Source organism: Pseudomonas floridensis (genome assembly GCF_002087235.1).
GTDB lineage: Bacteria > Pseudomonadota > Gammaproteobacteria > Pseudomonadales > Pseudomonadaceae > Aquipseudomonas > Aquipseudomonas floridensis.
On the sequence record NZ_MUIO01000029.1, the window covers coordinates 1 to 57,671 of the forward strand.

Below are 57,671 nucleotides of genomic sequence, written 5' to 3' on the forward strand. Positions count from 1 at the left end.
CTTCGTGGACAAGTCCACTTCTACGATGTGATCGGCACCCCAAAGCTTGATTGAGATGCAGCGTGGGGCAGACAGGTGCGCTTCCAGGGAATGAGTCAACGGGTAGCCAGATCGAAAAATGCCTTGGCCATCGCTGACTGTTCGTCCTTGCGTTTGACCAGCCAGACCGGGCTGGTGGCACCGGGGTCCAGCAGGTTGCGATAGACCACGCCGTCGATGCGCATTCGACGGTACGGTGCCGGCAACACAGTCACGCCCAGCCCGGCTGCCACCAGACCGATGAGGGTCATGGGCTCGCCCGCTTCCTGGGTGATCAACGGGTTGAAACCTGCTGCACGGGCCAGGCTCAGCACCTGGCCGTAGATACCGCTGCCGTAGGTGCGCGGAAAGAACACGAATGGTTCGGCCGCCAGCGCTGCCATCTGGATACCGTCCTCGCTGCCTGCCGCCAATGGGTGATCGGCGCGCATGATGGCCATCAACGGTTCGTTGAGCAGTTCGAACACGTCCAGCGAGTCGGGCAATTCCAGCGGGCGCATGATTCCGACCTCGATGGTCTTGTCCTGCAGGCAGGCCGCAACCTGTTGACTGGTCATTTCCGTGAGGTCCAGGTGCACGTCGGGATAAGCCTGGCGGAATGCAAAAATCGCCTCCGGAATGTGCGAGGTCAACGGTGCCGACGAGGTAAATCCAACTTTCAACTCGCCCAGCTCACCCAATTGCGCGCGCCTGGCCACGTTGGCGGCCTTGTCGACCTGCGCCAACACCAATCGAGCCTCCTCCAGAAAGAGTCGTCCCGAGTCGCTCAGCTCGACGCGCCGGTTGGTGCGATCGAACAGACGCGTGCCCAGCTCCTGCTCCAGCGCCTGAATCTGCTGGCTCAATGGTGGTTGCGAGATGCCAAGCACCTGAGCGGCACGCCCGAAATGCAGCTCTTCTGCGACAGCGATGAAGTAACGCAAGTGGCGCAGTTCCATACACATCCTATCGAGTCGTTTTACCTATCAAATGAGTCGAACAATATATTGGATTGAATCATTAGCCAGCTATATGCTTTTTTTCATTGCCCGCCTGATCGTGCTCCGAGGTCCACCGTGAACCCTGCCGTTGCCCCAACGTCCATCGACTCATCCACCGCGCCTGCCCAGGCATCTGTCCCGCTGGGTGACACCTATATCGAAAAAAGCACGCCACTGTTCAAGCGCACGGCGCTGGCCCTGTTTGCGGGCGGTTTCTCGACTTTCACGCTGCTGTACTGCGTGCAACCGATGATGCCAATGCTTTCCCAGGAATTTTCCATCACGGCGGCGCAGAGCAGCCTGATCCTGTCGGTCGCCACGGCCATGCTCGCCATCGGACTGTTAATCACCGGCCCGATATCCGACCGGCTCGGGCGCAAATCGGTGATGGTCATGGCGCTGTTCTGTGCCTCGCTGTTCACCATCGCCAGCGCGCTGATGCCCACATGGGAAGGCGTGCTCGTCACTCGCGCACTGGTGGGTCTGTCGCTGAGCGGTCTGGCGGCGGTGGCCATGACCTACCTCAGCGAAGAGATCCACCCTACGCACCTTGGGCTGGCGATGGGGCTTTATATCGGAGGCAGCGCGGTTGGCGGCATGAGCGGCCGCCTGATCGTGGGCGTGATGATCGATTACGTCAGCTGGCATGCGGCGATGCTGGTAGTGGGCGGCCTTGCCCTGATTGCCGCTGCGGTGTTCTGGCGGATCCTGCCGGCGTCCCGCAACTTCCGCGCCCGCTCGCTGCACCCGCGCAGCCTGCTGGACGGCTTCGTCGTGCAGTTCCGCGACAAGGGCCTGCCGCTGCTGTTTCTGGTCGGCTTCTTGCTGATGGGCGCGTTCGTCACGCTGTTCAACTACATCGCCTACCGGCTGCTGAACGAACCCTACAACCTCAGTCAGGCCGTGGTGGGTGTGTTCTCGGTCGTGTACCTGTCGGGTATCTACAGCTCGGCAAAAATCGGCTCGCTGGCCGACCGGCTGGGCCGTCGGCGCGTGCTCTGGGCGGTGATCGTCCTGATGCTGTCCGGCTTGAGCCTGACCCTGTTCACCCCGCTGGCGGTGGTCATTATCGGCGTACTGATTTTCACCTTCGGCTTCTTCGGCGCCCACTCGGTGGCCAGCAGTTGGGTCGGCCGCCGCGCGACAGTCGCCCGAGGCCAGGCTACGTCGCTGTACTTGTTCTGCTACTACGCAGGCTCAAGCGTGGCAGGCACCGGTGGCGGAGTTTTCTGGCACTACGCAGGCTGGAACGGGATCGGGATGTTCATCGGCGTGTTGCTGTTGCTTGCGCTGGGTGTGGCGTTGCGACTGGCAAGGTTGCAGCCGCTGGAGCGGTGATAGTCCAGGTCTGAAATATCTTCAAAACATGAGCGCCAGCCGAAGGACGCAACGCGTCCAAGGCTGAATCGCTAAGGTGCGGGCACGCGCTTACTGGTGATACTGCGCCGACAGCTCATGCACGGCTTCGATGAACGCACCCGCGTTGGCCGGGTCGACTTCCGGGGTGATGCCGTGGCCGAGGTTGAAGACGTGGCCTGTGCCGTTGCCGTAGCTGGCGAGGATTCGGGCGACTTCCTGGCGAATGGCCTCGGGACGTGCGTAAAGCACGGTCGGGTCCATGTTGCCTTGAAGTGACACCTTGCTTCCGACCCGTTGACGCGCCTCACCGATGTCGCAGGTCCAGTCCAGACCCAGTGCATCGGCGCCCGCGTCGGCAATGCTTTCCAGCCACAGCCCACCGCCCTTGGTGAACAGAATGACCGGCACTTTGCGCCCGTCATGTTCGCGGATCAGACCGTTGACGATCTTGCGCATGTACGCCAGCGAGAACTCCTGGTAAGCGGCCGACGAGAGGCTGCCACCCCAGCTGTCGAAAATCTGCACCGCCTGCGCGCCCGCCAGGATCTGGCCGTTCAGGTAGGAGGTGACCGACTGCGCCAGCTTGTCCAGCAACAGGTGCATGGCCTGCGGGTTGTCGTAGAGCATGGCCTTGGACTTGCGGAAGTCCTTGGACGAGCCGCCCTCGACCATGTACGTCGCGAGCGTCCAGGGGCTGCCGGCAAAGCCGATCAGCGGTACACGCCCGTTGAGTTCGCGGCGAATGGTGCTGACGGCATCCATCACATAGCCCAGGTCTTGCTGCGCATCCGGGATCGGCAGCGCCTCGATATCGGCCAGTGTGGTGACGGTTTTCTTGAAACGCGGGCCTTCGCCGGTTTCGAAATACAGACCCAGGCCCATTGCGTCGGGGATGGTCAGGATGTCGGAAAACAGGATTGCCGCATCCAGCGGATAGCGATCCAGCGGCTGCAGCGTGACCTCACAGGCGAACTGGGGGTTCTTGCACAAGCTCATGAAATCACCGGCGCTGGCGCGACTGGCACGGTATTCCGGCAAGTAGCGGCCCGCCTGACGCATCATCCAGACAGGGGTCATGTCCACGGGCTGCTTGAGCAAGGCGCGCAGGAAACGGTCGTTCTTCAGGGCAGTCATGTCGGCATCCGCTATAAAAGTGCGGGCATTTTCTCAGAGCGCGACGTAAAAGGCACGGCGAGAGCCGTGCCTTTTATCTATCGTATCGATTTGTGGTGGTAATTCAGCGTTACAGACCGGTCAGGATGGTACTGGCAAAGGCTCCCGTTGCGCCGAAAGCGCTCCGTCAGTGCGGGTCCAAAACGCCGTAAGCTTTCAGAACACCCTCTTTGGGCGGCTCGAACATCAAGCGCCAAGCACCTCGCCCAGTACTGCCGCCCACACCCGGCAGGTCCAGCGAGTAAAGACCATGTTTGGATTGATGAAGCTTACCCTTGCCCTCCATTCGGTAGCGCTCAACCGCCTTCAAGACGGCGACCTTCAAGTCGCCCTGAATATTTTTCTGAGCTTTCCTGAAGGCATTGCTTTCAAAAAACTGCGTGATATCCAGCTCAAGCAGCCCTCTGCCGCCACGACCTCCGGCCGCTACTCCATTACCGCCGGGGCTGCCAGGACTGCCAGGAACCTTAGCCTTTGACGACTTTTTTCCACCGCGCAACCCGACCGGCGCATACACCCAGCGCCCCTGCTCATCGAAGCGGACCGGCATCTGGTAATAGGCATCGGGCCTTCTGGGATCGATCAGTCGCCATGTGGCAAAGCTGCTGTCGTATTGAACCGCATAGGTTTTGCCTGCCTGCACGGTGTAATGACGGCTGATGGCACCGTCCTGAATTTCATGGACACCCTTGTAAATTCCGTCGCTGCGCAGCAAGAGACCACTCGGCGCTTTCGACAAGGCCTGTCTCGGATCGAGAACCGCAAGGCCGGAAGACGTCGTCACAGCGGGCCTGACCCTTCGACCTTTAGGCAACGTCAGTCCGTCAGCCAGCAGCAGCGCGGCCTGGGCGAAATATAACGAGGCATGCTTGTCATTCTCGGCAGCTTTCTCGACGCCTTGCCATATCGCATAAAAACTACGCATCGCAGCGATGGGCAGTCTGATCTTGAAAGGAATGAACGTCAGCGCGAACTCTCCAACGGCCCGGGTAATTTCCCAGGCGCTCTGCCAATTGCTTTCCCACGTACTGGTGGATTGTTCATCGACCGCTTCGATCAAGTGCTCGACTTCCGTCTCATAGACCGCTTCAAGAAAGTTTCCGGCGCAGGGCAACAGCTCCATATACAGACTTTGCCTTGCTGCGGTCAGCGCATGGCGAATCTCCGGCCGGGACGCCTTCGCGGCTCTGCTCACCAGATAATCGAGCAAAGCGGGCTCCAGAAGGACCTGACGCTGAAGGTCTTCGGAACTGCTCAATTCGCGAAAGCATTTGCCATCGGGCGCCTGCGGCGTGACAACCACTAGCGACGCGACGCTGGAGCGCGATTGCGTACCAATCGCCAGCACGCCCCGCAGCAAAACACCGTTGACCGTGAGTTGATGCACCTGAATGGGATGCCCCTCCACAGGCTGGCGACGCCCCTCGTCAACGGGGTTGTCCAGCACCGTCTTCACCCATTTGTAACCCCGATCCGCCAGCTCGTCCGGCAACGCACCGCCATCGAGGAAGTCTCCCACCATCCTGGCTTCGATCGCATCAAGCCGCATTTGCGTCTGCATGACTCGCGCGTAGCGCTCCTGGTGCCACTGACCTGAAGGCGAGTTCATTAGCCTGACCCGCAGAAACCTGGCGTAGTCTTCGCCGACATCCAGATCACGAATCATCTTGAACAGATAACCGGCTTTGAGAAAAGTGATTAATCGGCCATTGGCGTCGTAGGCGCGACTGGTCAACAGGAAGTTGATGTTGGTGACGGCGATATTTTGCAGGCTCAGATCAGTCAGGCTGCGCAGTTGTGCGGTGTAATGCATCTCGACTTCGGAAGGGCCTACGTACACGTAATCCGTATCGACAAACTGGCCGCCGTCGATTTCACTGTGAATGGTCTCGATTGTGATCTCGTCAGGATTCACCATCACGCCATGGTCCAGCGCAATGCGTTCTTCAAGCTTTTCCCGGGCGTACGTGCGCAGTTGCTCCGGGGTGCCGTGCAGCTGCGGATCAGGAAGCGCAGGTGCTTGCGCTTCCAGCAGGGCCTGGCTGTAGTCCTGCACCGCGACTTTCCAGTTTCGCTTGTCCTGATCCGATGCATGCTTGAACCACTCAGGCACTAGCTCGCTGTCGATGTCGGTCGACGCTTCCGGATCGAACCAGCCATTGTTCTCCTCGATGGCGTGGGAGGTCAGGGTATCGCGCAAGCCTCTTGCGTCGTGATCGGACTTCATACCCAACAGCGCATAATCATGCGGTTGCAGCAGTGAGCCGATCGCCAGATAGAAACTGTCGGCACCGTCTTTGAACTTTGCACCCTCGCCATTTAACGGATGCCATGCCACGTAATTGCCGTAGCCGTCATGCCAGAGCACGACAGACGTATCGTCAGGACCGGTCGGGACGTAGTTGTCCATTCCAGGCTCAATGATCACCAGTTCGCGACCCAGTCGGTCGGCGAGCAGATGTCCGGCGCAGTCACGGGCCAACTGATCGGCATGAAGATTGTAGCTTCGGGTCCGAGACACCCCGTCGATGGCCAGACTGGTGCTCCATTCGGTCAGCGAAATGGTCAGTGCCTCGACAAACGGCTCCGGAAGCAGACCGGTTTCCAGAAACCCGGCCTCTTCCTGCCCCGACAATGGCAGGCGCTCCAGCAGTTCCTCGAGGCGCTCGATCGGTACTTCGGGGCTAAGCGCATTCAACAGGCGCAGGACCGGGGGCAGCTCAAGTTGCGTGCGCGACCAAAAGGGCAGAAAGGGATTGGGCTGACTGAAGGGCGACTGACCCTTGGTGTTGCCTTCGCCAGCCAGCATGGCGTCGAACAGTACAGTCCGCCGCGCTTCTGCCAGTGTTGCGACCTGCTTACGCAAGGTCACGATCCGTCCAGCTATGCTGTTGCTGCCGGGAAAATCGCCACCCAGGCCGAGACTGGAACCGGCGGGCAACTGCCTGAACAGCAGATGCAACAACGGTTCTTCGTCTGCCACAACAACGTCATCTGGTGCCGTATAGCCGTCCTCACCGCTCTGTGCCAGCACGACCCGGCTCTGAATAACGCGTTCATCACTACCCTTGAGGTAAATGGCGAGCGGCTCACCGTCCTCGTCCAGAACGTTGATGGACAGCTCCGCCGGCCAGTCCGGCAACTGGACCAGCAAGGCAAACAACGCGCTGTCGTCCCCGTCAGGGAAATAATCCTTTTCTCGGAAACGGTCGATGAACTGTCCGATGATGCGGTCCGCCCGCTCACGAGCCCGATGCTCACGGATGGCGATAGCGCTAGGTAAGAACTCTTTTTTTCCCATGGACTGTTGTGCATAGGACAGGGCGAGCTTGCCCAGTGGTGCTGCTTTCAACATGGCTATTTCCTTATAGCGACATGAGTGACGAAAACGCCGACCGTGAAGCCGGCCTTTCAGGGGACATGCGAGATCCTAGCGTTTTCTGAAAGCAGCGAAAGAGGACGGAAACAGGGCGAAAGAGTTCTACGCGCGCATCAATGCCTGACCAGACCGCGCCGGTGATGAAAGAAGTGAATCAAATATTGAGACGCCGCCCCAGGAAGGGACGGCGTCACTCGAACACGAACAGGACATGAGGCAGGGCCGGGGCTGTATCAAAAAATGCTTACCGGCCCCCGCCAACACTCAGACGCCCAGATAATCCAGAATCCCTTCCGCCGCGTTGCGGCCTTCGAAGATCGCGGTGACCACCAGATCGGACCCACGAACCATGTCGCCACCGGCGAAGATTTTCGGGTTGCTGGTCTGATGCTTGTACTGCGACTGCTCGGGCGCAATCACACGGCCCTGACTGTCGGTACTGATGGTGAACTGCTCGAACCAGGACGCCGGGCTTGGACGGAAACCGAAAGCGATGACCACGGCGTCGGCCGGGATGATTTCCTCGGAGCCCGGAATCGGCTCGGGGCTACGGCGGCCACGGGCATCCGGTTCGCCGAGACGGGTCTCGACCACTTTCACGCCTTCGACCTTGTCTTCGCCGACGATGGCGATGGGCTGACGGTTATAGAGGAACTTCACGCCCTCTTCCTTGGCGTTTTTCACTTCCTTGCGCGAACCCGGCATGTTCTCTTCGTCACGGCGATAGGCGCAGGTCACCGACTTGGCGCCCTGGCGAATCGAGGTACGGTTGCAGTCCATCGCCGTGTCACCACCGCCCAGCACCACTACCCGCTTGCCTTTCATGTCGACGAAATCTTCAGGCGACTTTTCGAAGCCCAGATTGCGGTTGACGTTGGCGATCAGGAAATCGAGCGCGTCGTGCACGCCTGGCAGGTCTTCACCGGCAAAACCACCTTTCATGTAGGTGTAGGTGCCCATGCCCATGAACACCGCATCGTATTCTTCGAGCAACTGATCAATGGTGACGTCTTTGCCGACTTCGGTGTTGAGGCGGAACTCGATCCCCATGCCGGTAAACACTTCACGGCGATGGCTCAGCACACTTTTCTCGAGCTTGAACTCCGGGATGCCGAAGGTCAGCAGACCGCCGATTTCCGGATTCTTGTCGAACACCACCGGCGTCACACCGCCGCGCACCAGCACGTCGGCGCAACCCAGGCCCGCAGGCCCGGCGCCAATGATCGCCACGCGCTTGCCGGTCGGCACGACCTTGGACATGTCGGGGCGCCAGCCCATGGCGAACGCTGTGTCGGTGATGTACTTCTCGACCGAACCGATGGTCACGGCACCGAAACCGTCGTTGAGGGTGCAAGCGCCCTCGCACAGACGGTCTTGCGGGCACACGCGGCCGCAGACTTCCGGCAGGGTGTTGGTCTGGTGAGACAGCTCGGCAGCCGCCAGGATATTGCCCTCGGCCACCAGCTTGAGCCAGTTGGGAATGAAGTTGTGCACCGGGCACTTCCATTCACAGTACGGGTTGCCGCAGCCCAGGCAGCGGTGCGCCTGATCGGCGGACTGCTGGGGCTTGAATGGCTCGTAGATCTCCACGAACTCTTTCTTGCGCTGACGCAGCAGCTTTTTCTTCGGGTCTTTACGCCCGACATCGATGAACTGAAAGTCGTTACTTAGACGCTCGGCCATTCTCTAGAACCTCTACACGACAGCTTCAGGCCACGCCCGAAGCTGCAGGAAATCATGTTCGCAGGCATTCGCGCACTGCTGTTGTCGTGCGGCGTGCAACACGCCGCGTGCAGTTGCGCTTATTGCGGGTTGGCCCGGGTGCTGGAGAGCAGCGATTTCAGGTTGGCAGCCTTGGGCTTGACCAGCCAGAAACGACGCAAGTAGTCGTCCAGGTTCTCCGCGAGGTTGCGACCCCATTCACTGTCGGTTTCCGCGACATACTCGTTCAGCACGCTCTGCAGGTGAGTGCGATAAGCCTCCATCGCCTCGCCGCTGATGCGCTGGATCTCGACCAGTTCATGGTTGACGCGGTCAACGAAGGTGTTGTCCTGATCGAGCACGTAGGCGAAACCGCCAGTCATGCCGGAACCGAAGTTGTAGCCGGTCTTGCCGAGGACGCAGACGAAGCCGCCGGTCATGTATTCGCAGCAATGATCGCCGGTGCCTTCCACCACGGTGTGGGCGCCGGAGTTGCGGACCGCGAAACGCTCGCCCGCAGTGCCCGCCGCGAACAGCTTGCCGCCGGTCGCGCCGTACAGGCAGGTGTTGCCGATAATGGCGCTTTCGTTGGTCTTGAACGGGCTGCCCCTGGGCGGCACGATCACCAGCTTGCCAGCGGTCATGCCTTTGCCGACGTAGTCGTTGGCGTCACCTTCCAGGTACATGTTCAAGCCACCAGCGTTCCACACGCCAAAGCTCTGACCGGCAGTGCCTTTGAAGCGGAAGGTCACAGGCGCCTTGTTCATGCCCTGATTGCCGTGCAGACGGGCGATTTCACCGGAAATCCGCGCGCCGATGGACCGGTCGCAGTTGCAGATGTCCAGTTCGTACTCGCCGCCACTCAGGGCTTCGATCGCCGGCTTGGCCATCTCGACCATCTTCTCGGCCAGCAGGCCTTTGTCGAACGGCGGGTTGCGATCCACCAGGCTGAACTGAGGCTTGTCAGCTGGCACATGATCACTGCCCAGCAACGGCGTCAGGTCCAGGTGCTGCTGCTTCTCGGTTTCGCCTGGCAGCACGTCCAGCAGGTCGGTACGGCCGATCAGCTCTTCCAGCGAGCGGACGCCCAGCCTGGCCAGCCATTCGCGGGTTTCTTCGGCGACGTAGGTGAAGAAGTTGATCACCATGTCGACGGTGCCGATGTAGTGGTCCTTGCGCAGCTTCTCGTTCTGAGTCGCAACGCCGGTAGCGCAATTGTTCAGGTGGCAGATGCGCAGGTATTTGCAGCCCAGCGCGATCATCGGTGCTGTTCCGAAGCCGAAGCTTTCGGCACCCAGGATCGCCGCCTTGATGACGTCGAGACCGGTTTTCAGGCCGCCGTCGGTTTGCACGCGGACTTTGCCGCGCAGGTCGTTGCCGCGCAGGGTCTGGTGAGTTTCGGCCAGACCCAGTTCCCACGGTGCACCGGCGTACTTGATCGAGGTCAGAGGCGAAGCGCCCGTGCCACCGTCGTAACCGGAAATGGTGATCAGGTCGGCATAGGCCTTGGCGACACCGGCCGCAATCGTGCCGACGCCTGCCTCTGCCACCAGCTTGACCGAAACCAGCGCCGCCGGGTTGACCTGCTTGAGGTCGAAAATCAGCTGCGACAAGTCTTCGATGGAATAAATGTCGTGATGCGGCGGTGGCGAAATCAGGGTCACGCCCGGCACTGCGTAACGCAGCTTGGCGATCAAACCGTTGACCTTGCCGCCAGGCAACTGACCGCCTTCGCCGGGCTTGGCGCCCTGGGCAACCTTGATCTGCAACACATCGGCGTTGACCAGGTATTCCGGCGTCACGCCGAAACGACCTGTCGCGATCTGCTTGATCTTGGAGCTGCGGATAGTGCCGTAACGCGCCGGATCTTCGCCGCCCTCACCGGAGTTGGAGCGAGCACCCAGACGGTTCATCGCCTCGGCCAGCGCTTCGTGCGCCTCGGGCGACAATGCACCCAGCGAGATGCCGGCGGAGTCGAAGCGCTTGAGAATCTCGCTCAGCGGCTCGATTTCATCGATGTTCAGCGGCTGGTCGAGCGTCTTGACCTGCAACAGGTCGCGAATCATCGACACCGGACGCTTGTCCACCAGCGAGGTGTATTCCTTGAATTTGCTGTAGTCGCCCTGCTGCACCGCAGCCTGCAGGGTGCTGACCACGTCCGGGTTGTAGGCATGATATTCACCACCGAACACGAACTTGAGCAGGCCGCCTTGCTGGATCGGCTTGCGCGGGCTCCAGGCTTCGGCCGCCAGCGCTTTTTGCTCGGCTTCGATATCGACGAAGCGCGCACCTTTCAGACGGCTCGGCACGCCGCGGAAGCTGGTGTCGCAGACTTCTTCGGACAGGCCAATGGCTTCGAACAGTTGCGCGCCACGGTAGGACGCAACGGTTGAGATGCCCATCTTGGACAGGATCTTGAGCAGGCCCTTGGTGATGCCTTTGCGGTAGTTCTTGAAAACTTCGTAAAGATCGCCCAGCACTTCGCCAGTGCGGATCAGGTCGCCCAGCACTTCGTAAGCCAGGAACGGATAGACCGCCGACGCGCCGAAACCGATCAGCACCGCAAAGTGGTGCGGGTCACGTGCGGTCGCGGTTTCGACCAGAATGTTGCTGTCGCAGCGCAGGCCTTGCTCGGTCAGACGGTGGTGAACCGCGCCGACGGCCAGCGAAGCGTGAACCGGCAGCTTGCCCGGCGCGATGTGACGGTCGCTCAGCACGATCAGGGTATGACCGGAACGCACCGCTTCTTCAGCCTGATCGGCGACATTGCGAACGGCGGCCTCGAGGCCCATCTGCTCGTCGTAGTTCAGGTCGATGATGTAGCGTTCGAAGCCTGGACGCTCCAGGTTCATCAGCGAGCGCCATTTGGCCGGGGAAATGACCGGCGAGCTGAGGATCACGCGCGACGCGTGTTCCGGCGACTCCTGGAAAATGTTGCGCTCGGCACCGAGGCAGATTTCCAGCGACATCACGATGGCTTCACGCAGCGGGTCAATCGGCGGGTTGGTGACCTGCGCGAACTGCTGGCGGAAATAATCGTAAGGCGAGCGGACACGACGCGACAGCACGGCCATTGGCGTGTCGTCACCCATCGAGCCGACCGCTTCCTGACCTTGTTCGCCCAGCGGACGCAGCACCTGATCACGCTCCTCGAACGTGACCTGATACATCTTCATGTACTGCTTGAGCTGCTCGGCGTTATAGAAAGCCGAACCGTGGTCGTTGTCTTCCATGGTTGCCTGGATGCGCAGAGCGTTCTTACGCAACCATTGCTTGTACGGGTGACGCGATTTGAGACGGTTGTCGATAGCGTCCGTGTCGAGAATCTGACCGGTTTCAGTGTCCACCGCAAAAATCTGGCCCGGACCGACACGGCCCTTGGCGATGACGTCTTCGGGCTTGTAGTCCCAGACACCGATTTCCGACGCCAGGGTGATATAACCGTTTTTGGTGGTTACCCAGCGCGCCGGACGCAGACCATTACGGTCAAGCAGGCAGACAGCATGGCGACCTTCGGTCATCACGACACCGGCCGGGCCATCCCACGGTTCCATGTGCATGGAGTTGTATTCATAGAACGCCCGCAAATCCGGGTCCATGGTTTCGACGTTCTGCCACGCAGGCGGAATGATCATGCGCACGCCACGAAACAGGTCGATACCGCCGGTGACCATCAGCTCGAGCATGTTGTCCATGCTCGACGAGTCGGAACCGACGCGGTTGACCAGCGGACCCAGTTCGTCCAGCTCCATCAGATCGTTGGTGAACTTGGTGCGACGTGCCTGCGCCCAGTTGCGGTTACCGGTGATGGTGTTGATCTCGCCATTGTGGGCGAGGAAGCGGAAAGGCTGAGCCAGTGGCCATTTCGGCAGGGTGTTGGTCGAAAAACGCTGGTGAAACACGCAGATTGCGGTTTGCAGGCGCTCGTCGCTGAGGTCCGGGAAAAAGGCCGTGAGGTCGGCCGGCATCATCAGACCTTTGTAGATGATGGTCTTGTGCGAAAAGCTGCAGATGTAGTGGTCGGTGTCGGCCGCGTTGGCCACGGACGAACGGCGGCGGGCGCTGAACAGCCTGATCGCGAATTCCTGATCGCTCAGGCCTTCGCCGCCAATGTAGACCTGCTCGATCTTCGGCAGACGCTCCAGCGCCAGACGACCCAGTACGCTGGTGTCGATCGGCACCTGACGCCAGCCCACCAGTTCCAGGCCCTCGGCCTGGATTTCGCGGTTCATGTTTTCGCGGGCGGCATCGGCCCTGGCGTCATCCTGATTGAGGAACACCATGCCCACGGCATATTGGCGGGGCAGGTCGACGCCGAAGTGATCCTTGGCCATCGCGCGCAGGAAGCCGTCAGGCTTCTGAATCAACAGACCGCAACCGTCACCGGTCTTGCCGTCGGCGTTGATACCGCCACGGTGGGTCATGCAGGTCAGGGCTTGGATAGCCGTCTGCAACAGGTGATGACTGGGCTCGCCTTGCATATGTGCGATCAGGCCGAAACCACAGTTATCCTTGAATTCATCTGGTTGGTACAGACCTGCTTTCATAGACACTTTCTCACCAGGCTGCCTCTATGCGAGGCAAATTTCCTTTTAATTCAACCAAGTACCTGACACGCCGAACGTACGCCGGCTTCGGACAGGCAAAACGGAGGTCATTGTACACAGCGACACGAGGGCTCACAAATTTAACGACGATTGGTCGATAATCAATGTCGCAATTATGAAAGTTTTAAAGCGGGCCGCTGTGGTAGTCAAAGATTTTCTTCGAGAATCTGACTGAAGCGACTGAGACTGCGGAGCGTTTGTAACGCAGACGCCACAAGGCGCGCCCCGAAAAGGCGGCGCGCTCAAGCGGGTAGAGTCAGGTTTGCCGGGTGAGCGGCCTGGATAAGGCCGCTGCGACTTCAGCGAGTGGCGCCGAGCTCTTGTTGGATGCTGGCGACAGTACGAGGCCAAGGTTTACCAGCCTGAACCTTGGCTGGCAATACCTTGATGGCTGCCAGGGCGGCAGCACGGTCAGAAAAGTTACCGTAGGTCACCACATACAGCGGCTTGCCCTGCAGGGTTTTCTTGAAATAACGGTACTCGCCGCCCTGCTCCGCAACGTAAGCCTGGGCCGTCGCTTCGGAGCTGGTGCCAAGGATCTGCACCACGTAGTGACCCGGTGCCTGACCGCTGTACCAGTTGCCACCGGCAGCTGGCTTCGCCGCAGCCGGTTTTTCAGCGGGTTTGGCGGCGGGGGCCGGAGCAGGCCTGGCGATCGCCACCTGGGCCGGAGCAGGCGCAGGCTTGGCAGCCGGAGCCGGAGCAGCAGCCGTCGGGGCCGGGATGGACGAACGTGGTGTCTGCGCCGCAGCCTGACCGGCTGGCACACCTGCAGGCGGAGCGGTAGTCGTCACGGTCGCAGGCTGAGCAGGCGAGCCCATTGGCACTGCATCTTCGTCGGAATCACTCGAACCTGCCGCTTCAGCCAGCGGACCGCGCATGACGGGCTGTGAATTGCCATTCATGGGCAGCGGCATCGGTTGAGAGTTGCCTGCGAATTCGATGGCCGGGCCACCGTTATTCGATTGCTGGGCCGATGGCGTGCCCTGCCCCAGCGGCAGTTGTGCCTGGGCAGAAGCAGGTGCATTGGCAGGCACGCCAGTCTTGTCGCCACGGCCCGGAATCAGCACTGCAGCGGCCACGGCCACGAGCACGACAGCACCCAGAGCCAATACGTGTTTTTTCGGCATGTTGAACCCCACACTTGGACGCTTGACCGCAGAACGACTTGCGATCATCGCCTCGATCATTGAATCGCGGGCCACCTGGTTGATCGCCCCAGGCCAGCCATCGGACTGTTCATGGATATCGGTGATCTGGTCGGCAGTGAACAATGCGATTCCCTGCCCTGCACCCTCCAGACGCTGAGCCAGATACTCCCGGGTTTCTTCTTCCGTGTAAGGTTGCAGCTCAATGACGTGAAAGCGCTCGCCTTCGACGTCGCCCTGCAGTTCGGCGCACAGCTGATCGAGACGATCGAGCAGCGAAGGTTCGCCAAACAGAAACACATGCGGACGCCCTTCCGGCGTACCCGCTGCAAGACCCAGCAACGCTTCGAGCGCCGAATCGCCCAGTTGTTCCGCATCGTCAACCAGCAGGTAGACTTCCTGGCCGGTCAGGCCGAGCTGGACGACCTGGGACAGGATCGCCTGCATTTCAGCCTGTGCAACGCTCAACGCCTGGGCGACCTGTTGCAGCACACCCGCCGCATCACTGGCTGCGCGCGCAGAAACAACGACGCTTTGCACCGATTGCTTGTTGGTGCTGGCTACCAGCGCCTGACGCAGCAGCGTCTTGCCGCTGCCCTGAGGGCCGGTGACGGCCAGCAACAGCTGGCTGTAGCGCGCCAGATGATGGAGCTGACCCAGCACAGGTTTGCGCTGGGCAGGAAAGAATTTGAAGCCAGGCACCCGCGCTGCAAAGGGGTCATGACTCAACTGGTAATGGCCGAGAAAGGCCTCGTCGGCGTGCAAACTAGTCATGGGTATTCCGTTAACCTCTAAGCTGATCCACCAGGTCGCGGTAATCCGCAACCAGGGTGGCCTGTAGTACTTCTTTTGGATAATCGTCCGTGATGACCGCTTCACCCATCTGACGCAGCAGCACCAGACGCAGGCGCCCGTCGATGACTTTCTTGTCGATTGCCATGTGCTCGAGGAAATGTTCCTCGGTCATGTCCTGCGGCGGCACCACAGGCAGTCCGGCCCGTTGAAAGAGGCGAATGCCGCGGTCGCGATCCTGTGTACTGATCCAGCCCAGGCGCGATGACATTTCCAGCGCCATGACCGTACCGGCGGCGACCGCTTCGCCATGCAGCCAGACACCATAGCCCATATGCGTCTCGATGGCGTGACCAAATGTGTGACCCAGGTTCAATGTCGCCCGCACGCCCGATTCGCGCTCATCGGCACCGACCACCAGCGCCTTGGCAGCGCAAGAGCGTTCGATGGCCGTAGTCAGTGCCGCCTGGTCCAGCCCGCGCAAGGCATCGACGTGCTCTTCGAGCCAGGTCAGGAAGGGTTCGTCGCAGATCAGGCCGTACTTGATGACTTCTGCAAGCCCGGCGGACAGTTCACGCGCAGGCAAGGTATTGAGCGAGGTGGTATCGATCAGCACCACGCCCGGCTGATAGAACGCGCCGACCATGTTCTTGCCCAGCGGGTGATTGATACCGGTCTTGCCGCCCACCGACGAGTCCACCTGCGACAGCAGAGTGGTCGGGATCTGAATGAAATTCACACCGCGCTGATAGCACGCCGCTGCGAAACCGGCCATGTCGCCGATCACGCCGCCGCCCAGGGCAATCACGGTGGTACGGCGATCATGACGAGCCGTCAGCAGACCATCGAATATGGTTTGCAGGGTTTCCCAGTTCTTGAACGCTTCGCCATCGGGGAGCACGATCGGCAGGACGTTGTAACCGGCCAGCGTGCGGGTCAGTCGCTCCATGTACAGCGGCGCGACCGTCGTGTTGGACACGATGGCCACCTGGCGCCCGACGATGTGCGGGGTCAGGAGTTCAGGCCGGTCCAGAAGGCCTTCGCCGATATGGATCGGATAGCTACGCTCACCAAGCTCGACCTTGAGTGTCTGCATGTGTCCCCACGTTGATTGCCGATTGGGCGGTTGCACACCTGGGTGCGTCAGGACAGCCATTATGTCGCGCCCTGAACCGTCACTGTTTTAATGGTCGCCGAGGATAGCGCATTTTTGCCTGCGCTTTAACGGGGAGGAAGCTCGGCCAGACGAGCCAGTATGTCCAGAACCACCATGCGCGGTGGCCGCTCGTCGGTTTCGACCACCAGATCGGCAATCTCCCGGTACAGCGGGTCGCGAATGGCCAACAGCTCACTGAGCACCCGGGCCGGATCTGCGGCGCGCAGCAAAGGTCGATTGCGATCGCGTGCCGTGCGGCCGACCTGCTGTTCAACCGATGCATGCAGGTACACCACCCGCCCGCCAGCGTGCAGCGCCTGACGATTTTCGCTGCGCATGACCGCACCGCCGCCCGTCGCCAGGACTACGCCATCGGCTTCGCACAGCTCTGCAATCATGGCCTGCTCGCGGTCGCGAAAGCCCGGCTCGCCTTCCTTATCGAAAATCCAGGGAATATTGGCGCCCGTGCGCAACTCGATTTCCTTGTCGGAATCCTTGAACGGCAGTCGCAACTCTTTGGCAAGCAAACGGCCGATGGTGCTCTTGCCAGCACCCATCGGCCCCACAAGTATTAAATTTCGCACAGAATCAACGACTCACAGCAATCGCCTGGTTGTTCATGATACGCGGTGTCAGAAATACCAACAGCTCGGATTTTGCCTCTGATACCACGTCGCGCCTGAAAAGGCGGCCAAGATACGGCACATCACCGAGAAATGGCACTTTCTCTACAACTTTACTTTGCGTATTGGAGAACACGCCACCGATCACGATGGTCTCGCCGTCGGAAATCAGCACCTTGGCATTGACCTCGTTCTTCTTGATCGGTGGCACGCCCAGCACGGCGTTGATGTAGTCAGGTTCGTCCTTGGTAACCTTGACCTCCATGATGATGCGGTTGTCCGGCGTGATCTGCGGCGTCACTTCGAGCGACAGGGACGCTTCCTTGAAACTTACGGTCGTGGCGCCGCTGGAGCTGGATTCCTGATACGGGATTTCCGTGCCCTTGAGGATCTTGGCGGTTTCCTTGTCGGAGGTGACCACCTTGGGCTGGGAGACGATTTCACCGTTGCCGGTTTTTTCCATCGCGCTCAGCTCAAGGTCGAGCAGGGTGTTATTGGTCACGAAGCCCAGGCCGATACCTGAAGTTGCACCCGCGGCACCCAGGTCGACAAAAGGAACGTTGGTGCCGGTGTTGGCTCCGGTATTGCCCGCTTCGTCACCGTTGTTGTCCAGACCATACGGCGTCCACTTGCTGTTGCCACTGAGATTGCTCGCGCCGCCCCAACGTACGCCGATCTGCTTGTCATAATCGACGTTGGCCTCGACGATGCGCGCTTCGATCATCACTTGACGCACTGGAATATCCAGCTGCGACACGATGCGGCGCAGCTCATCGAGGCGGTCCTGTGTCTGGTAGGCAATGATGTTGTTGGTGCGCTCGTCCACGGTGATCGAGCCGCGCTCGTCAGCCTTGGATTCAGCGCTGGTGACCGACTGGAACAGCTTGGCGATGTCGCCCGCCTTGGCGTAGTTGACCTGCAGCAGCTCGCGGCGCAATGGGGCCAGCTCGGCGATCTGCTTGAGCGACTCCAGTTCCTGACGCTCACGGGCGGCGATTTCATCCGCGGGCGCGACCAGCAACACGCTGCCGACCTTGCGCTTGTCCAGCCCCTTGGTCTTGAGCACCAGATCCAGCGCCTGATCCCACGGTACGTTCTGCAAGCGCAGGGTGATGCCGCCCTGAACCGTGTCGCTGGCGACCAGGTTGAGGTTGGTAAAGTCGGCAATCAGTTGCAGCACCGAACGTACGTCGATGTCCTGAAAGTTGAGCGACAGTTTTTCACCGGTGTAGACCGGCTTGTCGGCGGCGCGACGGTCCACGTCCTCGTTGGTCAACGGCCTCACGCTGATGGTCAGCTTGTTCTCGGTCTGGAAAGCCGAATAGTCGAATGCGCCCGAAGGCTCAATGGAAATGCTGGCCTTGTCGCCGGTTGCCGAGGCGCTCACGAACTGCACGGGCGTGGCGAAATCCTTGACATCCAGACGCACGCGCAGCGGCTCTGGCAATTGGGTCTTGGCGAAGTCGACACGGATCTTGCCGCCCTGCTCATGAATATCCGCCGCAATGCTGGCGTTGCTCAGGTCGATGACGACGTTGCCTTCGCCCAGCTCGCCACGCTGGAAATCGACGTTGCGAATGGCTCGCGCACCCGCAGGCACGTAGGGTCTGGCCGACGCTGGCGTAGGCGGTGGCACGGCGACCCGGGCAGCGCCATTGGCGGTGGTCGGCTGAGAAGCCTGCGCGGCGGCAGCGCCCTGACCGATGACCACGAACAGGTTGTTGCCCTCGACTCTGGAGCTGTAAGGCGCAAGCGTCGTCATGTTGATAATGACCCGCGTGCGATCCTGCGCCTGGACCACTACCACGCTGCGGGCATTGCCTGCGCCCAGGTCACGGCTTTTGGTCGCAAGCTGGCTGGTCACGCCCGGCAGATCCAGCGCGATACGCGCCGGCTGATCGGTGGTATAGCCGCGCGGTGCAGGCACCGGAGCATCGAAGGCCAGCTTGAGCTCGACGCGGTCACCCGGCAGCGCAGCGACGTCGAGCGTCTTGAGGTTGGCCGCCTGGAGAACCGGCGAAATCATCGCTATCCATAACGACACGCCGATAATCGAGAAAATCCGGGTCATGATCAATTTCCGTTGTGCGCTGCTGTACATGCTTGGCCTTGCCCACTTCATGAGCGTTCTTTGAGGGTGATACTGCGCGGCCTTTCCAGCCAGGCCCCCTCTCCATCAGGAACAATTTCAATGACATCGACCTGTGCGTCGCTGACCGACACGATCCGCCCGTTGTTACGGCCCAGGTAATCACCCACCTTCACGCGGTACACCCCACCGGCTCCGTGCAACAGGGCGAAGGTGCCCGACCCGTTGCCGATGGTGCCGACCATCTCGAACGATTCGATGTTGAACCCTTCAAGAAACTGCCGGACCCGATTCGGGTCCGGAGCCACCAGGCGCGAGCCTTTCTGGCGGTTGAGCGGATCGACCTTGATGGCGGGCTGAAACGGACTGCGCAGGCTGGCTGCGTTATACGTGAACGCCTCATAGGCGCGAAACTTGGGCAGCGCTTCGATATTGCCACTCGGGCGCGCCTGGGCCTGAGCCACGAACTCGCTCAAATCGGTGAAATCATTGCCGCCGCCACAACCGGCCAGCCCCGCCAGGACCGTACTGACGCACAACACACGCGCCACCCTCATTTCTTCAGCCCTTCATCGTTGTAGCGGTAAGTCTTGGCCAGGATGCTCATGCGCAACTTGGCGGGCACCTTCGGATCGGCCGGCTTGATGTCGAAATCATGCAGCGTCACGATACGCGGCAGGCCAGCGACGCCACTGACGAAGGTCGCCAGATCGTGATAGCCGCCGACCACCGTGATCTGTATCGGCAACTCGATGTAAAACTGCTGGACCGCTTCGGGCAGCAACTTGATTTCCTCGAATTCCAGACCGCTGCCCAGACCGGTGCGCGTGATGTCCTCCAGCAGGCCGGGCACTTCGGTGTCGCTGGGCAATTGCCGCAGCAGCGCGCCGAACGTGTTCTCCATCTCTTCCATCTGCTTTTTGTAAGGCTCAAGGTTCGCCGCCTGGAACGCTTTGTTGGAGAACTGCTCTTTCAGCGAAACCTCGCTGGCCTGCGCACTCTCCAGTTGGGTTTCCAGATCCTGGATGAACAGGAAATAGCCCAGCGCGAAAATCAGCACGGCCAGCAGCACGCCGGCGATTGCCTTGACTGCCGCAGGCCACGATCCCAGGTTGTTGAGGTCCAGTTCGTTGAGTTCGACCTTGCGCAGTCCGTCCAGCCATTCGCTCATGTTCATGGCTTGGCTCCTTCGGCAGCGGGGACCTGCGGCTGGGTCTGGCGCACCGTCAATTGAAAGACGTTTGCCTGATCGACCGTACCGGCCGTGGTCGCCTTGACCTCGGTCAGACTCGGTGCCTCCAGCCAGTCGGACGCTTCAAGGTTGCGCATGAGGTCGGAAACCCGGTTGTTGGACTCCGCCGCGCCCGTGATCGCGATGAGCTTGTCGGTCATTTTGACCTGCGAGAAATAAACGCCGTCCGGCAGCGTACGGGCGAGTTGATCGAACACCCGGCCGGTGATCGGGCGGTTGCCCTGCAGGTCCTGAATGATTTTCATGCGCTCCAGCAACTGTTTGCGTCGGGCTTTGAGGTCGCTGATTTCCTTGATGCGAATGTCGAGCTGTGCGATCTCTTTCTGCATGAAGGTATTGCGCGCCACCTGATCGTCGATGGCCTTGCTGACATAGCGATCGATCAGGAACAGGATGCCGACGGACAGCACCAGTACGCAGACCAGCGCGGTCAGAAAGCGCTTCTTGCGCTCTTCGCGCAGCTCTTCACGCCAGGGTAAAAGGTTGATCCGTGCCATCAGTCAAAGCTCCTCAAAGCAAGACCGCACGCGATCATCAGGGCGGGCGCATCACTGGCCAGCGCGCCGGCATTGACCTTGGAGCTCAACGCCATGTCGGCAAACGGATTGGCCACCATGGTCGGCGTGCCAAGGCGACGCTGAATCAGATGTTCGAGGCCGGAAATCGACGCGGTGCCGCCCGCGAGCATGATGTGATCCACGGAGTTGTACTGACCTGCTGCAAAGAAAAACTGAAGGGAGCGCGAAACCTGCTGCACCAGCGCTTCCTTGAAAGGCTCCAGCACTTCACTGACGTAGTCGTCCGGCAGGCCGCCCTGTTTCTTGGCAAGCCCTGCTTCTTCCATCGACAGGCCGTAACGGCGCTGGATCTCGTCGGTGAGCTGCCGCCCGCCGAACAACTGTTCGCGGGTGTAAATAATGCGGCCGTGGTGAATGACGCTCAGGGTGGTCATGGTGGCGCCGATATCGACGACGGCAACGGTCAGCTCATCGTGGCCGTTGCCCAGTTGCGTGGCCAGCAGTCCGAAGGAACGCTCGAGCGCGTACGCCTCGACATCGACGACCCGTGCCGTCAGCCCCGCCAGCGCCAGCGCCGCTTCACGCACCTCGACGTTTTCCTTGCGGCAGGCGGCCAGAAGCACTTCGACGCGCTCGGGATTGCGCAATGAATAGCCTTGCACTTCGAAATCGATGGCGACTTCTTCGAGGGGATATGGAATGTACTGGTCAGCTTCGAGCTTGAGCTGGTTTTCCATGTCATCGTCGGAAAGACCGGCATCCATCTCGATGGTCTTGGTGATGACTGCCGAACCGGCCACAGCGACCGCCACGATTCTGGCGCTGGTCTTGGCCTTGACGATCACGCGTGACAGCGCCTGACCAACCCCTTCGAGCTCGGCAATGTTTTTCTCGACCACGGCGTTGGCCGGTAGTGGTTCGACGGCGTATGACTCGACTTTGTAGCGGGTTCCGGAGCGACTCAATTCAAGGAGCTTGACCGAGGTGGAACTAATATCGATCCCTAGAAGGGTGTTGGCCTTCTTACTGAAGAGTTCGAACACAACCTGATTCCTATGAGTTTCCGTCACTTACGGAGTTATTTCGGGCCAGCGTCACTGCCGACAGCCTTGACAGTAGCGCAAATCACGCTTGGGGACGAAAAATGCTTATAATGCCCAGCGTTTTTTTCGTTTAACAAAGCTTCAAGGCGTGTTCATTTGTAAATGCCTGCGCTCAACCCATTATTTTTTCTGGAAATCCAAAAGCCTTGATACGCCTGCTGAAGTTTTTCTGGTGGTCTCTCGTCGCGGTATTCTGCTCGCTGCTGCTCGGCCTGAGCGGCGCGTTCCTTTATCTGAGCCCCAACCTTCCATCCGTTGAGGCGCTGCGAAGCATTCAACTGCAAATTCCCCTGCGCGTTTACAGCAGCGACGGCAAGCTGATCGCCGAATTTGGCGAGATGCGCCGCACGCCTATCCGCTTCGCCGAGATCCCGCCCAATTTCATCAACGCCCTGCTATCGGCCGAAGACGACAATTTCGCCAATCACTACGGTGTCGACCCAAGCAGCCTGATGCGCGCCGCCACACAACTGGTGAAGAGCGGCCACATTCAATCGGGCGGCAGTACCATCACGATGCAGGTCGCGAAAAACTTTTTCCTGACCAGCGAAAGAAGCTTTTCACGCAAAACCACCGAGATTCTTCTCGCCTTGCAAATCGAGCGCCAACTGACCAAGGACGAGATCCTTGAGCTGTACGTCAACAAGATTTATCTGGGTAACCGGGCCTATGGCATCGAGGCGGCGGCGCAAGTCTACTACGGCAAATCGATTCGCGATGTAAGCCTTGCGCAAATGGCCATGATTGCCGGTTTGCCCAAGGCACCGTCACGTTTCAACCCACTGGCCAACCCAACCCGCGCCAAGGAACGCCGTGACTGGATCCTGGGCCGCATGTATCGCCTGGGCAAGATCGACCAGACTGCCTACCAGGCCGCGTTGAGCGAGCCACTGAACGCCAGTTACCACGTGCCGACGCCGGAAGTTAACGCGCCTTATATCGCTGAAATGGCCCGCGCTGAGATGGTCGGACGCTATGGCAGCGAGGCCTATACCGAGGGCTTCCGCGTCACGACCACGGTTCCGAGCGGCCTGCAGGAAGACGCCAACAAGGCAGTCCAGCGCGGCCTGATCGACTACGACCAGCGCCATGGCTATCGCGGCCCGGAAAGCCGGTTCCCCGGCATGACCCGCGCCAACTGGATTCAGGAGCTGACCAAACAGCGCACGATCAATGGCCTTGAGCCCGGCATCGTGACCCAAGTCGACAAGGCCGGCCTGACAGTGTTGACCCGCAATGGCGAAGCGGAAGAGAAGGTCGAGTGGAGCACCATGAAGTGGGCGCGTCCCTACCTGAACACCAATAGCCTGGGTGCCAATCCCAAGCAGCCGGGTGATGTCGCGAAGGTCGGCGACCTGATCCGACTGCTGCGCCAGGACGATGGCTCACTCAAATTCAGTCAAATTCCCGTCGCTCAGAGCGCACTGGTGTCGCTTGATCCACAAAACGGCGCCATTCGCGCACTGGTGGGCGGTTTTGCCTTCGAGCAGAGCAACTACAACCGAGCGATGCAGGCCAAGCGTCAACCGGGCTCCAGCTTCAAGCCCTTCATCTACAGCGCCGCGCTGGACAACGGCTACACCGCTTCCAGCCTGGTGAACGATGCGCCGATCGTGTTCGTCGACGAGTACCTGGACAAAGTCTGGCGCCCGAAGAACGACACCAACACCTTCCTCGGCCCGATTCGCCTGCGCGAAGCGCTGTACAAGTCGCGTAATCTGGTGTCGATCCGTCTGCTGCAGGCCCTGGGCGTGGACAGCACCATCGACTACATCACCCGCTTCGGCTTCGCCAAGCAGGACCTGCCGCGCAACCTGTCGCTGGCCCTGGGTACCGCGACGCTCACGCCGATGGAAATCGCCACCGGCTGGAGCGCGTTCGCCAACGGCGGATACAAGGTCAGCCCGTACCTGATCCAGAACATCGAAAATCGTGACGGCCAGACCATTTTCGCGGCCAACCCGCCGAGCGTGCCCGCCAATGACATTAAGACCGCGCCGGACACTTCGACCTTCGCGGTACACGACACGCCGAACCTGACCACCAACGCTTCGACCACGCCTGTCGAGCCTCAGGCGCCTGCCGTCGCCGAACGCATCGTCGACAGCCGCACGACGTTCATTCTGAACAGCATGTTGCAAGACGTGATCAAGCGAGGCACTGGACGACGTGCGCTGGCCATGAACCGGCCCGACATCGCAGGCAAGACCGGTACGACCAATGAATCCAAGGATGCGTGGTTCTCCGGCTACAACGCCGACTACGTCACCACCGTCTGGACCGGCTTCGACCAGCCGGAAAGCCTGGGTCGCCACGAATTCGGCGGCACCGTAGCGCTGCCGATCTGGATGGATTACATGAGCGCCGCGCTGAAGGACAAGCCGCCGCATCAGCAGGCCGAGCCGGATGGCATTCTCAGCCTGCGGGTCGATCCGGTCAGCGGCCGAGCGGCCACGCCAAGCACGCCGAATGCGTTCTTCGAACTGTTCAAGAGCGAAGACACGCCACCGAGCGTCAATGAACTGGGTGGCAGTGCGCCCGGCAGCCCGTTGCCAGCGGACGAGTCGGCACCGATCGACTTGTTCTGACGGACGCTGGCAGAGCGCTTACCCTGCGCAAATGAGCAGGCGGCGCTCCGCCTGCTCACGAAGCCTTTTCTCTGGCGGCCGTACCGACCTCTTCGCGAGCAAGCTCGCTCCCACAGGGCGGGCGTTCCGCCGCACTAAAGCGCAGCCGGCAACTTCCAGCAGGTTTTGCATTTTCCCGACGGTCTCTGCATGACCGACAGTCGCGCTCATGGACCAGCAATGGATGCCCGGATGTGGGAGTGGACTTGTCCACGAAGGCTGATCACCAGATACCCCGCAAGCCGACGAAGGACGCCGTAGCCTGGTGCGTACGGTTTTCGTGAACACACTTGAGCGCGCGCTCACTGCGCCATGGCATGACCGACAGTCGCCTCATCAATTTTTACTTACTGCAATACCGGCAAGCCCGGTATCATCGCGCGCCCGATTCACCCGGAAGTCTGAATTCAAATGAAACCCACCTTGATCGCCGCCGCAGAACTCGATCGCATCGACACCTGGGCCAAATACTCCAGCCACATGTGTGGAGGCTGTGTTTCCAGCTGCTGCACGCTGCCGGTCGAAGTGAAGATCAAGGACCTGATCCGCATCGGCATCGTCGATGATTTCGAGCGTGGCGAGCCGGCGAAGAACATCGCCAAGCGCTTGCAGAAGGAAGGGATCGTCGAGCGCTACAACCAGAAGACCGAGATCTTCACCTTGCAGCGCATGAGCAACAACGACTGCCTGTACCTGGACCGCAAGAGCCGCTTGTGCACCATCTACGACAAACGCCCGGACACCTGCCGCAACCACCCAAAGATCGGCCCGCGTCCTGGCTACTGCGCGTACAAGCCCAAAGCCGTGGTACGCCCGGAAAGCGGCTCCCTGAGAAACGCCACCAGCGCGCCTGTACCGAAGTTCTGAGTGATCGCCTGAGTGTGACGTAGAACGTCACGGCTGCACGCTCACGATCAAGCCACACAGGCCACACAAACAAAAACGCCCCCGGTCTCTCGACCGGGGGCGTTTTCATTTAGCGCAGGCTAAGTATCAAGCCTTGGCTTTCTTGGCAGCGCGGGTACGCTCGCTTTCGTCCAGGATCTTCTTGCGAAGACGGATCGATTTTGGCGTCACTTCACACAGCTCGTCGTCCTGGATGAATTCCAGAGCCTGTTCCAGAGTGAACTTGATAGGCGGAACCAGAGCGATGGTTTCGTCTTTACCCGAAGCACGCATGTTGTCGAGCTTCTTGCCTTTGGTTGGGTTCACACCCAGGTCGTTGTCGCGGCTGTTCAGGCCGACGATCTGACCACCGTAGATTTCCTGACCGTGCTCGACGAACAGCTTGCCGCGAGCCTGCAGGGTTTCCAGGGAGTAGGTCAGCGCCTTGCCGGTTTCAACCGAAACCAGAACACCGTTCTGACGGCCGGACATGTCGCCGGACTTCATCACGTCGTAACGGTCGAAGATCGAGGTCAGGATGCCTGCACCGGAGGTCAGGGTCAGGAACTCGTTACGGAAACCGATCAGGCCGCGAGCCGGGATGTTGTACTCGAGACGTACACGACCCTTGCCATCTGGAACCATGTTGGTCAGGTCGCCTTTACGCAGACCCATTTGCTCCATGATCGCGCCCTGAGATTCTTCCGGCAGGTCGATGGTGACGTTTTCGTACGGTTCGTGCTTCACGTCGCCTACACGACGGATGATCACTTCCGGACGGCCTACGGCCATTTCGAAGCCTTCGCGACGCATGGTTTCGATCAGAACCGAGAGGTGCAGCTCACCACGGCCGGAAACCTTGAACTTGTCAGCCGAGTCGCCTTCTTCAACGCGCAGAGCAACGTTGTACAGCAGCTCCTTGTCCAGACGCTCCTTGATGTTACGGCTGGTGACGAACTTGCCTTCCTTACCGCAGAAAGGCGAATCGTTAACCTGGAAGGTCATCGAAACGGTCGGCTCGTCAACGGTCAGCGGCTTCATCGCTTCAACAGCTGTCGGATCGCACAGGGTGTCGGAGATGAACAACTCTTCGAAGCCGCTGATGCAGACGATGTCGCCCGCTGCAGCTTCTTCGACGTCCACACGGTGCAGACCGTGGTGACCCATCAGCTTCAGGATACGGCCGTTACGCTTCTTGCCGTCGGCGTCGATGGCGACAACCGGGGTGTTCGGCTTGACGCGACCACGGGCGATACGGCCAACACCGATGACGCCCAGGAAGCTGTTGTAGTCCAGAGCGGATATCTGCATCTGGAACGGACCGTCACGGTCAACGGACGGCGCAGGGACGTTGTCGACGATCGACTGATACAGCGGCGTCATGTCTTCAGACATGTCGGTGTGGTCCAGACCGGCAATACCGTTCAGAGCCGAGGCGTAGACGACTTTGAAGTCCAGCTGTTCTTCGGTGGCACCCAGGTTGTCGAACAGGTCGAAGATCTGGTCCAGAACCCAGTCAGGACGTGCGCCCGGACGGTCAACCTTGTTGATGACCACGATTGGACGCAGGCCGGCTTCAAAAGCCTTCTTGGTCACGAAACGGGTTTGCGGCATAGGGCCGTCCTGAGCGTCGACCAGCAGCAGCACGGAGTCAACCATCGACATCACGCGCTCTACTTCACCGCCGAAGTCGGCGTGGCCCGGGGTGTCCACGATGTTGATGTGGTAGCCGTTCCAGTTGATCGCGGTGTTCTTCGCGAGAATGGTGATACCGCGCTCTTTTTCCTGGTCGTTGGAGTCCATTACGCGCTCGTCGTTGAGCTCGTTGCGCTCCAGAGTGCCGGATTGACGCAGGAGTTTGTCTACCAGGGTGGTCTTACCATGGTCAACGTGGGCGATGATGGCGATGTTGCGTAGATTTTCGATCACTTGTGTATCTCGATCAGAGGATTCGGTTTGCAGACGGGTTGGCGTCGGCGATTAACAGGTGCTGGTCGGCAAAAGCCGTTACGGCTTGACGACGGGTGTCGGGGGGCCGGTGACGCAAGCCACAGGCAAACAGCCCCGGGCACTTAGCTCGGTCGATAAACGCGCACATTGGCATGCCCCTCACTGAGCAAATGGTGAGCATGCAGGCGACTCATGACGCCTTTGTCGCAATACAACAGGTACTGGCGCGTGTTATCCAGTTCCTTGAAACGGCTGTTCAATGCATAGAACGGCAGCGTTTGTACTTCCACGCCCGGCACCTGCAGCGGCTGGTCTTCCTGGGCATCCGGGTGACGGATGTCGATCACGACCTGACCGGCCAGCGCCTGGCTGACTTCTTCTATATCCACGTTGCGGCTCAGATCGTCGATGACCCGATCGATCGAAACCAGCCTTGCGCGCTCGAGCGCCTGCTCGAGAATCGCCATGTCGAACTGTTTTTCTTCGTACTCAACGCGATTACGCTTGGCGTTGGTCTTGGGGTTGACCGAAATCACCCCGCAATACTCAGGCATGTGCCGGGCGAAATCGGCCGTACCGATTTCAGTGGCCTGGTCCACGATGTCCTGCTTGTGGCTGGCGATCAGCGGGCGCAGCACCAGCTTGTCAGTAGCCGAATCGATCAGCGACAGGTTGGGCAGCGTCTGACTGGACACCTGTGAAATGGCCTCGCCGGTGACAAGCACATCGATCTCGAGACGATCAGCCACGGATGAGGCAGCGCGTAACATCATACGCTTCAAAACTACACCCATATGACTGTTATCGACTTTCTGCAGAATTTCTCCGAGAACTTCCTCGAACGGCACGCTGACGAACAGCACGCGCTGCGAGCTGCCGTACTTCTTCCAGATGAAATGAGCGACTTCCATCACGCCCAGTTCATGAGCGCGACCGCCCAGATTGAAGAAGCAGAAGTGCGCCATAAGCCCGCGGCGCATGATCTGGTAGGCTGCGACGGTTGAATCGAATCCACCCGACATCAATACCAGGGTCTGTTCCAGCGCACCGAGCGGGTAACCGCCCAGGCCTTTATGCTGGTCATGCACAACGAACAACCGTTGGTCGCGAATTTCCATGCGCACCACCAGTTCGGGCTTTTTCAGCTCGATTCCGGCCGCGCCGCACTGCTGGCGCAACTGACTGCCGACGTATTTTTCGACATCCATGGAGCTGAAATCGTGTCGTCCGGCACGCTTGCAACGCACGGCAAACATTTTGCCCGGCAGCAGGTCGGCGTAGTGCGCCTTGCACTTGGCAACGATGTCATCCATGTCGCCCAGCGGGTACTCGGCCACCTGCAGAAAGTTGGCGATACCGGGCATGCAACTCAGGCGTTCGGTGATGCCCTGCAGCACTTTGGGGTCGGTCAGCCGGGTCTCCACCTCAAGGTTGTCCCATACGCCGCCCACCACAATGTCCGCGTCCAGTTCCCGGAGCACGGTACGAATGTTCTTGCCCAGCTGCCGGATGAATTTCTTGCGAACCGGCGGGCTTTTGATGGTGATTTCTGGGAAAACTTTAACGATTAGTTTCATGGAAACGGTGCGTGAGGTGCCGACCAAAAAAGGGGGGCGCGGATTATAGCGGAAATTGCTCAAGGTTTAACCAGTTATCGTACAGCCAATCATCAGCGCACCAAAAAGAGTCGCTGCAACATTTGCCGGCGCCATAAAGGTGCGTGTTTTTCGCTTGAGAGCTGTTTTGACGCCCTGAAAGCCTCGGTTTGAGGCAAAAAACCCAACACGGGGCACTGGCATGCAAATTGCTCCCTTGTGAGGCAGGTTGCCATGGCAGAGTATTCGCGCCGGCATCACCCAAATTTAAGGGACCCAAAACTATAAGGCGGTCCCTAGCCACCCGGAGGACACCATGTCGAAGTCGGTTCAACTCATCAAAGATCATGACGTTAAATGGATTGATCTGCGCTTCACGGACACCAAGGGCAAGCAGCAGCACGTCACGATGCCTGCGCGCGATGCGCTGGAAGACGATTTCTTCGAAGTCGGCAAAATGTTCGACGGTTCCTCCATCGCTGGCTGGAAAGGCATCGAAGCCTCCGACATGATCCTGCTGCCGGATGACGAGACTGCCGTTCTCGACCCGTTCACCGAAGAGCCGACCCTGATCCTGGTCTGCGACATCATCGAGCCTTCGACCATGCAGGGCTACGATCGCGACCCGCGCGCCATCGCCCATCGTGCTGAGGAATACCTGAAGTCCACCGGTATCGGTGACACTGTATTCGTAGGTCCTGAGCCGGAATTCTTCGTTTTCGACGAAGTGAAGTTCAAGTCCGACATCTCCGGTTCCATGTTCAAGATCTTCTCCGAACAGGCTTCCTGGATGACCGACGGCGACGTCGATGGCGGCAACAAAGGCCACCGTCCCGGCGTCAAGGGTGGTTACTTCCCGGTTCCACCGGTCGACCACGACCACGAAATCCGTACCGCAATGTGCAACGCCCTGGAAGAAATGGGCCAGATCGTGGAAGTTCACCACCACGAAGTTGCCACTGCCGGCCAGAACGAAATCGGCGTGAAGTTCAACACGCTGGTCAAGAAGGCTGACGAAGTTCAGACCCTCAAGTACTGCGTACACAACGTTGCCGATGCTTACGGCCGCACCGCGACCTTCATGCCGAAGCCACTGTACGGTGACAACGGTTCGGGCATGCACGTCCACATGTCCATCGCCAAAGATGGCAAGAACACCTTCGCAGGCGAAGGCTACGCCGGCCTGTCCGACACAGCCCTGTTCTTCATCGGCGGTATCATCAAGCACGGCAAGGCACTGAACGGCTTCACCAACCCGTCGACCAACTCCTACAAGCGTCTGGTTCCAGGTTTCGAAGCGCCGGTCATGCTGGCCTACTCGGCACGCAACCGTTCCGCTTCCATCCGTATTCCTTACGTCTCCAGCCCACGCGGTCGTCGTATCGAAGCACGCTTCCCGGATCCGGCAGCCAACCCGTACCTGGCATTCGCTGCACTGTTGATGGCTGGCCTGGACGGCATCCAGAACAAGATCCACCCTGGCGACGCAGCTGACAAGAACCTGTATGACCTGCCGCCTGAAGAGGCCAAAGAGATCCCACAAGTGTGCGGCAGCCTGAAAGAAGCTCTGGAAGAGCTGGACAAGGGCCGTGCGTTCCTGACCAAGGGCGGCGTTTTCAGCGACGACTTCATCGATGCCTACATCGAGCTGAAGAGTGAAGAAGAAATCAAGGTTCGCACCTTCGTACACCCACTGGAATATGAGCTGTACTACAGCTGCTAATTCAGTCGCGCCAGCGTTGATGGCGTAATGAGAGACCTCCTTCGGGAGGTCTTTTCATTTGTGCCATAGCGGAAAAATTCCTGAGGGTGCGGTAAGAGTCTACCGCCCGCGAGAAAAACCGGATGGCAATCTTGGAGGCCTCACTCTCACCTCCAGGATCATCCTGACATGCCAGTAAAATATTTGATCGCAGCAACCTGTCTGTTCTTGACTAGCCACGTCATGGCCGAGCAAAAGCCACCCGCGGTTTCATCCAGCGTGCTACTCAAGAGCAGCGCGTCCTGGGACGGCACGCCGTACAAGGCCTATCCCGAAGGCCAACCCGAGCTGACCGTTCTGCAGATCAACATCCCCGCTGAAACCAGCCTGAACTGGCACACCCATCCCATACCCAATGCTGCCTACGTGGTCTCTGGCGAACTGACTGTGGAGACGCGAGACAGCGGCGAGCGGATCCATCTCAAGAAGGGCGACACCCTGCCGGAAATGGTCGACAGTGTGCACCGTGGCAAAACCGGCAAGGTGCCGGTGGAACTGATCGTGTTCTATGCCGGAGCGCGTGACATTCCCGTATCGCAGCCCGTCACGAAGTAGAGCGGCAGGCGCGGCCGGAGGCTGTGGATGAATCTTTATTCATTGCAAAGCACTGGCCGCAAACTGCAACCTGACGTTACCTTTCCTCCCTCTCCCCACGATGGAACACCCCATGCGCATGCTTCTCGCCAGCTCGTTACTGACCCTGACCTGTCTGTCTTCGGGCTTCGCCTTTGCCGCTGAACAGAAACCCTCCGCACTCGAGCCATTGCTGCAAGCCATCAGCGAGCGCCTGACCATTGCGGATCAGGTTGCGCTGAGCAAATGGGACAGCGGCAAGGCCGTCGAAGACCCACCGCGTGAGCAACAAGTAATCAGTGCGGCCCAGGCGCGGGCAGCCGAATTCAAACTCAATCCCGATGACGTGCAACGGTTGTTCCGCGCTCAGATAGAAGCCAACAAACGCGTACAGAACGCCCTGCTCGCCCAGTGGCACGAGGCAGGCAAGGCACCTGAAACAAAACGTCTGAGCCTGATCGATGATATCCGTCCGAAACTGGATCGCTTGCAGACCGAACTGCTACGCGCCTATGCCGACTTCCAGCCGACACGCGAGTCGGAGGATTGCCAGACACTGCTGAACGCAGCACTCAAACACCATCAGAGCGACCCGATTCACGATCAGGCGCTGGTGCTTGCCACCGCCGATTTGTGCACACCTAAACTGTAACCCCGGCTGCACGGCGCACGGCGAAGTGTTCTATGCTGGTGGCCTTTGCCCTTCGCCGTCGAGAGCCTCATGCGTCAAAGCCTTATCTGCCTGTTCCTGCTGATCAGTCTGCCTGCGACGGCGCAGATCTATAAGTACACCGACGCGAATGGCAACGCAGCCTTCAGCAACCAGCCACCCAACGGCATCAAGACCGAAGTCGTCGAGTTGCCACCACTCAACAGTGTCGAAAGCCAGGGGCCGACCAGACCGGTTACGAACACTCTGCCGCCGCCTGCGCCCGCACAGACACAGCCGCAGGCCGCTTACAGCACACTGGAACTGAGCGATCTGCCGACCGACGAAGCACTGCGCGCCAACAGCGGTTCCTTCATCATCGGCGTGAAAATCGAGCCGCGCCTGCAACAGGCCCATCGCCTGCAACTGCTGCTGGACGGCAATCTCTATGGCCAGCCGACCAACCTTCCACGGTTTCAGGTAATGAACGTCGACCGTGGCGAACACAGTTTCGCGGTGGTGGTGAAAGACGGCGAGCGTATCATCCAGCAAAGCGAGACCATCACCCTGACCGTGCAACGCGTCCACCTTGGCAAGCCATGAAAATCCGCAGCCTGCTGATGCTGTTGTCATTGCTGTGCGCACTGCCAGTGGTGGCGGACGTCTACACCTACATCGACGCGAACGGCAATCGGGTGTTCACCGACCAGCCGCGCAAGAATGCCAAGCGTGTCGACATCCCGCCAAGCAACAACATGACCGGCACGCCGCCAACCAGAACGCTTAAAGCCCAACCCAGACAGCCACAGCCTCCCGCGATGTTCCACTATCAATTGCTGCGCGTGCTGGTGCCCGAACCGGATGCGACGATCAGCAACCCGAGTGGCGACCTCATCGTGACCGTGACCAGCGATCCGGCCCTTCAGGCAGGTCACAACTACCGCCTGCTGCTGGATGGCATGCCCGTGGGGCAGCCGGGACGTAGCCCGGTATTCCCGTTGAGCAACATTGACCGGGGCACGCACCAGCTTTCCGTGGAAATCTTCGATCAGATGGGTCGAGTGCTGGAAAAGACCCCGAATCAGCCGTTTCACTTGCAGCGTATTTCGCTTGCGCAGAAGCGTGCGGTCAATCCCTGCAAGGCTGAAGAGTACGGCGTCCGCCCGGAGTGTCCGCTCAAGGACAAGCCCAAACCCGAGAGCAGCATTCTGCCGTTCTTCTGAGCCCAGCGGCCTACACTCACTGCAAGCACCTTTTTGGTGCGCAAATCGCGTCGCCGCGCAACAATACAGCCCACTTTGGTTCAGAAATGCCCCTCGGGTAGCGCCGTATGCGGGCACAAGTTCGAAAAAAGGTCCTGTTTTGCAAAGAAAGCGCTTCTTTTCGGAGCCTTGGTTTGTTTTTTGCAACTTCCCAGGCATAGCACCCCGCCAAGCACCGTATGGGTGGCATTGCTTCTGCTGACAAGGATTTGTCAGCACCTGTATTGCGCGATTGCCATGTGCCAAAAGAGGTCAACACGATTCATGACTATCAGCGACGCGCTGCACAGACTGTTACTGGATAACCTCACCACTGCCACCATTCTGCTCAACGCCGACCTGCGTCTTGAGTACATGAACCCGGCGGCCGAAATGCTGCTCGCCATCAGCGGGCAGCGCAGCCATGGGCAATTCATCAGCGAGCTGTTCACCGAGTCGGCCGAGGCACTGAGTTCCCTTCGCCAGGCCGTCGAGCAGGCGCACCCGTTCACCAAACGTGAAGCGATGCTCACCGCGCTGACCGGTCAGACCCTGACCGTCGACTACGCGGTGACACCGATCCTCAGCAAGGGCGAGACTCTGCTGCTGCTCGAGGTCCATCCCCGCGACCGCCTGCTGCGCATCACCAAGGAAGAGGCTCAGCTGTCGAAGCAGGAAACCACCAAGATGCTGGTGCGGGGTCTGGCTCATGAAATAAAGAATCCACTGGGCGGGATCCGCGGCGCCGCACAATTGTTGGCCCGCGAACTGCCGGAGGAAAGCCTCAAGGACTACACCAACGTCATCATCGAGGAAGCCGACCGCCTGCGTAATCTGGTCGACCGGATGCTGGGTTCCAACAAACTGCCGTCGCTGGCCATGACCAACGTGCACGAAGTGCTCGAACGAGTGTGCAGCCTGGTCGAAGCCGAAAGTCAGGGCTGCATCACCTTGGTGCGCGACTATGACCCAAGCATTCCGGATGTCCTTATCGACCGCGAGCAAATGATCCAGGCCGTGCTCAATATCGTGCGCAACGCCATGCAGGCCATCAGTGGCCAGAACGAGCTGCGTCTGGGCCGCATCACCCTGCGCACGCGTGCCATGCGCCAGTTCACGATTGGCCACGTGCGCCATCGGCTGGTGAGCAAGATCGAAATCATCGACAACGGCCCCGGCATTCCGGCGGAGCTTCAGGAAACCATTTTCTACCCCATGGTCAGTGGCCGCCCGGATGGTACGGGACTCGGTCTGGCCATTACCCAGAACATCATCAGCCAGCACCAGGGCCTGATCGAGTGTGACAGCCATCCCGGCCACACCACGTTCTCGATCTTCCTGCCGCTGGAACAAGGAGCAGCTTCGACATGAGCCGTAGTGAAACTGTCTGGATCGTAGACGACGATCGTTCCATTCGCTGGGTACTGGAAAAAGCCTTGCAACAGGAAGGCATGACCACACAAAGCTTCGACAGCGCCGACGGGGTGATGAGTCGCCTCGCCCGTCAGCAACCGGACGTGATCATTTCCGACATCCGTATGCCGGGTGCCAGTGGCCTGGACCTGCTGGCGCGGATTCGCGAACAGCATCCACGCCTGCCGGTCATCATCATGACCGCTCATTCCGACCTGGACAGCGCCGTGGCGTCGTATCAGGGTGGCGCGTTCGAATACTTGCCCAAGCCGTTCGATGTCGATGAAGCCGTCTCACTGGTCAAGCGCGCCAACCAGCACGCCCAGGAGCAGCAAGGTCTGGACGTAGCGCCCACTCTGACCCGCACACCCGAGATCATCGGCGAAGCGCCAGCAATGCAGGAAGTGTTTCGCGCCATCGGCCGTTTGAGCCATTCCAACATTACGGTGTTGATCAACGGCGAATCGGGTACCGGTAAAGAACTGGTCGCCCATGCATTGCATCGTCACAGCCCGCGTTCGGCTTCGCCGTTCATTGCGTTGAACATGGCAGCGATCCCCAAGGACTTGATGGAATCGGAGCTGTTCGGTCACGAAAAAGGGGCATTCACCGGCGCGGCCAACCTGCGTCGCGGCCGCTTCGAGCAGGCCGACGGCGGCACGCTGTTTCTCGATGAGATCGGCGACATGCCAGCCGACACCCAGACCCGTTTGCTGCGAGTACTGGCGGATGGCGAGTTCTATCGGGTCGGCGGTCATACGCCGGTCAAGGTCGATGTCAGAATCATCGCCGCGACGCACCAGAATCTGGAAACCCTGGTGCAGGCCGGCAAGTTTCGCGAGGACTTGTTTCACCGTTTGAACGTGATTCGTATCCACATCCCGCGCATGTCGGACCGTCGCGAAGACATTCCGACCCTGGCCCGGCACTTCCTGAGCCGCGCTGCGCAAGAGCTGGCGGTCGAGCCGAAGCTGCTCAAGGCAGAGACCGAGGAATACCTCAAGCACCTGCCGTGGCCCGGCAACGTGCGTCAGCTGGAAAACACGTGCCGCTGGATCACGGTCATGGCCTCGGGCCGTGAAGTGCACATTAGCGACCTGCCGCCCGAACTGCTTAGCCTGCCGCAGGATGCTGCGCCCGTCACCAACTGGGAACAGGCACTGCGTCAATGGGCCGATCAGGCGCTGTCACGTGGCCAGTCGAGCCTGCTGGACAGTGCCGTGCCGACCTTCGAACGCATCATGATCGAAACCGCCCTCAAACACACCGCCGGCCGCCGCCGCGATGCCGCCGTGCTGTTGGGCTGGGGCCGCAATACCTTGACCCGCAAGATCAAGGAACTGGGCATGAAGGTCGATGGCGGGGATGACGACGAAGGCGAAGAAGGCTGACCCTCCCCGCCTTCGCGAAGGGCCCCGCCAATCCCGTGGGAGCGAACTTGTTCGCGAAGGCGTCGGTGCAGGCGACGGATAGTCAGCGCCGCAAACACCGCTTTCGTGGACAAGTCCACTCCCACGATTCAAAACGCCCGCCACCCCCGTGGCAGCGAATGAATTCGCGAAATGGCTTGCAGCACGCCGGGCTTGAATCACCCAATCACTCAGCCAGCGACGGCTTTTCCCACAGGTTGATTCCGCCTTCCACGGCGAAGCTGTCGATCTCGGTCAGTTCTTCCTGACTGAATGACAGGTTCTTCAAGGCACCGACGTTCTCGATGATCTGCTCGGGGCGGCTGGCACCAATCAGCGCTGAGGTCACGCGCGGATCACGCAGTGTCCAGGCCAGGGCCATCTGCGCCAGACTCTGGCCACGGCGCTGGGCGATTTCGTTCAGTGCGCGGACGTGGGCGATGTTCTGTTCGGACAAGTGCGAAGCCTGCAAAGAACCGCCACCCGGGCGATTGACCCGCGCATCCTGAGGCACGCCGTTCAGGTATTTGTCCGACAGCAGCCCTTGCGCCAGCGCGGTGAAGGCAATCACGCCAGCACCCAGCTCTTCGGTTGCATCGAGCAGGTCTTTTTCGACCCAGCGATTGAGCAGGTTGTACGCCGGTTGATGAATCAGCAACGGCACTTTCCACTCTTTCAACAGCGCTGCGATTTCACGGGTCTTGGCGCCGGAATACGACGAGATCCCGATGTACAGCGCTTTGCCTTGCTGCACGGCGGTGGCCAGTGCACTCGCGGTTTCTTCCAGCGGGGTGTCCGGGTCGAAGCGGTGGGAGTAGAAAATATCGACGTAATCCAGGCCCATGCGTTGCAGGCTCTGGTCGAGACTGGCCAGCACGTACTTGCGCGAACCGCCGCCTTGCCCGTAAGGCCCCGGCCACATGTCCCATCCGGCCTTGCTGGAGATAATCAGCTCATCACGGTACTGCTTGAAATCTTCACGCAGCAGACGACCGAAGTTGATCTCGGCGCTGCCATACGGCGGGCCGTAGTTGTTGGCCAGGTCGAAATGGTTGATCCCCAGATCGAACGCAGTGCGCAGCATGGCGCGCTGGGTGTCGATGGGTGTGCTGTCACCGAAGTTGTGCCACAGGCCCAGCGACAGCGCTGGCAAAACCAGCCCGCTGCGGCCGGTACGGCGGTAAGGCATGTCGTTGTAGCGGTGTTCGGCAGCGATATAGGTCATTGAATCCTCTCTTGTCAGGGGGATACTCAAGGCTTGTTCCACACAGCCTGCTGGATATCGACCCGCTTGGGCACCAGGTGGTTGTCGTAAAACAGATCGGCGGTCGCCTGTTGCGCGCGAACGATTTCCGGGGTGATCGGCAGGCTCGGCGACGCCGGGCGATGGTCAAGATACTGAGTGATGACGGCTTCGGACAAGCCCATGCTGCGCGCCAGAATCGTGATGCTTTCGGCGCGTTGCGAGCGGGTAAGGGCGTCGGCGGCGGTCAGTTCATCGAGCACGTTCTGCACGAATGCTCCGTTGTGGTCAGCGAAATCGCGGCGGGCGGTGTAGAACGGGCCGGACAAACCCAGTCCCTCGCCGTTGGCCAGCAAGCGACTATGGCCTTCGTTGAGCGCAATGGAATAGTACGGATCCCAAATCGCCCAGGCATCGACACTGCCGTTCTCGAACGCGGCGCGGGCGTCAGCCGGGGTCAGGTAAATCGGCTGAATGTCCTTGAACGTCAGCCCGGCTTTATTCAGCACGCGCAGCACCACATTGTGGGCACTGGAGCCTTTCTGGAAAGCAACCTTGCGCCCCTTCAACTCGGCCACACTGTGCAGCGGGCTTTCGTTGCGCACCAGAATGGTTTCGGCCTGCGGTTTGGCCGGTTCGGCACCGATATAGACCAGATCGGCACCCGCGACCTGCGCGAAGATCGGCGGGATGTCGCCGGTCGAGGCAATGTCCAGGCTGCCAATGTTCAAGGCTTCCAGCATCTGCGGCCCGGCCGGAAACTCGATCCACTTGATCTGCGTGCTCGGGAAACGCCTCTCCAGCAAGGCGTGCTCCTTGGCGAGTACCAGCGTGATCGAGCCCTTCTGGTAGCCGATGCGCAAAGTGTCGGGCTCGTCGGCCGAAGCGGTGTTGAGCAGACCGCTGAAGGCGAGCAGCGCGGCGATGAGTGCGAATGGTTTCATGAGTTTTCCCTGTACCGATGATGTGATCGTTCCCATGTTCTGCATGGGAACGCCGCCAAGGACGCTCCGCGCCCTGCTTGCGATGTGGATCAGAACCGATCCGCCTGACGCGACAACCCCAGGTTCTCGCGCAGCGTTAAGCCCTCGTATTCGGTACGAAACAGACCCCGTCGCTGCAGTTCGGGCACCACGAGATGGGCGACGTCTTCAAGACCGCCGGGCAGATGTGGCACCAGTACGTTGAAGCCGTCGGCAGCACCCTGTTCGAACCAGACCTGCAATTCATCGGCGATCTGCTCTGGCGTGCCGATCAGACTGTAATGCCCTCGCCCTCCAGCAATGCGTCTTCCCAGTTGCGCCAGGTTGAGGTGTTCCCGTTCAGCCAGTTCGGTGAGCAGTTGCTGACGACTGCGCTGGCCGCTGTCGGTCAGTGGCAATTCCGGCAGCGGGCCGTCCAGCGGATAGCCGGACAGGTCGAAATTGCCGAGCATCCGACCCAGCAACGCAACTCCTACTTCAGGCTCGACCAGCGCCTGAAAGGATTCGAATTTCGCCTTGGCCTGCGCTTCGGTTTCAGCCACGACGATCAACACACCCGGCATGATCTTCAGTGAATCGGCACTGCGACCATAAGCGGCCAACCGGCCTTTCATGTCGGCATAGAACGCCTGCGCGCTGGTCAGCGACGTCTGCGCAGTGAACACCACCTCGGCCGTTTGCGCCGCCAGATCACGTCCGGTTTCCGAAGATCCGGCCTGCACCACCACCGGCTGACCCTGCGGCGAGCGGGCTACATTGAGCGGACCTTTGACGCTGAAATGCTCTCCCTGATGATCCAGCACCTGCATTTTGGCCGGGTCGTAATATTGACCGCTGACCTTGTCACGGGTGAAGGCATCGTCCGCCCAACTGTTCCACAGCCCGGTCACCACTTGATGAAACTCACGTGCACGGCTGTAGCGATCCGCGTGGCCGACGTGTTCGGCGCGACCGAAGTTCTGCGCCTCGGCCGCCGCATCGGAAGTCACCAGATTCCATCCCGCTCGCCCGCTTGAAAGATGATCAAGCGACGCGAATTTGCGGGCCACGTGATACGGCTCGTTGTAGGTCGTGGTCGCCGTGGCGATCAGGCCAATGTGATCGGTCACCGCGCTCAATGCCGATAGCAGCGTCAGCGGCTCGAAGTGATCGGAGCGCGCCATGCGACTGGCGATATCGCCCGTAGCGGCGGCGACACTGTCGGCCACGAACAGCGCATCGAATTTCGCCGCCTCGGCCACTTGCGCCAGATGCCGATAATGCTTGAAGTCCAGCCCAGCGTTGGCGGGCACATCCGGGTGTCGCCAGGCCGCCACGTGGTGCCCGGTGGCCATCAGAAAAGCGCCCAGTTTCATCTGTCGAGCAGACGTGCTCATAACTTGCTCCTTTCATTGCGGTTGCCCGCTTAGAAATCCTTGCGTACCTGCACACCGAAATAACGCTCGTCATCACGCGGCACCGAGCGATACACATAATTGCCGCCGGTGGCGAGCATCGGTGAGTAGGACTTGTCAGCCAGGTTCTTGCCCAGCAGCGCCACACGCCAACCGCTGTTGTAATCCGCCAGCGCTACGCTCGCGTTCCAGATGCCATAGGCACCCTGTTTGGTGTCAGGGTTCTGGCTGATGTCGTACTGCACTTCGCTCTGCCAGCTGTAATCGGTGCCCAGTTCGATATCCAGGCCGTTTTCCAGCGGGATGGTGTAGTCGGCGCGCACGTAGCTTTTCCAGTCCGGGCTATACGGCAATGTCTTGCCATCGACGTTGCACGACGCGGCCGCACCGGCCGGGCACGCAAAGCTGTCGATGCGTGCACGGGTGTAGGACAGCGCACCGGAGAACTTCAGATTGCGCGTGGCCTGCAGCGCGTAATCCAGCTCGACGCCCTCGGTGCTCACGCTGCCTGCGTTGATCAGTCGCGTCACGACCTGCCCGGCAACGCTGTCGAAGAAGTTGGCCTGATAGTTGTCGTAGTCGCTATGGAAAACCGCCAGGTTGGTGGTCAGGCGATTGTTCCAGGTGGTGGCCTTGATGCCGACTTCCCAAGTGTTGGACGTCTCGGGCTTGAGGGCTTCGGTATCACGCGGCTGCATGTTGAAGAACACGTTGTAGGCCGGGCCCTTGTAGCCACGCGAATAGGTGATGTAGCTGGTCACGCTGTCGCTCAGGTCGTACTGCAAACCCAGACGCCCGGACTTGCCCTCTTCGTCTACCGAGCCGGAACTGCTGGTCGCCGGCTGAATGCCGCTGACCGTGGTGGCAGAAGTCGAGAGGCGGCGGTGATCGTATTCCAACTCGTCGTGAGTCCAGCGCAGCCCGGCGATCGCGCGGAAATCCGGGGTGAAATTGAACGTGGTCTCGCCAAACACCGAATAGCTTTCGTTGGTGGTGGTGTAATCGGCAACGCCCTGATCCCGACGCGTGGGCGTGATCAGCGTGCGCTGGTACGTCTCGTCGCTCTTGCCGTGCAGGTAGAACAGGCCGCCGACGTATTCGATGAACTCACCTTTCGGCGAGGCCAGACGCAGTTCCTGAGAGTACTGGTTGAACTCCAGATCACCCTTGTCTTCGGTGCCGGGAAACGCTGCCGTGATCGTGCCGAGGCGGTCGCCGTCCTGATACTGCGTGTTGTCCCAGCCACGCCAGGCGGTGATCGAGGTCAGGGTGTAATCGCCCAGTTGCCAGTCCAGTTGCCCGGACAGCCCTTTGTTGGTGTCTTCGACATGGCTGCGGTAATCGCTGATCACATTGCGGTTGTCGCTGTCGGCGCGTACCGGCGACAAGGCACTGGCGAACGCAGGCGTCAGCGCCTTGGTCACCACGCCGTTGGGTGCGTCATCGTGGGACTGCATGTAGTCCGCCGCGAGGGTGAAGGTGATGTCGTCGTTGGGCGTAAATTCCAGTTTGCCGCGCACGCCCTTGCGGTTATAGCCGTTGACCTCATGGCCATTGAGTTTGTTGTCGACGTTGCCGTCGTAGCTGCCGAACAGTGTAGTGACCGAGCCCTTGAGCGTATCCGGGATCAGGCTGCCACCGATACCGAAGCGCGTGCGGCTTTCGTTGCCGCTGTAATACGACTGGTCGATGTAGCCGTGAGTCTCTTCGGTCGGCGCTTTGGTGGTGACGTTGAGCACACCGGCCGAGGCGTTCTTGCCGAACAAGGTGCCTTGCGGACCACGCAGCACTTCGATGCGCTCCAAATCCAGCAGATCGAGCGTGGCCTGGCCGGGACGTGCGTAGACCACGCCATCGATGACTGTGGCCACGGTCGGTTCGACGCCCGGCGAGGTAGAGATGGTGCCGACGCCACGCACGAACAGCGAGGTGTCCTTGTTGGACGCGCCGGTCCTGAAGTTCAGCGATGGGACCTGTTGCACGATACTGGCAACACCATTGCGATTGTCACGCTCCAGTTGCTCGCCCTGAATCACCGAGACGGCGACCGGCACTTTCTGCAGCGACTCTTCGCGGCGCGTAGCCGTCACGGTGACCGACTCAAGTGTTGCGGTCTCGGCGTTAGAGCCCGTCTCGTCAGCCGCCATCGCCGGGACAATCGGTAACGCCGCCAGCCCCATCAACAGCCAGCCACAACGGCGGCCCCGCACTCTGTGAGCCTGATCGATGGCCTGCGCCAAAAGTGTGTGTCCGACGCCATCCCCATGTGTTGTGTGCATCTGCGTGCCTGCCTGAAATATGCCCTGATCCGACAGTGCCCCATGCACTGACGCCTTTGATTACGACTAAACCGGGTCCGGGCATTCGCGGTGGCGAGTAGCAGACAAACCATCTTTGTTAGCGCTAACATCGTCAGTATCAGGAAATGATAGATAGATCGTCCAATACTGAAAAATTACTTTTATATGCTTTTTAATTTTAAAAGAAGCGCACGAGCATGGCTGACGAAACACCCGTGACACGTAAACGCCGAGGCGCAGGCCGCGTGACGATCAACGCCGTGGCACGACAGGCTGGGGTGTCGGCGATCACCGTTTCCCGCTATTTCAATCAGCCGGAGCAGGTGTCGCCGCAACTGCGTGAACGCATTGCGGCGGCGGTCACTGCCTTGGGTTACGTACCCAATCTGGTTGCAGGCGGTCTGGCCTCGGCGCGCAGTCGAGTGGTGGCGATGGTGATCCCGAACATCTCCGGGCCGATCTTCGCCAACACCATTCAGGGCTTTAGTGACACCTTGAGTCAGCACGGCTTTCAACTGCTGCTGGCGTCCAGTTATTTCTCGGTCGAGCAAGAAGAAAGCGCGGTGCGCGCCTTTCTGGGCTGGTCGCCTGCCGCGCTGGTGCTGACCAGCCGCTTTCACAGTGAAGCCACGGAGCGGATGATCGAGCAGGCCGATATTCCGGTAATCGAAACCTGGGATCACCAGCCTGAACGCAGCCCGATCCAGATCGGCTTTTCTCATTACGAAGTCGGCGTCACGGCGGCACGCTATCTGTACGACAAGGGCTACCGCCGCATTGCGTTTGTGGAGAACAGCGTTGCCGGGGACTTCAGCGCACAGGAGCGCCGCGACGGCTGTGTCGCCACGCTGCAAGCACTAGGGCTGAAACCCTGGGTATTTGTACCGGACGCCGGGCTTGCGCCATTTGAAGCGGGCAAGCAGGCGATGGATACGCTTATGGGCCGTCACCCTCGTCCTGATGCCATCTTCTTCGCCAACGACAATCTGGCGGCAGGTGGACTGCTGACCAGCCAACGCATCGGCCTGCAGACGCCTGGCGATTGCGCCGTGATGGGATTTGGGGATTACGCGTTCGCGCACATGATGATGCCCAGCCTGACCACCATTAAACCGCCTGCGCTGGAGATAGGCGTACTGGCTGCCAGGCGCGTACTGGAAAGCCTGGGCGTACTGCCGGTGGAAGGAAAGATTCAGCGGTTGAACCTGCTCGACTGTGCACTGATCGAGCGGGAAAGCACCTGACAGTTTTTCGCGGACAAGTCCCACGTGGCATTGATTCCTTGCGTGGGAGCGGACTTGTCCGCGAAGACGGTTAACGCACCAAATGCAGGAATTGCATGTGGCGCTCGTACTGGTCGAGCACGTCGTTAATCACCTGTTCCTTGGTGTAGCCGACCAGATCGTAATCCTGGCTGCCCTCACTCAAGTGAACCTCGGCGCGGTAGTAGCGGCGATTGTTGAGCTGTTTGGAGCCCATGCCGCCACGCGCGAACGATGGCGTGAAGAAGCCTTTCATCTGCACCTGATAGATGAACGGACGCTCTTCTCCATGGCCGATTTCCAGGGTTACCGAATCGTTGGACGGATCGGGCACGTTGACCACGCTCAGACCCTTCTCGACGAACACGGCCGTCACCTCTTCGATGGCCGGGCGAACGGTCTGGTCGAGGAAGCGGTACACCTCGTCTCGCGACGGGTAATGCACCGCCTGACTCAGACGCTGACGCCAGCCGCCACGTCGCGAACCGGAAACCGGCGCCAGCGAGTAAAGCTGCGCGATCTGACGCTGGGATTCAATGGAGAACGCCTTGTGCAGCCCCCACATCATCAGCAGCAGAATCAGCGAAAACGGCAGCGAGGTCAGCACCACCGCCGATTTCAGCGCATCGATACTGCCCGAGAACAGCAGCCCGCTGGTGATCAGCGCCGTGGCCACACCCCAGAACACGCGCAGCCATTTCGGACCGTCTTCATCCGGGTTACCGCCCTTGGCCGACAGCGTCGAAAGCACCACAGTGCCCGAGTCGGCGGAGGTCACGAAGAACACGAAGCTAATGAACACCGTCACCGCAATCACCGTCCGGCTCCACGGATAGGTTTCCAGCAGCAGATAAAGTGTCATCGACGGGTCATCGATGGCCGACTGCCCCAGCGCGGTCATGCCGTGGTTGAGCACCTGATCAATCGCGCTGTTGCCGAAGATCGACATCCAGGCCAGGGTGAAACCCAGCGGGATCAGCAGCACGCCAAAGACGAATTCACGGATGGTCCGACCGCGGGAAATACGCGCGATGAACAGGCCTACGAACGGCGACCAGGCAATCCACCAGGCCCAGTAGAACACCGTCCAGCCGCCCAGCCAGTCACTTGGCTCGTTGTAGGCGTAAACGTCGAAACTCTTGGTTGGCAATGCACCAAGGTAGTCACCGATGTTCTGCACCAGCGTATTGAGCAGGTGTTGAGTAGGACCTGCGAACAGCACGAACAGCAGCAGCGCACAGGCCAGCAGCATGTTGATGTCGGACATGAGGCGCACACCTTTGTCCACGCCGGCAATGGCGACGAGAATCGCGGCGCCCATCATCAGCGTGATCAGGCCGACCTGAATCCAGTGGGTATGCGCAACGCCGAACAGGTAATCGAGCCCCGAGTTCAGGTGCAGCACACCAAAGCCCATGTCTGCACCCAGTCCGAAGATGGTCGCAATGATCCCGAAGCCATCGACCGCATAGCCTATCGGGCCGTTGATACGCTTGCCGATCAGCGGATACAGCGCCGAACGCAGGGCCAGCGGCAGGTTGTGACGGTAGGCGAAATAGGCCAGCGCCATGCCGACGAAGGCAAATACACCCCAGCCATGCAGGCCCCAGTGCAGAAACAGCAATTGCATGCCTTGGCGCGCCGCCTCGGTCGTACCGCCCTCGCCCTGCGGGGGTTGCAGCAGGTGAGTCAGGGGTTCTGACACGCAGAAGAAGAACAGCGTGATACTGATCCCGGCCGCGAACAGCATACCGGCCCAGGAGAGGTAACTGAACTCGGGCTCGTCGTGGTCGGCACCGAGCTTGATCTTGCCGTAGCCAGATACGGCGGTGACCACCACGAAGACCAGATACAGCGTCATGACCAGCATGTAGTACCAGCCGACCGTGTTGGCCGCCCAGTTCTGCGCAGCCAGCAACCACGCGCCGGCAGCTTGGGGAAAGGCGATCACAATGATGCCGAAGATCAGGATAAAGCTCGCAGCGAAGTAAAACACTGGAGCATTCATGCGGACCGTACCGCTGGGTTGCGTACTCGGAGTACTCATCGACTGCATGCCTCCGGACTGATTGAAACTACTGCAAAAAACGCATACGGCAAGGGTTAGCCTCCTGTTGTGAGCGGGCAGCGAACCACCGGTTTAACTTGAATGAACGTTCAATTTAAACACGAAAACGCCCGCGAAGACGAATCGCGGGCCAGTGATTGCTGGCTCAGGCTTGGGTATGACGTGCGTTTCAACAGGATCGTTCCGCATGCAGGGAAACAGCTGGATACCCTTAAACCGCGGAGGATGCACCGCCTCGAAATCAGCCTTCGTGGACAAGTCCACTCCCACAGGTTGATCTGCACCCCGTCAGCGGTTCCCCGCCCTGTACCGTGGGACTTGTCCGCGAAGAGGCCAGTGCAGGCGTTGGGAAATCTGGCGTCAGTGACAAAGCTTTCGCGGACAAGTCCCACACGTGGCATTGATTCCTTGCATGGGAGCGGACTTGTCCGCGAATAACCCGGTGCATCCGGCCAAGGATGCAGCACCTTAAAAACTGCCTTCCAGAACAAGTCCACTCATGCCCGGTTAGAGTCTGCTCATGAGACTGACGATCACGGGCCTTTCAGGCACTTACTTCTGCGTACCGTCATCCTGTTGCAGCAGGTTGGCCTGGGTCAGGTTGCAGCCTGCGGGGACGCTGCGGGTCAGCCAGACGTTGCCGCCGATGGTCGAGCCCTGGCCGATGGTGATGCGCCCCAGAATGGTCGCACCGGCATAGATCACCACGTCGTCTTCCACGATTGGATGCCGTGCATGGCCCTTCTGCAACTGGCCGTCTTCGTCTGCCGGGAAACGTTTGGCACCGAGCGTCACCGCCTGATAGATCCGCACGCGCTCGCCGATGATGGCCGTCTCGCCAATTACGACGCCTGTGCCATGGTCGATGAAGAAGCTCGGGCCGATCTGCGCGCCAGGATGAATGTCGATCCCCGTCGCCGAGTGCGCCAGCTCCGAGCTGATACGCGCCAGCAAAGGCAGACCTGCCCGATAGAGGTGATGGGCCAGCCGATGGTGGATCACCGCCAGAATGCCGGGATAGCACAGCAACACTTCATCGACACTGCGCGCAGCCGGATCGCCGTGATAGGCGGCCAGCACATCGGTGTCGAGCAACTGGCGGATACCTGGCAGGGCGACGGCGAAATCCTGAATCAACTGCAGCGCACGCTCGTCGATACCGGCCAGATCCTGCCCATGCTGATGGGCCACGTAACGCAGCTCGAGCCGAGCCTGGGCCAACAGCGCATTGAGCGCCACGTCCAGGGTATGACCGACATAGAAATCCTCGCTTTCCTCGCGCAGGTCCACGGGACCGAGTCTCATCGGAAACAGGGCCCCACTCAAGGCTTCGAGAATCTCGCCCATCGCTGCCCGCGAAGGCAGCTCACGCCCCCCATGTTCACCACTCACTCGCCGGTTACGTGCACGCCAATCCTCACGCGCCGTGCGTAGCTGACTGACGATACGCTGCAACTGCCAATGGCTGGAACGGCCGTCGGCGGATGCTTCTGAACTGTCGCTCACGCTGAACTCTCCTTGATCTGAACGGTGGCGACCCGGCATTGCTGGCCGCTGCTGCTGTCACTCTACGGCAAACATTCAAGTGGAAAAAATAACAATTTTTGTACGAAACGGCTGGGTGGAGCATAAACACCGACGGGTTGCCGTGCAGGAAACGTCTGCCTATAGTCCGCTGACTCTCTACACGGCTCATTGACCACCATGATCAAAAATCAGCTGGCCCGCTTCAATCGCCTTGACCTGATCACCGCCCCCACGGCGCTGGAAAAGCTCGACCGCCTGTCGATCTGGGCTGGCCGTGACATCTACGTCAAGCGCGATGACACCACGACACTGGCGCTGGGCGGCAACAAGGCGCGCAAGCTGGAATACCTGGCTGCCGACGCGCTGGCTCAGGGTGCGGACACGCTGATTACGGCTGGCGCGATTCAGTCCAATCATGTGCGCCAGACCGCAGCGCTTGCCGCGCGCCTGGGTCTTGGCTGCGTGGCGTTGCTGGAAAACCCCATCGGTACTGAAGACGCCAGTTACCTGCACAACGGCAATCGCCTGTTGCTGGACCTGTTCGACGCCAAGGTGGAGCTGGTCGAAAACCTCGACAACGCCGACGAACAGTTGCACGCATTGGCAGCTCGCCTGCGCAGTAACGGCAAGAAACCTTATCTGGTGCCCATCGGCGGTTCGAGCCCGGTGGGCGCGCTGGGTTATGTACGCGCCGGGCTGGAGCTGGCCGAGCAAATCAAGCAGACCGGCATTGAGTTCGCTGCCGTGGTTCTGGCCTCGGGCAGCGCCGGGACCCACAGCGGTCTCGCGCTGGCGCTGGCCAGTGAGATGCCGGAATTACCCGTCATCGGCGTCACCGTTTCGCGCAGCGAAGAGGCGCAGTTGCCTAAAGTGCAGAACCTGGCCGAGCGCACCGCAGAGCTGCTGGAAATCCCTTTGCCGCAGGGCTTCAAAGTCGAATTGTGGGACGAATACTTCGCGCCACGATACGGGGAACCGAATGCCGGAACCCTGTCAGCGATTAAACTCGTGGCAGGCCATGAAGGCCTGCTGCTCGACCCGGTGTATACCGGCAAGGCGATGGCAGGTCTGCTGGACGGTATAGGCCGTCAACGCTTCAATGATGGCCCGTTGATTTTTCTGCACACCGGTGGCGCGCCGGCACTGTTCGCCTACCCGAATGTGTTTTCGAACTGATCGCTAGGCTGCCGGGCACAGTTATGCCGAAAAACAACTTAAAGCGCTGTTTTAGTTATTTTTGTTCATAACCCTATGGCCTTATAGTGGCGCCCGGCTGGTTAACGCTTGCCAGGCATCTCACTGAAAAAGTGATGAATTCTCCTGCACCAAGTCGCGTCTGCCGGGTCTCAAAAATGGCCCGACACTACACACAACAAGAGGCTCGCATGAACATTTCCGCTATTCGTCGCACGTTTCTTTTTTCGGCGCTGGGCTTGATGCTCGGCACCGGTATCGCTGGACAAGCCATGGCTGGCGAACAGCTACAGAAAATCAAGGATAGCGGTACCCTCAGCGTTGGCCTGGAAGGCACCTACCCGCCATTCAGTTTCGTTGACGAGAACGGCAAACTGACCGGTTTCGAAGTCGAGCTTTCTGAGGCGCTGGCCCAGAAACTGGGCGTAAAGGCCAAGCTGCAGACCACCAAGTGGGACGGCATTCTGGCCGCGCTGGAGTCCAGGCGCCTGGACGTGGTGATCAACCAGGTCACGATCTCCGAAGAGCGCAAGAAGAAGTACGACTTCTCCCAACCTTACACCGTGTCCGGTATTCAGGCGCTGGTTCTGAAAGAGAACGAAGGCACGATCAAAACCGCTGCAGACTTGACCGGCAAGAAAGTCGGCGTCGGCCTGGGCACCAACTATGAGCAATGGCTCAAGGAAAACGTCAAAGGCGCGGTCATCAAAACCTACGACGATGATCCGACCAAGTTCCAGGACTTGAAGGCAGGCCGCATCGACGCGATTCTGGTTGATCGTCTGGCTGCACTCGAAATGATCAATAAGACTGGAGACTCCATGGCCGTCGCCGGCGAACCGTTCTCCCGCCAGGAGTCGGGTATTGCCCTGCGCAAAGGCGAGCCGGAACTGCTGGAAGCGATCAACAAGGCAATCAACGAAATGCGTGCAGACGGCTCTTTGACCAAGCTCTCGCAGAAGTACTTCAGCGCTGACGTGACCAAATGATCGAAGAGAGCCTGAAGCTCGCACTGGACTCCGCGCCTTTTCTGCTCAAGGGCGCGTATTACACGGTGATTCTCAGCCTCGGTGGCATGTTCTTCGGATTGGTGCTGGGCTTCGGCCTGGCGCTGATGCGTCTGTCGCGCTTCAAACTGCTGAGCTGGATTGCCCGCATCTACGTGTCGTTCTTCCGTGGCACGCCGTTGTTGGTGCAACTGTTCATGATCTACTACGGCCTGCCGGAACTGGGGATTGAGCTGGAGCCACTGAGCGCAGCGCTGATCGGCTTCTCGCTGAACATGGCCGCCTACGCCTGTGAAATCCTGCGTTCGGCGATTGGCGCGGTAGAACGTGGCCAGTGGGAAGCGGCCGCCAGCATCGGCATGACCCGCTGGCAGACCATGCGCCGGGCGATCCTGCCGCAAGCAGCGCGCACCGCTTTGCCGCCACTGGGCAACAGCTTCATCTCGCTGGTCAAGGACACGGCACTGGCCGCCACCATTCAGGTGCCGGAACTGTTCCGCCAGGCGCAATTGATCACTGCGCGCACCTTTGAAATTTTCACCATGTACCTGGCCGCCGCACTGATCTACTGGATCCTTGCCACGGCGCTCTCACACCTGCAAAACAAGCTGGAAGCGAGAGTCAACCGGCATGATCTGGAGTCCTGACGCATGATCGTGGTTGAAAAACTCACCAAGGAATTCAAGGGTACTCAGGTGCTCAAAGGCATCGATCTGCGTGTCGAAGCCGGAGAGGTCGTGGCCATCATCGGCCCCAGCGGCTCGGGCAAGACCACCCTGCTGCGCTGCCTGAATCTGCTGGAAACCCCCACCAGCGGCAGCATTCAGGTGGGTGACATCAAGATCGACGGCACCCGTTCCATGAATCAGCAGCAGGGCCTCATTCGTCAGTTACGGCAACAGGTCGGGTTTGTGTTCCAGAACTTCAATCTGTTTCCGCATCGTACCGCGCTGGAGAACGTCATCGAAGGGCCAGTCGTGGTCAAGAAGGTGGCTCGCGAAAGCGCGATGGCGCTGGGTCGTTCGTTGTTGGCCAAGGTCGGGCTGGCGGGGAAGGAAAATGCCTATCCGCGTCGCCTGTCCGGTGGTCAGCAGCAACGTGTGGCGATTGCCCGCGCCCTGGCGATGGAGCCACAGGTCATTCTGTTCGACGAACCGACCTCGGCGCTGGACCCGGAACTGGTGGGCGAGGTGCTGACCACCATCCGAGCGCTGGCCGAAGAGAATCGGACCATGGTGATCGTTACGCACGAAATGAGCTTTGCCCGTGATGTCGCCAACCGGGTGATCTTCATCGACAAGGGCGTGATCGTGGAACAGGGGGACGCGAAGGAGCTGTTCGCCAACCCGAAACACCAGCGAACCAGGCAATTTCTGGAGCGCACCCGGGCCTGATCCTACAGTCCACTTCCAAAAGGCAGCACCTCTCGGTGACTGCCTTTTTTGTTTTTACATTTCAAAAAAGATTCACCCATCAAGATCTTCGCTGGTTTTCATAAGTAGGCTTTTGGCAACTGATCGAAATCATGAAAGCGTATAAACGACGTTCTGCCATGTGGATGTGCATGTGTTGCGCCTCTCGCGCCCCCCTCTGAAATCTCCATTCCCCTGAAGAGAACTCAAATGGCCGCTGCGCCGTCTTATCGACTTTTTGTGGTAGGACAGTTGATGCCCGCCAAGTAGACAGTTCCGATTATCTTTTGTAGGAAGCATCTAATTTTTCAGAAAATTCTTACTCAACGGCAGTTGTATATTGACACACACCTGCAAAGCTAATTAGCTCGCTTAAAACAGGTCATTCGACAAGCCGATAAACTTTCAAGCCTCTTATTTCGACACTTTGTAATGTTTGCCATACCTTGGAATTTTGCGGTACTTATCAAGCCGCCTGTTTTGAAAACTATTTTAATTGAACATGACAACTTGTGACGACTTTTTACTTGAATCCGTAATTTTTTGGAGTACCCGACATGAACCAGATCCTGTGCAAAAACGCACCCGTAAAGCTGTCCGCCCCTTGTGTACCGCAGGCCAGCCGACATGGCATCGGCGTCAGGGCCGCCTCCAGCCTCGCGGTTCACATCGATCCCTATGACGGCATGGACGAAGGCGACCTGATCGAACTGTTCTGGGACGGCTGTTACGTAGCGTCAAAAATTCTAACCACGTCCGACGTGAGTGCAACTATCGTCCTACGTGTGCCGGAAAGCTTTCTAAAGAGTGGTAAGGCGCGCACCTATTACCGGGTCATGAAAGTAGGAGGTATGCCGATCACGTCGGCCTGTCGCAAGCTATGGGTGAAACTGGAAATGCCCGGCGGACGACTGCTCAGCCCCAACGCCGAAGAAAATCAAGGCCTGGCACCGCTTTATGTCGCACCTTCGGTTCTGCGTCGCGGCTTGACCCGAAGGCATCTGGACAGCGGATTGCCAATGGCGATCGAGCCGTATCTGAACATGGCCGTTCATGATGAAATCACCGTGCGCCTGGGCGATCTGCGCATGGACCTGCCGCCTCTGACCCAGGACGACATCGGCGAGCCCATTGACCTGGTCGTGCCTGCGGCGTTGATCAGGGAGGCCGGTGATCAGCAACTTGAGGTGACGTATTGCATTATCGACAGAGTGGGGAATAACTCTTCGTGGGCACCACCGCGCGACATAGTGATACCTACGTTGAACGAAGCGCCGCGTTGAACGTTCGAAAAGAGCAACCTATAAGGCCCGAACGCCCCACTGACACTTTATTAGCCACTTACATAATTAATTAACACCGTTTGAACGAATAAAGTTTTATTCCGTTCACAGGGAAATGATCTTGAGCGGTTTACATGCAGTATCAGGTCAACTAAAGGTTTGATACGTGATCAGAATGAAAAAGCGCAAGCGCACCGCGACCCGGCAATGCCAATCTATGCTTATTCCAAAAAGAACGTTTTAAATTTTTTTATACAAGCTTAGGGTATATGCACCGGACCACCGGACATCGTGATGTTTTCAGCCGCAGTGCATGCGGTCTACCGCTACGAGGTTTCGATGGTCACCTTCACAACCACCCCTGTGGATAACACCAGGGCGATCAAGGCTCCACAAGAGCCGGACGTCGCCCCTCATCTGCTGCCCGCTACTGTGCTGCGCAATGACGCCGAGGCGATCGCAGCCGCCCATGAACTTGCCGCCACCGCCCGTTCGCAGGCGTCCCGCCGTGATCGGGAGCGGCTGTTGCCCTGGTCGGAAATCGAACAGTTCACCCGCTCCGGGCTGGGCAGCATTTCCATTCCGCGCGCGTACGGCGGTCCGCAGGTCTCGTTCGTCACCGTCTCCGAAGTGTTCCGGATCATCTCGGCGGCCGATCCCGCCCTTGGGCAAATTCCGCAGAACCAGTTCGGCATTCTGCATCTGCTGCAAGGCACCGCCACCGAGCAGCAGAAGAGAACTCTGTTCCAGAGCGTGCTGGACGGCTGGCGCATCGGCAATGCCGGGCCTGAGCGCGGCACCAAAAACACTCTGGAACTCAAGGCGCGGATCACTGCCGATGGTGACCGTTTCGTCATCAGCGGCCAGAAGTTTTACTCCACAGGTGCACTGTTCGCACACTGGGTGGCCGTCAAGGCGCTGGACGATGAAGGCCGCCAGGTCATGGCGTTCGTCAAACGCGGTACACCGGGGCTGCGCATCGTCGATGACTGGTCAGGTTTTGGCCAGCGCACGACAGCCAGCGGCACGGTATTGCTCGATAACGTGCCGATAGACGCCGGGCACGTGGTCGATAACTGGCGTCTGTCGTTAAGCCCCAACATTCAGGGCGCCGTCTCGCAACTGATTCAGGCGGCCATCGATGCAGGAATCGCCCGCGGGGCCATCGACGACGCGATTGCCTTTGTTCGGGATCGCTCAAGGCCGTGGATCGATGCCAAGGTCGAACGCGCCAGCGACGATCTGTATGTGATCGCCGACATCGGCAAGCTGAAACTTGAACTGCATGCGGCTGAGGCGCTGCTGCGCAAGGCCGGTCAGGTGCTGGACGAGGTCAGCGCCGCGCCTGTCGATGAGTACTCGGCCGCCCTTGCGTCCATCGCGGTGGCACGCGCCAAGGCACTGACCACCGAAATCTCGCTGCAGGCCAGCGAAAAGCTGTTCGAGCTGGCGGGCAGCCGCGCAACCCTGGCCGAATTCAATCTCGATCGGCACTGGCGCAACGCACGGGTCCACACCCTCCACGACCCGGTACGCTGGAAATATCACGCCGTCGGCACCTGGCATTTGAACGGCACCCCGCCCGCCCGCCATTCCTGGATCTGAACCAGACCACTGGAGCACACCTTTCATGAGTTTCAATCCACAGGCTCGCGACTACGCGGCGCTGATCAGCAGTGACGCCCAGGCCCTGCACATTGCCCGCGAACTGGCCGACCATTTCAAGACCGACAGCGCTGTGCGCGACCGCGAGCGACGCTTGCCCCACACTGAACTGGAGCTGTTCAGTCAATCAGGTCTCTGGGGCATCAGCGTGCCTAAAGCCTTTGGCGGCGCGGGTGTTTCATCGGTGACCCTGGCCCGGGTCATTGCATTGATCTCCGAAGCCGATGGCTCGTTGGGGCAGATTCCGCAAAACCATTTCTATGCCCTTGAAGTGCTGCGCGTGAACGGCAGCCCGCAGCAGCAAAAGCGCTTGTTCGCCGAAGCGCTGGCGGGTCAGCGCTTCGGCAACGCACTGGCGGAGTTGGGCACCAGGACGGCACACGACCGCACGACGCGCCTAAAGCGTGAAGGTGACGGTTATTGCATCAACGGCCGCAAGTTTTACGCCACCGGTGCGCTGTATGCGCAACGCATTCCGACCTCGGTGATCGATGACGATGGCATTCAGCAATTGGCGTTCGTGCCGCACGACAGCGACGGCCTGACCGTGATCGATGACTGGAGCGGCTTCGGCCAGCGCACCACGGGCAGCGGCTCGGTGGTATTCAACAATGTGTACGTCAACCCAGACGATGTGGTGCCTTTCCAGAGCGCATTCGAGCGTCCGACCACGGTCGGCCCGCTGGCGCAGATTCTCCATGCTGCCATCGACACCGGCATCGCCCGCGCCGCGTTCGAAGACGCGCTGACGTTCGTGCGCACGCGCACCCGGCCGTGGATAGATTCAGGCGTCGAGAAGGCCGTGGATGATCCACTGACCCTGCACAGTTTCGGCAAACTCGGCATTCGCCTGCACGCCGCTGAAGCTTTGCTGGAACGGGCCGGTGAGTACCTGGACATCGCCCAGGCTGACAGCAACGCCGACACGGTGGCCGCCGCGTCCATCGCCGTGGCCGAAGCACGCGCCATCAGTACCGAGATTTCCCTGGCGGCGGGCAGCACGCTGTTCGAACTGGCCGGCAGCCAATCGACGCTTGCCGAACACGGCCTGGATCGGCACTGGCGCAACGCCCGCGTGCACACGCTGCACGACCCGGTGCGCTGGAAGTTTCACGCCATCGGCAATTACTACCTCAACGACACCAATCCTCCTCTGCGGGGGACGATCTGATGGCGCGCAAAAAGATCCTGCTCAACGCCTTCAACATGAACTGCATCGGCCACATCAATCATGGCTTGTGGACGCACCCGCGTGACACGTCCACACAGTTCAACAGCCTGGAATACTGGACCGATCTGGCGAAACTGCTGGAGCGCGGACTGTTCGACGGACTGTTCATCGCCGACATCGTGGGCGTATACGACATCTACCAGAATTCGGTGGACGTCACGCTCAAGGAAGCCATCCAGTTGCCGGTCAACGACCCACTGCTGCTGGTGTCGGCCATGGCTGGCGTCACGAAACATCTGGGCTTCGGCCTGACCGCCAACCTGACTTACGACGCGCCTTACCTGTTCGCCCGGCGCATGTCGACGCTCGATCACCTGAGCCGTGGCCGGGTCGGCTGGAACATCGTGACCGGTTATCTCGACAGCGCCGCGCGGGCTATGGGCCTGCGTGAGCAGGTGGAGCATGACCGACGCTACGACCAGGCCGACGAGTACCTGGAGGTGCTCTACAAACTCTGGGAAGGCAGCTGGGAAGACGATGCGGTGCTCAATGATCGCGAGCAGCGTGTCTATGCCCAGCCGGGCAAGGTGCACAAGATTCGGCACGAAGGCGAGTTCTATCAGGTGGCGGGTTATCACTTGTGCGAGCCCTCGCCACAACGCACGCCAGTGCTGTTCCAGGCGGGCAGTTCGGAGCGTGGCCTGCAGTTCGCCGGGCAGAACGCCGAGTGCGTGTTCATCAGCGGCCAGAACAAAGCCTCGACCCGCGAGCAGGTGGACAAGGTACGCGCCAGCGCCGTGCAGGCCGGGCGCAACCCGAACGACATCAAGGTATTTATGGGGCTGAACGTAATCGTTGCGGCCACCGAAGCGCAGGCCTGGGAGAAGCACGCCGAATACCGTCGCCATGCCAGCGCCGAAGCGGGCGTGGCGCACTTTGCGGCGTCCACCGGGATTGATTTTGCGCAATACGGACTGGACGAGCCGATTCAGTACGTGAAGAACAACGCCATTCAGTCCGCGACCAAAAACCTGAAGAACAACGACTGGACCCGCCAGAAATTGCTCGATCAGCATGCGCTGGGTGGCCGCTATATCACGGTAATCGGCTCCCCGGAACAGATCGCCGACGAGCTGGAATCATGGATCGAGGAGACCGGTCTGGACGGCTTCAACCTGACCCGCATCGTCACCCCGGAAAGTTACGAGGACTTCATCGAACTGGTCATCCCCGAGCTGCAGCGTCGGGGCTCATACAAGACCGCGTATGAAGACGGCAGCCTGCGCAAGAAGCTGTTTCCCCAAGGAACCGACCGCCTGCCGCCGCACCATGCAGGCGCCGGGTATCGGCACAGATCATGAACAAACTGCACACGCAAAATCCGTGGGAACGAGCCTGCTCGCAACGAGGCCGGTACATCCGACCCAGATCCTGCGTCCGATTCAACGTCTTCGCGGACAAATCCCCACTCACTATCGCGTCCCCCGTTGGAGCGGACTCGTCCGCGAAGACCTCATGACAGCGCCACAGCCCTGGACACAGCGTATGCGCAGCGGCGTGGCCACGCGAAGCCCGGGAACGATCAATACGGTTTTCCCACAGGGCTTTGATCAGCTCCGATAACCAGTCACCTCAACGGAATGCACCATGACCAACACCCTTGCAGCCTTGGCCTTTGGCCTGTTGACCCTGACCGCCCACGCCGCCGACGCGCCGCTGAAGGTCGGCACCACCGCAGCTTTCGCCATTCCGCTTGAGGCCGCGGTGGAAGAAGCCGACAAGCAGGGCCTGAAGGTCGAGCTGGTCGAATTCACCGACTGGATCGCGCCCAACGTTACCCTCGCGGCGGGCGATATCGACGTTAACTACTTCCAGCACATCCCGTTCCTGACCAACGCCAACGAAGCCGCCGGTTTCGGCCTGGTACCTTACGCACCGGGGATCATCAACAACGTCGGGTTATATTCGAAAAAGTACAAAAGCTTCGACGAGCTTCCTGAAGGCGCGACCGTGGCGATCGCCAACGACCCGATCAACAGCGGACGCGGCCTGCAATTGCTGGCCAAGGCCGGGCTGATCACCCTCAAGCAAGGCGTCGGCTACAAAGCGACCGAAGACGACATCACTGCCAACCCGAAAAAACTCAAGATCCTTCAGGTCGAGGCCGTGCAATTGGTGCGCGCCTACGACGACGCCGATCTGGTGCAGGGTTACCCGGCCTACATTCGTCTGGCCAAAACCTTCCCGGCCGACTCGGCGATTCTGTTCGATGGCATGGATCACCCGGAATACGTCATCCAGTTCGTGATCAAGCCCGAGCGCAAGGATGATCCGCGCCTGGCGAAGTTCGTCGATATCTATCAGCACTCACCGGTAGTTCGCGCCGCGCTGGACAAGGTCAACGGCAAGCTCTACCAGGTGGGGTGGAAAGAATGACCGCGACCGCGCAACGTCAGCGTCCATTGGAGACACCAGACGCGAGGTCTTCAGCGCAACAGACCGAACTGCACCCGGACCTGAACAACGCCCATGTGCGCTTCATCAACCTGGGCAAGACTTATCAGGGCCGACAAGGCCCGGTCGAAGCGCTGGGCAATATCGATCTGGCGATCCAGCGCGGCGAGATCTTCGGCATCATCGGTCGCAGCGGCGCGGGCAAGTCGTCGCTGATCCGCACCATCAATCGCCTCGAACAACCCAGCAGCGGCCGGGTACTGATCGACCAGGTAGACATTGGCGACTTCAACGAAGACAAGATGGTGGAATTGCGCCGCCGCATCGGCATGATCTTCCAGCACTTCAACCTGATGTCGGCCAAGACCGTGTGGCAGAACGTTGAGTTGCCACTCAAGGTCGCCGGCGTGCCCAAGGAACAGCGCCAGCGCAAGGTGGCGCAACTGCTGGAGCTGGTCGGTCTGCAGGATAAACACAAGGCTTATCCGGCGCAGTTGTCCGGCGGGCAGAAACAGCGGGTGGGCATCGCGCGCGCTTTGGTGCACGACCCGGCGATCCTGCTGTGCGACGAAGCCACCTCGGCGCTGGACCCGGAAACCACCCAGTCGATTCTTGGCCTGCTGCGCGAGATCAATCAGCGCCTGGGCCTGACCATCGTGCTGATCACGCACGAAATGGCTGTCAT

General features: G+C 59.8%; 42 protein-coding genes (1 of these 42 running past the window's edge). 21 read left to right on the plus strand and 21 right to left on the minus strand.

Translation table 11 applies throughout. The features are described from left to right. Window positions 1-95 precede the first annotated feature (95 nt). A complete protein-coding gene (locus BZK31_RS10110; protein ID WP_083182535.1) occupies window positions 96-977 on the minus strand; it encodes a LysR family transcriptional regulator in 882 nt (293 codons plus the stop codon). A 117-nt stretch (window positions 978-1,094) separates the two neighbouring features. Here BZK31_RS10110 and BZK31_RS10115 point away from each other — a divergent pair, with 117 nt between their 5' ends. Further along, on the plus strand, window positions 1,095-2,357 hold the full coding sequence (locus tag BZK31_RS10115; RefSeq protein ID WP_083182536.1) for an MFS transporter: 1,263 nt from the start codon (window positions 1,095-1,097) through the stop codon (window positions 2,355-2,357). 90 nt (window positions 2,358-2,447) lie between these two features. Here BZK31_RS10115 and hemE read toward each other — a convergent pair whose 3' ends face one another. The 12 genes from hemE to BZK31_RS10180 form a co-directional block, all read right to left on the minus strand. Beyond that, entirely contained in the window at window positions 2,448-3,512 is a 1,065-nt protein-coding gene (gene hemE / locus BZK31_RS10120; protein ID WP_083182537.1) for a uroporphyrinogen decarboxylase, read from the minus strand. A 166-nt stretch (window positions 3,513-3,678) separates the two neighbouring features. Next, window positions 3,679-6,906 (minus strand): dermonecrotic toxin domain-containing protein, encoded by a 3,228-nt coding sequence (locus tag BZK31_RS10125; protein ID WP_083182538.1) that lies wholly within the window; start codon window positions 6,904-6,906, stop codon window positions 3,679-3,681. A 288-nt stretch (window positions 6,907-7,194) separates the two neighbouring features. Continuing rightward, on the minus strand, window positions 7,195-8,613 hold the full coding sequence (locus BZK31_RS10130) for an FAD-dependent oxidoreductase (RefSeq protein ID WP_083182539.1): 1,419 nt from the start codon (window positions 8,611-8,613) through the stop codon (window positions 7,195-7,197). A 119-nt stretch (window positions 8,614-8,732) separates the two neighbouring features. Next, complete coding sequence (gene gltB, locus BZK31_RS10135; RefSeq protein ID WP_083182540.1) at window positions 8,733-13,178, minus strand: glutamate synthase large subunit; 4,446 nt, start codon at window positions 13,176-13,178, stop codon at window positions 8,733-8,735. A gap of 359 nt (window positions 13,179-13,537) precedes the next feature. Next, window positions 13,538-15,160, minus strand: a complete 1,623-nt coding sequence (locus tag BZK31_RS10145; RefSeq protein ID WP_083182541.1) for an SPOR domain-containing protein — start codon at window positions 15,158-15,160, stop codon at window positions 13,538-13,540. Window positions 15,161-15,170: 10 nt separating this feature from the next. Beyond that, window positions 15,171-16,274 carry a 3-dehydroquinate synthase gene (gene aroB / locus BZK31_RS10150; protein ID WP_083182542.1) on the minus strand — a complete coding sequence of 368 codons (1,104 nt, stop codon included), beginning with the start codon at window positions 16,272-16,274 and terminating at the stop codon, window positions 15,171-15,173. Between the two features lie 125 nt (window positions 16,275-16,399). Then, a complete protein-coding gene (gene aroK, locus BZK31_RS10155; RefSeq protein WP_083182543.1) occupies window positions 16,400-16,918 on the minus strand; it encodes a shikimate kinase AroK in 519 nt (172 codons plus the stop codon). 4 nt (window positions 16,919-16,922) lie between these two features. Continuing rightward, window positions 16,923-19,028 carry a type IV pilus secretin PilQ gene (locus BZK31_RS10160; protein ID WP_167377913.1) on the minus strand — a complete coding sequence of 702 codons (2,106 nt, stop codon included), beginning with the start codon at window positions 19,026-19,028 and terminating at the stop codon, window positions 16,923-16,925. Between the two features lie 47 nt (window positions 19,029-19,075). Continuing rightward, the gene (locus BZK31_RS10165) at window positions 19,076-19,603 is read right to left on the minus strand and encodes a pilus assembly protein PilP (RefSeq protein WP_083182545.1); all 528 of its coding nucleotides are present in this window, start codon (window positions 19,601-19,603) and stop codon (window positions 19,076-19,078) included. After that, window positions 19,600-20,223 (minus strand): type 4a pilus biogenesis protein PilO, encoded by a 624-nt coding sequence (pilO, locus tag BZK31_RS10170; RefSeq protein ID WP_083182546.1) that lies wholly within the window; start codon window positions 20,221-20,223, stop codon window positions 19,600-19,602. The genes BZK31_RS10165 and pilO overlap by 4 nt, the downstream gene beginning before the upstream one ends. Beyond that, window positions 20,220-20,795 carry a PilN domain-containing protein gene (locus tag BZK31_RS10175; protein ID WP_083182547.1) on the minus strand — a complete coding sequence of 192 codons (576 nt, stop codon included), beginning with the start codon at window positions 20,793-20,795 and terminating at the stop codon, window positions 20,220-20,222. The genes pilO and BZK31_RS10175 overlap by 4 nt, the downstream gene beginning before the upstream one ends. After that, window positions 20,795-21,859: a pilus assembly protein PilM gene (locus BZK31_RS10180; RefSeq protein ID WP_083182548.1), complete on the minus strand. Its 1,065-nt coding sequence runs from the start codon at window positions 21,857-21,859 to the stop codon at window positions 20,795-20,797. The genes BZK31_RS10175 and BZK31_RS10180 overlap by 1 nt, the downstream gene beginning before the upstream one ends. Before the next feature lie 209 nt (window positions 21,860-22,068). On the opposite strand from BZK31_RS10180, the gene BZK31_RS10185 reads away from it, so the two are divergent. Further along, window positions 22,069-24,507 carry a penicillin-binding protein 1A gene (locus BZK31_RS10185; RefSeq protein ID WP_415639639.1) on the plus strand — a complete coding sequence of 813 codons (2,439 nt, stop codon included), beginning with the start codon at window positions 22,069-22,071 and terminating at the stop codon, window positions 24,505-24,507. Window positions 24,508-24,957: 450 nt separating this feature from the next. After that, a complete protein-coding gene (locus BZK31_RS10190) occupies window positions 24,958-25,413 on the plus strand; it encodes a YkgJ family cysteine cluster protein (protein ID WP_004882721.1) in 456 nt (151 codons plus the stop codon). 126 nt (window positions 25,414-25,539) lie between these two features. Here the strand turns inward: BZK31_RS10190 and typA are convergent, their stop codons facing one another. Further along, the gene (gene typA, locus BZK31_RS10195; protein WP_083182550.1) at window positions 25,540-27,360 is read right to left on the minus strand and encodes a translational GTPase TypA; all 1,821 of its coding nucleotides are present in this window, start codon (window positions 27,358-27,360) and stop codon (window positions 25,540-25,542) included. 143 nt (window positions 27,361-27,503) lie between these two features. After that, a complete protein-coding gene (thiI, locus tag BZK31_RS10200; RefSeq protein WP_083182583.1) occupies window positions 27,504-28,958 on the minus strand; it encodes a tRNA uracil 4-sulfurtransferase ThiI in 1,455 nt (484 codons plus the stop codon). Between the two features lie 334 nt (window positions 28,959-29,292). Here thiI and glnA point away from each other — a divergent pair, with 334 nt between their 5' ends. The 7 genes from glnA (at window position 29,293) to ntrC (ending at window position 36,005) form a co-directional block, all read left to right on the plus strand. Then, a complete protein-coding gene (gene glnA, locus BZK31_RS10210) occupies window positions 29,293-30,699 on the plus strand; it encodes a glutamate--ammonia ligase (RefSeq protein WP_083182551.1) in 1,407 nt (468 codons plus the stop codon). A gap of 168 nt (window positions 30,700-30,867) precedes the next feature. Beyond that, window positions 30,868-31,293: a cupin domain-containing protein gene (locus tag BZK31_RS10215; RefSeq protein WP_083182552.1), complete on the plus strand. Its 426-nt coding sequence runs from the start codon at window positions 30,868-30,870 to the stop codon at window positions 31,291-31,293. A 112-nt stretch (window positions 31,294-31,405) separates the two neighbouring features. Next, window positions 31,406-31,963 carry a chorismate mutase gene (locus BZK31_RS10220; protein ID WP_083182553.1) on the plus strand — a complete coding sequence of 186 codons (558 nt, stop codon included), beginning with the start codon at window positions 31,406-31,408 and terminating at the stop codon, window positions 31,961-31,963. Between the two features lie 69 nt (window positions 31,964-32,032). Then, window positions 32,033-32,563 (plus strand): DUF4124 domain-containing protein, encoded by a 531-nt coding sequence (locus BZK31_RS10225; RefSeq protein WP_083182554.1) that lies wholly within the window; start codon window positions 32,033-32,035, stop codon window positions 32,561-32,563. After that, window positions 32,560-33,183 (plus strand): DUF4124 domain-containing protein, encoded by a 624-nt coding sequence (locus tag BZK31_RS10230; protein WP_083182555.1) that lies wholly within the window; start codon window positions 32,560-32,562, stop codon window positions 33,181-33,183. The genes BZK31_RS10225 and BZK31_RS10230 overlap by 4 nt, the downstream gene beginning before the upstream one ends. A 303-nt stretch (window positions 33,184-33,486) precedes the next feature. Then, complete coding sequence (glnL, locus tag BZK31_RS10240; protein WP_004882729.1) at window positions 33,487-34,572, plus strand: nitrogen regulation protein NR(II); 1,086 nt, start codon at window positions 33,487-33,489, stop codon at window positions 34,570-34,572. After that, on the plus strand, window positions 34,569-36,005 hold the full coding sequence (gene ntrC / locus BZK31_RS10245; RefSeq protein ID WP_024686097.1) for a nitrogen regulation protein NR(I): 1,437 nt from the start codon (window positions 34,569-34,571) through the stop codon (window positions 36,003-36,005). The genes glnL and ntrC overlap by 4 nt, the downstream gene beginning before the upstream one ends. A 205-nt stretch (window positions 36,006-36,210) precedes the next feature. Here ntrC and mgrA read toward each other — a convergent pair whose 3' ends face one another. The 4 genes from mgrA to BZK31_RS10265 all read right to left on the minus strand — a co-directional run bounded on the left by mgrA (window position 36,211) and on the right by BZK31_RS10265 (window position 41,922). Further along, window positions 36,211-37,248, minus strand: coding sequence for an L-glyceraldehyde 3-phosphate reductase (gene mgrA, locus BZK31_RS10250; RefSeq protein ID WP_083182556.1), 1,038 nt, complete (start codon window positions 37,246-37,248; stop codon window positions 36,211-36,213). Window positions 37,249-37,274: 26 nt separating this feature from the next. After that, entirely contained in the window at window positions 37,275-38,210 is a 936-nt protein-coding gene (locus BZK31_RS10255; protein WP_083182557.1) for a sulfonate ABC transporter substrate-binding protein, read from the minus strand. An 89-nt stretch (window positions 38,211-38,299) separates the two neighbouring features. Continuing rightward, window positions 38,300-39,625: an LLM class flavin-dependent oxidoreductase gene (locus BZK31_RS10260; RefSeq protein WP_083182558.1), complete on the minus strand. Its 1,326-nt coding sequence runs from the start codon at window positions 39,623-39,625 to the stop codon at window positions 38,300-38,302. A gap of 29 nt (window positions 39,626-39,654) precedes the next feature. Continuing rightward, window positions 39,655-41,922: a TonB-dependent receptor gene (locus tag BZK31_RS10265; protein ID WP_083182585.1), complete on the minus strand. Its 2,268-nt coding sequence runs from the start codon at window positions 41,920-41,922 to the stop codon at window positions 39,655-39,657. A gap of 218 nt (window positions 41,923-42,140) precedes the next feature. On the opposite strand from BZK31_RS10265, the gene BZK31_RS10270 reads away from it, so the two are divergent. Then, complete coding sequence (locus BZK31_RS10270; RefSeq protein ID WP_083182559.1) at window positions 42,141-43,187, plus strand: LacI family DNA-binding transcriptional regulator; 1,047 nt, start codon at window positions 42,141-42,143, stop codon at window positions 43,185-43,187. 70 nt (window positions 43,188-43,257) lie between these two features. Here the strand turns inward: BZK31_RS10270 and betT are convergent, their stop codons facing one another. Then, the gene (gene betT, locus BZK31_RS10275; protein WP_167377915.1) at window positions 43,258-45,213 is read right to left on the minus strand and encodes a choline transporter BetT; all 1,956 of its coding nucleotides are present in this window, start codon (window positions 45,211-45,213) and stop codon (window positions 43,258-43,260) included. A 612-nt stretch (window positions 45,214-45,825) separates the two neighbouring features. Further along, entirely contained in the window at window positions 45,826-46,779 is a 954-nt protein-coding gene (gene epsC, locus BZK31_RS10280) for a serine O-acetyltransferase EpsC (RefSeq protein ID WP_083182561.1), read from the minus strand. A gap of 198 nt (window positions 46,780-46,977) precedes the next feature. On the opposite strand from epsC, the gene BZK31_RS10285 reads away from it, so the two are divergent. From BZK31_RS10285 to BZK31_RS10330, 10 genes are all read left to right on the plus strand, one after another. After that, the gene (locus BZK31_RS10285) at window positions 46,978-47,976 is read left to right on the plus strand and encodes a D-cysteine desulfhydrase (protein WP_083182562.1); all 999 of its coding nucleotides are present in this window, start codon (window positions 46,978-46,980) and stop codon (window positions 47,974-47,976) included. Between the two features lie 209 nt (window positions 47,977-48,185). Further along, complete coding sequence (gene tcyJ / locus BZK31_RS10290; RefSeq protein WP_083182563.1) at window positions 48,186-48,983, plus strand: cystine ABC transporter substrate-binding protein; 798 nt, start codon at window positions 48,186-48,188, stop codon at window positions 48,981-48,983. After that, window positions 48,980-49,648: a cystine ABC transporter permease gene (gene tcyL / locus BZK31_RS10295; protein ID WP_083182564.1), complete on the plus strand. Its 669-nt coding sequence runs from the start codon at window positions 48,980-48,982 to the stop codon at window positions 49,646-49,648. The genes tcyJ and tcyL overlap by 4 nt, the downstream gene beginning before the upstream one ends. A gap of 3 nt (window positions 49,649-49,651) precedes the next feature. Beyond that, window positions 49,652-50,395 carry an L-cystine ABC transporter ATP-binding protein TcyN gene (gene tcyN, locus BZK31_RS10300; RefSeq protein ID WP_083182565.1) on the plus strand — a complete coding sequence of 248 codons (744 nt, stop codon included), beginning with the start codon at window positions 49,652-49,654 and terminating at the stop codon, window positions 50,393-50,395. A gap of 575 nt (window positions 50,396-50,970) precedes the next feature. Beyond that, a complete protein-coding gene (locus tag BZK31_RS10305) occupies window positions 50,971-51,696 on the plus strand; it encodes a hypothetical protein (protein WP_083182566.1) in 726 nt (241 codons plus the stop codon). Window positions 51,697-52,128: 432 nt separating this feature from the next. Beyond that, a complete protein-coding gene (locus tag BZK31_RS10310) occupies window positions 52,129-53,301 on the plus strand; it encodes an SfnB family sulfur acquisition oxidoreductase (RefSeq protein ID WP_415639638.1) in 1,173 nt (390 codons plus the stop codon). A 25-nt stretch (window positions 53,302-53,326) separates the two neighbouring features. Then, the gene (locus tag BZK31_RS10315; RefSeq protein WP_083182567.1) at window positions 53,327-54,532 is read left to right on the plus strand and encodes an SfnB family sulfur acquisition oxidoreductase; all 1,206 of its coding nucleotides are present in this window, start codon (window positions 53,327-53,329) and stop codon (window positions 54,530-54,532) included. Beyond that, complete coding sequence (locus BZK31_RS10320) at window positions 54,532-55,893, plus strand: LLM class flavin-dependent oxidoreductase (RefSeq protein WP_083182568.1); 1,362 nt, start codon at window positions 54,532-54,534, stop codon at window positions 55,891-55,893. The genes BZK31_RS10315 and BZK31_RS10320 overlap by 1 nt, the downstream gene beginning before the upstream one ends. Window positions 55,894-56,179: 286 nt before the next feature. Next, window positions 56,180-56,968 (plus strand): MetQ/NlpA family ABC transporter substrate-binding protein, encoded by a 789-nt coding sequence (locus tag BZK31_RS10325; RefSeq protein WP_083182569.1) that lies wholly within the window; start codon window positions 56,180-56,182, stop codon window positions 56,966-56,968. Further along, window positions 56,965-57,671, plus strand: the 5' portion of a protein-coding gene (locus BZK31_RS10330) for a methionine ABC transporter ATP-binding protein (protein WP_083182570.1). Its footprint extends 424 nt past the window's final position; the window shows 707 of its 1,131 coding nt (coding positions 1-707); its start codon is at window positions 56,965-56,967; the stop codon falls past the right edge of the window. The genes BZK31_RS10325 and BZK31_RS10330 overlap by 4 nt, the downstream gene beginning before the upstream one ends.

Bases quoted from the DNA above. Each gene is read 5' to 3' on its own strand.
- BZK31_RS10110 (WP_083182535.1), bottom strand. From the start codon at position 977: ATGGAACTGCGCCACTTGCGTTACTTCATCGCTGTCGCAGAAGAGCTG.
- hemE (WP_083182537.1), bottom strand. From the start codon at position 3,512: ATGACTGCCCTGAAGAACGACCGTTTCCTGCGCGCCTTGCTCAAGCAG.
- BZK31_RS10125 (WP_083182538.1), bottom strand. From the start codon at position 6,906: ATGTTGAAAGCAGCACCACTGGGCAAGCTCGCCCTGTCCTATGCACAA.
- BZK31_RS10130 (WP_083182539.1), bottom strand. From the start codon at position 8,613: ATGGCCGAGCGTCTAAGTAACGACTTTCAGTTCATCGATGTCGGGCGT.
- gltB (WP_083182540.1), bottom strand. From the start codon at position 13,178: ATGAAAGCAGGTCTGTACCAACCAGATGAATTCAAGGATAACTGTGGT.
- BZK31_RS10145 (WP_083182541.1), bottom strand. From the start codon at position 15,160: ATGACTAGTTTGCACGCCGACGAGGCCTTTCTCGGCCATTACCAGTTG.
- aroB (WP_083182542.1), bottom strand. From the start codon at position 16,274: ATGCAGACACTCAAGGTCGAGCTTGGTGAGCGTAGCTATCCGATCCAT.
- BZK31_RS10160 (WP_167377913.1), bottom strand. From the start codon at position 19,028: ATGACCCGGATTTTCTCGATTATCGGCGTGTCGTTATGGATAGCGATG.
- BZK31_RS10165 (WP_083182545.1), bottom strand. From the start codon at position 19,603: ATGAGGGTGGCGCGTGTGTTGTGCGTCAGTACGGTCCTGGCGGGGCTG.
- pilO (WP_083182546.1), bottom strand. From the start codon at position 20,223: ATGAACATGAGCGAATGGCTGGACGGACTGCGCAAGGTCGAACTCAAC.
- BZK31_RS10175 (WP_083182547.1), bottom strand. From the start codon at position 20,795: ATGGCACGGATCAACCTTTTACCCTGGCGTGAAGAGCTGCGCGAAGAG.
- BZK31_RS10190 (WP_004882721.1), top strand. From the start codon at position 24,958: ATGAAACCCACCTTGATCGCCGCCGCAGAACTCGATCGCATCGACACC.
- thiI (WP_083182583.1), bottom strand. From the start codon at position 28,958: ATGAAACTAATCGTTAAAGTTTTCCCAGAAATCACCATCAAAAGCCCG.
- glnA (WP_083182551.1), top strand. From the start codon at position 29,293: ATGTCGAAGTCGGTTCAACTCATCAAAGATCATGACGTTAAATGGATT.
- BZK31_RS10215 (WP_083182552.1), top strand. From the start codon at position 30,868: ATGCCAGTAAAATATTTGATCGCAGCAACCTGTCTGTTCTTGACTAGC.
- BZK31_RS10220 (WP_083182553.1), top strand. From the start codon at position 31,406: ATGCGCATGCTTCTCGCCAGCTCGTTACTGACCCTGACCTGTCTGTCT.
- BZK31_RS10225 (WP_083182554.1), top strand. From the start codon at position 32,033: ATGCGTCAAAGCCTTATCTGCCTGTTCCTGCTGATCAGTCTGCCTGCG.
- BZK31_RS10230 (WP_083182555.1), top strand. From the start codon at position 32,560: ATGAAAATCCGCAGCCTGCTGATGCTGTTGTCATTGCTGTGCGCACTG.
- glnL (WP_004882729.1), top strand. From the start codon at position 33,487: ATGACTATCAGCGACGCGCTGCACAGACTGTTACTGGATAACCTCACC.
- ntrC (WP_024686097.1), top strand. From the start codon at position 34,569: ATGAGCCGTAGTGAAACTGTCTGGATCGTAGACGACGATCGTTCCATT.
- mgrA (WP_083182556.1), bottom strand. From the start codon at position 37,248: ATGACCTATATCGCTGCCGAACACCGCTACAACGACATGCCTTACCGC.
- BZK31_RS10255 (WP_083182557.1), bottom strand. From the start codon at position 38,210: ATGAAACCATTCGCACTCATCGCCGCGCTGCTCGCCTTCAGCGGTCTG.
- BZK31_RS10260 (WP_083182558.1), bottom strand. From the start codon at position 39,625: ATGAGCACGTCTGCTCGACAGATGAAACTGGGCGCTTTTCTGATGGCC.
- BZK31_RS10265 (WP_083182585.1), bottom strand. From the start codon at position 41,922: ATGCACACAACACATGGGGATGGCGTCGGACACACACTTTTGGCGCAG.
- BZK31_RS10270 (WP_083182559.1), top strand. From the start codon at position 42,141: ATGGCTGACGAAACACCCGTGACACGTAAACGCCGAGGCGCAGGCCGC.
- betT (WP_167377915.1), bottom strand. From the start codon at position 45,213: ATGAATGCTCCAGTGTTTTACTTCGCTGCGAGCTTTATCCTGATCTTC.
- BZK31_RS10285 (WP_083182562.1), top strand. From the start codon at position 46,978: ATGATCAAAAATCAGCTGGCCCGCTTCAATCGCCTTGACCTGATCACC.
- tcyJ (WP_083182563.1), top strand. From the start codon at position 48,186: ATGAACATTTCCGCTATTCGTCGCACGTTTCTTTTTTCGGCGCTGGGC.
- tcyL (WP_083182564.1), top strand. From the start codon at position 48,980: ATGATCGAAGAGAGCCTGAAGCTCGCACTGGACTCCGCGCCTTTTCTG.
- tcyN (WP_083182565.1), top strand. From the start codon at position 49,652: ATGATCGTGGTTGAAAAACTCACCAAGGAATTCAAGGGTACTCAGGTG.
- BZK31_RS10305 (WP_083182566.1), top strand. From the start codon at position 50,971: ATGAACCAGATCCTGTGCAAAAACGCACCCGTAAAGCTGTCCGCCCCT.
- BZK31_RS10315 (WP_083182567.1), top strand. From the start codon at position 53,327: ATGAGTTTCAATCCACAGGCTCGCGACTACGCGGCGCTGATCAGCAGT.
- BZK31_RS10320 (WP_083182568.1), top strand. From the start codon at position 54,532: ATGGCGCGCAAAAAGATCCTGCTCAACGCCTTCAACATGAACTGCATC.
- BZK31_RS10325 (WP_083182569.1), top strand. From the start codon at position 56,180: ATGACCAACACCCTTGCAGCCTTGGCCTTTGGCCTGTTGACCCTGACC.